Annotated in this window: 54 protein-coding genes, 1 tRNA gene and 1 pseudogene (1 of these 56 running past the window's edge); 28 read left to right on the top strand and 28 right to left on the bottom strand. The window is 69.6% G+C overall.

Going from position 1 to position 56613, the window contains the following annotated elements:
• Both AWQ70_RS40465 and pknB read left to right on the top strand, forming a co-directional pair.
• A partial coding sequence (locus AWQ70_RS40465; RefSeq protein ID WP_218004487.1) for a hypothetical protein occupies positions 1-274 on the top strand: 274 nt, incomplete at its 5' end.
• Between the two features lie 125 nt (positions 275-399).
• On the top strand, positions 400-2268 hold the full coding sequence (pknB, locus tag AWQ70_RS10435; protein ID WP_067173546.1) for a Stk1 family PASTA domain-containing Ser/Thr kinase: 1869 nt from the start codon (positions 400-402) through the stop codon (positions 2266-2268).
• 305 nt (positions 2269-2573) lie between these two features.
• On the opposite strand, the gene AWQ70_RS10440 is transcribed toward pknB, so the two are convergent.
• On the bottom strand, positions 2574-3161 hold the full coding sequence (locus AWQ70_RS10440) for an anthranilate synthase component II (RefSeq protein ID WP_084516782.1): 588 nt from the start codon (positions 3159-3161) through the stop codon (positions 2574-2576).
• 47 nt (positions 3162-3208) lie between these two features.
• Between AWQ70_RS10440 and AWQ70_RS10445 the strand changes: the two genes are divergently transcribed.
• On the top strand, positions 3209-3454 hold the full coding sequence (locus tag AWQ70_RS10445; RefSeq protein WP_067173549.1) for a cell division protein CrgA: 246 nt from the start codon (positions 3209-3211) through the stop codon (positions 3452-3454).
• 46 nt (positions 3455-3500) lie between these two features.
• Here AWQ70_RS10445 and AWQ70_RS10450 read toward each other — a convergent pair whose 3' ends face one another.
• Positions 3501-4358: a rhomboid family intramembrane serine protease gene (locus AWQ70_RS10450; RefSeq protein WP_067173552.1), complete on the bottom strand. Its 858-nt coding sequence runs from the start codon at positions 4356-4358 to the stop codon at positions 3501-3503.
• 51 nt (positions 4359-4409) lie between these two features.
• Complete coding sequence (locus AWQ70_RS10455) at positions 4410-4940, bottom strand: peptidylprolyl isomerase (protein WP_067173555.1); 531 nt, start codon at positions 4938-4940, stop codon at positions 4410-4412.
• 225 nt (positions 4941-5165) lie between these two features.
• Here AWQ70_RS10455 and AWQ70_RS10460 point away from each other — a divergent pair, with 225 nt between their 5' ends.
• The gene (locus AWQ70_RS10460) at positions 5166-5672 is read left to right on the top strand and encodes a YtxH domain-containing protein (protein WP_067173558.1); all 507 of its coding nucleotides are present in this window, start codon (positions 5166-5168) and stop codon (positions 5670-5672) included.
• A gap of 158 nt (positions 5673-5830) precedes the next feature.
• On the opposite strand, the gene AWQ70_RS10465 is transcribed toward AWQ70_RS10460, so the two are convergent.
• The 3 genes from AWQ70_RS10465 to AWQ70_RS10475 form a co-directional block, all read right to left on the bottom strand.
• Positions 5831-8101, bottom strand: a complete 2271-nt coding sequence (locus AWQ70_RS10465) for a HelD family protein (protein WP_067173561.1) — start codon at positions 8099-8101, stop codon at positions 5831-5833.
• A 181-nt stretch (positions 8102-8282) separates the two neighbouring features.
• Positions 8283-8939, bottom strand: a complete 657-nt coding sequence (locus AWQ70_RS10470) for a response regulator (RefSeq protein ID WP_067173564.1) — start codon at positions 8937-8939, stop codon at positions 8283-8285.
• A gap of 5 nt (positions 8940-8944) precedes the next feature.
• Entirely contained in the window at positions 8945-9991 is a 1047-nt protein-coding gene (locus AWQ70_RS10475; protein ID WP_084516784.1) for a sensor histidine kinase, read from the bottom strand.
• Positions 9992-10467: 476 nt separating this feature from the next.
• Between AWQ70_RS10475 and AWQ70_RS10480 the strand changes: the two genes are divergently transcribed.
• From AWQ70_RS10480 to AWQ70_RS10490, 3 genes are all read left to right on the top strand, one after another.
• On the top strand, positions 10468-10740 hold the full coding sequence (locus AWQ70_RS10480) for a cation:proton antiporter regulatory subunit (protein WP_067173567.1): 273 nt from the start codon (positions 10468-10470) through the stop codon (positions 10738-10740).
• A gap of 49 nt (positions 10741-10789) precedes the next feature.
• Entirely contained in the window at positions 10790-11248 is a 459-nt protein-coding gene (locus AWQ70_RS10485) for a CBS domain-containing protein (RefSeq protein ID WP_067173570.1), read from the top strand.
• 748 nt (positions 11249-11996) lie between these two features.
• Positions 11997-13283, top strand: a complete 1287-nt coding sequence (locus tag AWQ70_RS10490) for an ArsB/NhaD family transporter (RefSeq protein WP_067173976.1) — start codon at positions 11997-11999, stop codon at positions 13281-13283.
• Positions 13284-13397: 114 nt separating this feature from the next.
• On the opposite strand, the gene AWQ70_RS10495 is transcribed toward AWQ70_RS10490, so the two are convergent.
• Positions 13398-14009 (bottom strand): TetR/AcrR family transcriptional regulator, encoded by a 612-nt coding sequence (locus tag AWQ70_RS10495; protein WP_067173573.1) that lies wholly within the window; start codon positions 14007-14009, stop codon positions 13398-13400.
• Between the two features lie 150 nt (positions 14010-14159).
• Between AWQ70_RS10495 and AWQ70_RS10500 the strand changes: the two genes are divergently transcribed.
• A complete protein-coding gene (locus AWQ70_RS10500) occupies positions 14160-15695 on the top strand; it encodes an MDR family MFS transporter (RefSeq protein WP_157529987.1) in 1536 nt (511 codons plus the stop codon).
• Between the two features lie 137 nt (positions 15696-15832).
• Here the strand turns inward: AWQ70_RS10500 and AWQ70_RS10505 are convergent, their stop codons facing one another.
• The 3 genes from AWQ70_RS10505 to AWQ70_RS10515 form a co-directional block, all read right to left on the bottom strand.
• A complete protein-coding gene (locus AWQ70_RS10505; RefSeq protein ID WP_067173579.1) occupies positions 15833-16861 on the bottom strand; it encodes a hypothetical protein in 1029 nt (342 codons plus the stop codon).
• Positions 16854-17444 carry a hypothetical protein gene (locus tag AWQ70_RS10510; protein ID WP_067173583.1) on the bottom strand — a complete coding sequence of 197 codons (591 nt, stop codon included), beginning with the start codon at positions 17442-17444 and terminating at the stop codon, positions 16854-16856. Before AWQ70_RS10510 ends, AWQ70_RS10505 begins: the two co-directional genes overlap by 8 nt.
• Before the next feature lie 310 nt (positions 17445-17754).
• A complete protein-coding gene (locus AWQ70_RS10515; RefSeq protein WP_157529988.1) occupies positions 17755-18954 on the bottom strand; it encodes a ScyD/ScyE family protein in 1200 nt (399 codons plus the stop codon).
• 297 nt (positions 18955-19251) lie between these two features.
• On the opposite strand from AWQ70_RS10515, the gene AWQ70_RS10520 reads away from it, so the two are divergent.
• Positions 19252-19830, top strand: a complete 579-nt coding sequence (locus tag AWQ70_RS10520) for a hypothetical protein (RefSeq protein WP_067173589.1) — start codon at positions 19252-19254, stop codon at positions 19828-19830.
• 55 nt (positions 19831-19885) lie between these two features.
• Complete coding sequence (locus AWQ70_RS10525) at positions 19886-20104, top strand: hypothetical protein (protein ID WP_067173592.1); 219 nt, start codon at positions 19886-19888, stop codon at positions 20102-20104.
• 72 nt (positions 20105-20176) lie between these two features.
• Here AWQ70_RS10525 and AWQ70_RS10530 read toward each other — a convergent pair whose 3' ends face one another.
• Both AWQ70_RS10530 and AWQ70_RS10535 read right to left on the bottom strand, forming a co-directional pair.
• Complete coding sequence (locus AWQ70_RS10530; RefSeq protein ID WP_157529989.1) at positions 20177-20788, bottom strand: hypothetical protein; 612 nt, start codon at positions 20786-20788, stop codon at positions 20177-20179.
• Between the two features lie 69 nt (positions 20789-20857).
• The gene (locus tag AWQ70_RS10535; RefSeq protein ID WP_505794716.1) at positions 20858-21928 is read right to left on the bottom strand and encodes a DUF72 domain-containing protein; all 1071 of its coding nucleotides are present in this window, start codon (positions 21926-21928) and stop codon (positions 20858-20860) included.
• Between the two features lie 14 nt (positions 21929-21942).
• Between AWQ70_RS10535 and AWQ70_RS10540 the strand changes: the two genes are divergently transcribed.
• Both AWQ70_RS10540 and AWQ70_RS10545 read left to right on the top strand, forming a co-directional pair.
• Positions 21943-22791 (top strand): MerR family transcriptional regulator, encoded by an 849-nt coding sequence (locus AWQ70_RS10540; protein WP_067173597.1) that lies wholly within the window; start codon positions 21943-21945, stop codon positions 22789-22791.
• A gap of 451 nt (positions 22792-23242) precedes the next feature.
• Positions 23243-24133, top strand: a complete 891-nt coding sequence (locus AWQ70_RS10545; RefSeq protein WP_157529990.1) for a hypothetical protein — start codon at positions 23243-23245, stop codon at positions 24131-24133.
• Between the two features lie 42 nt (positions 24134-24175).
• Here AWQ70_RS10545 and AWQ70_RS10550 read toward each other — a convergent pair whose 3' ends face one another.
• From AWQ70_RS10550 to AWQ70_RS10565, 4 genes are all read right to left on the bottom strand, one after another.
• Complete coding sequence (locus tag AWQ70_RS10550) at positions 24176-25789, bottom strand: serine/threonine-protein kinase (RefSeq protein WP_169808648.1); 1614 nt, start codon at positions 25787-25789, stop codon at positions 24176-24178.
• Between the two features lie 265 nt (positions 25790-26054).
• Positions 26055-26984 carry a 5'-nucleotidase C-terminal domain-containing protein gene (locus AWQ70_RS10555; protein ID WP_067173603.1) on the bottom strand — a complete coding sequence of 310 codons (930 nt, stop codon included), beginning with the start codon at positions 26982-26984 and terminating at the stop codon, positions 26055-26057.
• 452 nt (positions 26985-27436) lie between these two features.
• Complete coding sequence (locus tag AWQ70_RS10560; RefSeq protein ID WP_067173605.1) at positions 27437-29140, bottom strand: tetratricopeptide repeat protein; 1704 nt, start codon at positions 29138-29140, stop codon at positions 27437-27439.
• Between the two features lie 640 nt (positions 29141-29780).
• Positions 29781-30161, bottom strand: coding sequence for a hypothetical protein (locus AWQ70_RS10565; protein ID WP_067173607.1), 381 nt, complete (start codon positions 30159-30161; stop codon positions 29781-29783).
• A gap of 258 nt (positions 30162-30419) precedes the next feature.
• Here AWQ70_RS10565 and AWQ70_RS38725 point away from each other — a divergent pair, with 258 nt between their 5' ends.
• The 5 genes from AWQ70_RS38725 to AWQ70_RS38730 all read left to right on the top strand — a co-directional run bounded on the left by AWQ70_RS38725 (position 30420) and on the right by AWQ70_RS38730 (position 34627).
• Entirely contained in the window at positions 30420-30896 is a 477-nt protein-coding gene (locus AWQ70_RS38725) for a hypothetical protein (protein ID WP_218004489.1), read from the top strand.
• A gap of 385 nt (positions 30897-31281) precedes the next feature.
• Complete coding sequence (locus tag AWQ70_RS10575) at positions 31282-32163, top strand: GNAT family N-acetyltransferase (protein ID WP_067173611.1); 882 nt, start codon at positions 31282-31284, stop codon at positions 32161-32163.
• A 394-nt stretch (positions 32164-32557) separates the two neighbouring features.
• Positions 32558-33157 (top strand): hypothetical protein, encoded by a 600-nt coding sequence (locus tag AWQ70_RS10580; protein WP_067173614.1) that lies wholly within the window; start codon positions 32558-32560, stop codon positions 33155-33157.
• A 91-nt stretch (positions 33158-33248) separates the two neighbouring features.
• Entirely contained in the window at positions 33249-33911 is a 663-nt protein-coding gene (locus AWQ70_RS10585; RefSeq protein WP_067173617.1) for a DUF5753 domain-containing protein, read from the top strand.
• 323 nt (positions 33912-34234) lie between these two features.
• A complete protein-coding gene (locus AWQ70_RS38730; RefSeq protein WP_157529992.1) occupies positions 34235-34627 on the top strand; it encodes a hypothetical protein in 393 nt (130 codons plus the stop codon).
• 204 nt (positions 34628-34831) lie between these two features.
• Here AWQ70_RS38730 and AWQ70_RS10595 read toward each other — a convergent pair whose 3' ends face one another.
• Positions 34832-35296 (bottom strand): hypothetical protein, encoded by a 465-nt coding sequence (locus AWQ70_RS10595; RefSeq protein WP_067173624.1) that lies wholly within the window; start codon positions 35294-35296, stop codon positions 34832-34834.
• A 644-nt stretch (positions 35297-35940) separates the two neighbouring features.
• On the opposite strand from AWQ70_RS10595, the gene AWQ70_RS10600 reads away from it, so the two are divergent.
• The 3 genes from AWQ70_RS10600 (at position 35941) to AWQ70_RS10610 (ending at position 38678) form a co-directional block, all read left to right on the top strand.
• A complete protein-coding gene (locus AWQ70_RS10600) occupies positions 35941-36996 on the top strand; it encodes a phosphotransferase (protein WP_245646896.1) in 1056 nt (351 codons plus the stop codon).
• Between the two features lie 474 nt (positions 36997-37470).
• Positions 37471-37830: a ribbon-helix-helix protein, CopG family gene (locus tag AWQ70_RS10605; RefSeq protein WP_157529993.1), complete on the top strand. Its 360-nt coding sequence runs from the start codon at positions 37471-37473 to the stop codon at positions 37828-37830.
• A 17-nt stretch (positions 37831-37847) separates the two neighbouring features.
• Positions 37848-38678 (top strand): integrase, encoded by an 831-nt coding sequence (locus AWQ70_RS10610; protein ID WP_174552379.1) that lies wholly within the window; start codon positions 37848-37850, stop codon positions 38676-38678.
• Here AWQ70_RS10610 and AWQ70_RS10615 read toward each other — a convergent pair.
• Positions 38663-39379: a DUF4386 domain-containing protein gene (locus tag AWQ70_RS10615; protein ID WP_067173631.1), complete on the bottom strand. Its 717-nt coding sequence runs from the start codon at positions 39377-39379 to the stop codon at positions 38663-38665. The two genes, AWQ70_RS10610 and AWQ70_RS10615, sit on opposite strands and share 16 nt — an antisense overlap.
• Before the next feature lie 143 nt (positions 39380-39522).
• Here AWQ70_RS10615 and AWQ70_RS10620 point away from each other — a divergent pair, with 143 nt between their 5' ends.
• The 4 genes and pseudogenes from AWQ70_RS10620 to AWQ70_RS10630 all read left to right on the top strand — a co-directional run bounded on the left by AWQ70_RS10620 (position 39523) and on the right by AWQ70_RS10630 (position 41385).
• Positions 39523-39720, top strand: coding sequence for a hypothetical protein (locus AWQ70_RS10620; RefSeq protein ID WP_067173634.1), 198 nt, complete (start codon positions 39523-39525; stop codon positions 39718-39720).
• Positions 39721-39735: 15 nt separating this feature from the next.
• Positions 39736-40206 (top strand): annotated as a pseudogene (locus AWQ70_RS42370) (DUF6461 domain-containing protein); the annotation flags it as partial.
• Between the two features lie 84 nt (positions 40207-40290).
• Positions 40291-40812, top strand: a complete 522-nt coding sequence (locus AWQ70_RS10625) for a hypothetical protein (RefSeq protein WP_067173638.1) — start codon at positions 40291-40293, stop codon at positions 40810-40812.
• Between the two features lie 270 nt (positions 40813-41082).
• On the top strand, positions 41083-41385 hold the full coding sequence (locus tag AWQ70_RS10630; RefSeq protein ID WP_281196890.1) for a tyrosine-type recombinase/integrase: 303 nt from the start codon (positions 41083-41085) through the stop codon (positions 41383-41385).
• Positions 41386-41439: 54 nt separating this feature from the next.
• On the opposite strand, the gene AWQ70_RS10635 is transcribed toward AWQ70_RS10630, so the two are convergent.
• From AWQ70_RS10635 to AWQ70_RS10665, 8 genes are all read right to left on the bottom strand, one after another.
• A tRNA-Ala gene (locus tag AWQ70_RS10635) sits at positions 41440-41515 on the bottom strand.
• A 16-nt stretch (positions 41516-41531) separates the two neighbouring features.
• A complete protein-coding gene (locus AWQ70_RS10640) occupies positions 41532-42254 on the bottom strand; it encodes an HAD family hydrolase (RefSeq protein ID WP_067173644.1) in 723 nt (240 codons plus the stop codon).
• A 39-nt stretch (positions 42255-42293) separates the two neighbouring features.
• Complete coding sequence (locus AWQ70_RS38735; RefSeq protein ID WP_157529994.1) at positions 42294-42458, bottom strand: DLW-39 family protein; 165 nt, start codon at positions 42456-42458, stop codon at positions 42294-42296.
• Between the two features lie 241 nt (positions 42459-42699).
• The gene (locus AWQ70_RS10645) at positions 42700-43083 is read right to left on the bottom strand and encodes an ATP-binding protein (RefSeq protein WP_067173647.1); all 384 of its coding nucleotides are present in this window, start codon (positions 43081-43083) and stop codon (positions 42700-42702) included.
• 92 nt (positions 43084-43175) lie between these two features.
• Complete coding sequence (locus AWQ70_RS10650) at positions 43176-43415, bottom strand: DUF397 domain-containing protein (protein ID WP_067173651.1); 240 nt, start codon at positions 43413-43415, stop codon at positions 43176-43178.
• Between the two features lie 114 nt (positions 43416-43529).
• Positions 43530-44264 (bottom strand): hypothetical protein, encoded by a 735-nt coding sequence (locus tag AWQ70_RS10655; RefSeq protein ID WP_067173654.1) that lies wholly within the window; start codon positions 44262-44264, stop codon positions 43530-43532.
• Entirely contained in the window at positions 44261-44599 is a 339-nt protein-coding gene (locus AWQ70_RS10660; RefSeq protein ID WP_067173657.1) for a PadR family transcriptional regulator, read from the bottom strand. Before AWQ70_RS10660 ends, AWQ70_RS10655 begins: the two co-directional genes overlap by 4 nt.
• Positions 44600-44603: 4 nt before the next feature.
• On the bottom strand, positions 44604-45362 hold the full coding sequence (locus AWQ70_RS10665) for a CPBP family intramembrane glutamic endopeptidase (RefSeq protein WP_067173661.1): 759 nt from the start codon (positions 45360-45362) through the stop codon (positions 44604-44606).
• A gap of 281 nt (positions 45363-45643) precedes the next feature.
• On the opposite strand from AWQ70_RS10665, the gene AWQ70_RS10670 reads away from it, so the two are divergent.
• The 4 genes from AWQ70_RS10670 to AWQ70_RS10685 are packed head-to-tail and all read left to right on the top strand — an operon-like array spanning position 45644 to position 53191.
• A complete protein-coding gene (locus AWQ70_RS10670; RefSeq protein ID WP_067173664.1) occupies positions 45644-47407 on the top strand; it encodes a thiamine pyrophosphate-dependent enzyme in 1764 nt (587 codons plus the stop codon).
• A 3-nt stretch (positions 47408-47410) separates the two neighbouring features.
• Positions 47411-50332 carry an FAD-binding and (Fe-S)-binding domain-containing protein gene (locus tag AWQ70_RS10675; RefSeq protein WP_067173667.1) on the top strand — a complete coding sequence of 974 codons (2922 nt, stop codon included), beginning with the start codon at positions 47411-47413 and terminating at the stop codon, positions 50330-50332.
• Positions 50329-51441: an enolase C-terminal domain-like protein gene (locus tag AWQ70_RS10680; protein WP_067173670.1), complete on the top strand. Its 1113-nt coding sequence runs from the start codon at positions 50329-50331 to the stop codon at positions 51439-51441. Before AWQ70_RS10675 ends, AWQ70_RS10680 begins: the two co-directional genes overlap by 4 nt.
• Positions 51425-53191 (top strand): glycoside hydrolase family 15 protein, encoded by a 1767-nt coding sequence (locus AWQ70_RS10685; RefSeq protein WP_067173674.1) that lies wholly within the window; start codon positions 51425-51427, stop codon positions 53189-53191. The genes AWQ70_RS10680 and AWQ70_RS10685 overlap by 17 nt, the downstream gene beginning before the upstream one ends.
• Positions 53192-53430: 239 nt before the next feature.
• Here the strand turns inward: AWQ70_RS10685 and AWQ70_RS10690 are convergent, their stop codons facing one another.
• Together AWQ70_RS10690 and AWQ70_RS10695 are read right to left on the bottom strand one after the other, a co-directional pair.
• Entirely contained in the window at positions 53431-54984 is a 1554-nt protein-coding gene (locus AWQ70_RS10690; RefSeq protein WP_067173676.1) for a trypsin-like serine peptidase, read from the bottom strand.
• A 529-nt stretch (positions 54985-55513) separates the two neighbouring features.
• Positions 55514-56613: the 3' portion of an MFS transporter gene (locus tag AWQ70_RS10695; protein ID WP_084516792.1), read on the bottom strand. It continues 187 nt past the right edge of the window; 1100 of the gene's 1287 nt are visible here — the last part of the coding sequence; its start codon lies beyond the right edge, outside the window; the stop codon is at positions 55514-55516.

The raw sequence follows: 56613 nt of genomic DNA on the forward strand, positions 1-56613 counted from the left end.
CGCTGGTGGTGCGCGGGATGCAGACGCCGCCTCCGCCGGAGGGCGGCCCCACGACGATCACGCAGCCGACCCCGACCGCCGAGGACCCCGCGACACGTCCTCCCAGGTCGGTCCCTCCGACCGTGGCGCCGTCCCGTATCCGGCCCACGCCAACCCGGCCGTCCCCTTCGGCGTCGGCTACCGTAAGCACGTCGGCTTCGCCCACTCGGAAGCCGACGCCCTCCCCGACGCCCACTCCGAAGAGAACCCCGACCCCCACCCCGACGCCAAGTGACACTCAAGCTTCCACACCCACCCCAACACCCGCTAACTCGTCCAATACGGAGACGTGATGCGAAAAGGGGTCGATGATGGACACCGGCGGCACCCCAAGATGAACGGCAAGGGACAGTGCAGGAAATGACTCAGCCTCGGCTTCTCGGTGGTCGCTATGAACTCGACGGTGTAGTCGGGCGTGGCGGCATGGCCGAGGTGTATCGCGCCCGGGACCTCCGGCTGGACCGTGTTGTCGCGATCAAGACGCTCCGCTCGGATCTTGCCAGGGACCCCACCTTCCAGGCGAGGTTCCGCAGGGAGGCTCAGTCTGCGGCGTCACTGAACCATCCGTCGATCATCGCCGTGTACGACACCGGCGAGGACATGATGGACGGCACGCCGGTGCCGTACATCGTGATGGAGTTCGTGGACGGGCGGACGCTGCGCGACCTGCTGCGCGCCGACCGGCGCCTGCTGCCCGAGCGCGCGATGGAGCTGGTCGACGGCATCCTGAGGGCGCTGGACTACAGCCACCGCGGCGGCATCGTCCACCGCGACATCAAGCCGGCGAACATCATGTTGACGCTGAGCGGCGAGGTCAAGGTCATGGACTTCGGCATCGCCCGCGCGATGGCCGACTCCGCGGCCACCATGACGCAGACGGCCCAGGTGATCGGCACCGCGCAGTACCTCTCGCCCGAGCAGGCCCGCGGCGAGCGGGTGGACGCCCGCAGCGACATCTACTCCACGGGCTGCGTGCTGTACGAGCTGCTGACCGGCCAGCCGCCCTTCACCGGCGACTCGCCGGTCGCGATCGCGTACCAGCACGTGCGTGAGGACCCGATCCCGCCCTCGGGCATCGACCCGGAGATCCCGCAGTGGGCCGACGCGATCGTGCTCAAGGCGATGGCCAAGGACCCGGCCAACCGCTACCAGAGCGCGACCGAGATGCGCGGGGACATCCAGCGTGTGATGTCCGGCATGCCGGTCGACCCGCAGACGATGGCGATGGCCACCAACCACGGCTCGTACGGCCCGGCGGATCAACGCACGCGCACGATGACCAGCGCGGGCGGCCAGATGGCGCCGCAGCAGGGCACCCGGGCGATCCCCCAGTACGACTACGGCCCGGAGGAGCGCGACGGCGGCCGGTACGACGGGCGCAGGCGCAGCAAAGGCGGGAACACCGCGCTGAAGACCGCCGCGTGGATCCTGGTCCCGCTGCTGGTGATCGGTGCGTTCATCGGCATCGGGCTCAAGTTCCTGAGCTCGGGTGACTCCGGCGGCGGGGACACCGTCAAGGTTCCGGTCGTGGTGGGCCAGACGAAGCAGGCGGCCGAGAAGGCCCTGCAGGACCTGGGTCTCACCTCCACGATCAAGGAGGAGTTCAGCGACGAGGTCGAGAAGGGCGTGGTGATCAGCACCGATCCGGTGGCCGACACGCAGGTCGCCCCGAAGTCGGCGGTCACCATCACCGTCTCCAAGGGCCCCGAGCTGGTCGAGGTCCCGAACGTCATCGGCAAGGCGTACGAGGAGGCCAAGGCCGAGCTGGAGGCGATGGGCTTCAAGGTCACCAGGGGTGACAAGCCGTCCACGCAGCCGCAGGGCAAGGTCTTCGAGTCCAACCCGAAGGCGGGCAAGGAGGTCCCCAAGGGGAGCTCGGTGCGGCTCTACGTGCCCAAGGAGGCCATCGAGGTGCCGAGCGTGCTCGGCCTCACCGCCGAGGACGCGAAGTCGACGCTGGAGGGCACCGGCTTCAAGGTCAAGCTCGTGCAGCAGCCGAGCGACGTGGTGCCGAAGGGCAACGTGATCGCCCAGAGCCCCGACGCCGGAGCCAAGCTCCAGACCAATACGACGATCACGCTGACGGTGTCCAGCGGCCCCAGCCCGCAGCAGCCGCAGCCGAACGACACGCCGAGCGACCAGATCACCGAGCCGCCGGTGGACGACGGCGGCATGGACGACGGCGGCGTCGTCGACCTCCCCGACGGTGACAACCCGTTCGGCAACTGACGCCCCGGCGTAGCCCGTAGGTCGTGGAAGGGGCCCGCTCATCCGAGCGGGCCCCTTCTCGTCGTCTCGGGATCCCATGAGGGGACGCCGCGGCCGACGGCGCGCGGTGGACCAGGGTTCCCGCCGGGCTGGGGATAGCGGGCGATGACTGCCGTCGGTCCTGGGAATGCGGGGGGCTTGCGCCGTCTCTGAGGGGACAGCTGTGGGCGATGGCCGCCGTTGCCCCTGAACGTGGAGAGGGCTTCCGCCACTCGGGGGCAATGGCGGAAGCCCTCGTCTGTTAGTCGTGCCGGGGGGTGGAAGCGTTACACGATCCGGGCGAGCCAGTTGCCGAGGAGCCGGTGGCCGTGTTCGGAGAGGATCGACTCGGGGTGGAACTGGACGCCTTCGATGGGGGCGTCGCGGTGGCGCAGGCCCATGACGACGCCTTCCGGTGTGGTGGCGCTGACGTCGAGTACGGCGGGCACGTCGGTGACGACGAGGGAGTGGTAGCGCGTCATGGTGACGGGTGAGGGGATCCCGGCGAAGACGCCTTCGCCGTCGTGGACGATCTGGCTGGTGCGGCCGTGCATGAGTTCGGCGGCGGGGCCGACGGTGCCGCCGTAGGCGACGGCGATGGCCTGGTGGCCGAGGCAGACGCCGAGCAGGGGGATGCCGTGTGCGGCGCAGTGGTGGACCATGGGGACGCTGACTCCGGCGGCTTCGGGGGTGCCGGGTCCGGGGGAGACGAGCACGCCGTCGTATCCGTCGGCGTCGTCCACGGTGACGTCGTCGCGGGGCCGGACGTCGCAGGCGGCGCCGAGCTCGCGCAGGTATTGCACGATGGTGTGGACGAAGCTGTCGTGGTTGTCCACGACGAGGACACGGGCTGGGAATCGCGGTCGGTCGACCATGCAGACTATCCTTACTCGGAACTGCGCCCACTAACGAGGGAACTGCCGTGCCGAAGTCCAAGATCCGCAAGAAGGCCGTCTACACGCCGCCGCAGAAGGCGCAGACGGTGAAGGTCAGCCCCCGGTGGCTCGCTCCGCTGATGGTCGTGTCCTGGATCCTCGGGGTCGCCTGGATCGCGGTGTACTACATCGCGCCGGACGCTCCGGGTCTGGGTGCCCTCGGCAACTGGAACCTGCTGATCGGCTTCGGCATGATCATCTTCGGTGTGATCCTGTCGACCCGCTGGCGCTGACGAAGATTGTTGTCCACAGGCTTATCCACACCTGTGGACATCCGGATCACGCCATCACGCCGTACGGCGGCAATGTCAGCAGGATGATCGCCATGGCGGCGAGCACCGCGGCGACGGCGGAGAGCTGGACGGCGTTCCGGGATCGGCGGGGGGCGTAGACGAAGGCGGCGGCGATCGCGGTGCCGGTCACGAGCCCGCCGAGGTGGCCCTGCCAGCTGATCCCGGAGACCACGAAGGTCAGGACGATGTTGATCCCGATCAGCCAGAGGACTCCGCGGGCGTCGAAGCCGAGTTTCCTGGACACGACGAAGAGCGCGCCGAACATTCCGTAGATCGCTCCGGACGCGCCGACGGCCAGGGAGCCGAAGAGGTAGACGGCGACGGAGCCGCCGAGCGCGGACAGCAGGTAGAGCGCGGCGAAGCGGAGGTGGCCGAGCCGCCGTTCCAGCTCGGGGCCGATGGCCCACAGTGCCCACATGTTGAAGAGGATGTGGGAGGCGGCCCAGGTGGACGTGAGCGGCGCGTGCAGGAACGCGCCGGTGATGAGGCGCCACCACTCGCCGTGGTAGATGCCGAGGGACCAGGTCGAGAAGCGGCCGATGACCTGGTCGGGGTCGGCGATCTCGGCGAGGTAGGCGAGCACGTTGATGATCAGCAGGGTCCAGGTCACGCGTGGTGTGGTGACCGTGGCCCCGCCGAACATCGCTTGCGTGCGCCGGACGCTCCGGTTGCCTTCCTGGACGCATTCGACGCACTGGTGGCCGACGGCGGCGTCGCGCATGCAGTCAGGGCAGATGGAGCGCTCGCAGCGCTGGCATCGTACGTACGTCTCGCGCTCGGGGTGGCGGTAGCAGGTCGGCGCGGCTTCCGCCCCCGGGTGCGTCGGCGGTGGCTGGGAGGTCATGGAGTCCTTCCGAAGGGCGTGTCCACGGCCTCCTAGCCTATAAGCCGTTTTTCACGAACGCTCGATGGTGACCTCTTCGAGGACCACGTCGTTCACGGGGCGGTCCTGCCGGCCGGTCGGGGTCTTGGCGATGGAGTCGACGACCTCGGTGCCCTCGATGACCTCGCCGAAGATGGTGTGGCCCTGGTTGAGGTGGGGCTGCGGCGAGACGGTGATGAAGAACTGGGAGCCGTTGGTGCCCTTGCCGAAGCGCTTGCCGGCGTTGGCCATGGCGAGCAGGTAGGGCCGGTTGAAGATGTTCTCCGGGTGGATCTCGTCGTCGAAGCTGTAGCCGGGGCCGCCGATGCCCTGGCCGAGCGGGTCGCCGCCCTGGATCATGAAGCCGTTGATGACGCGGTGGAAGATCGTGCCGTCGTACAGCTTGGCGGTGCTCTTCTCCCCGGTCTCGGGGTGCGTCCACTCCCGGGTGCCTTCGGCGAGCTCGACGAAGTTGCGCACGGTCTTCGGCGCGAGGAACGGGAAGAGCTTGACCCGGATGGTGCCGTGATTGGTGCGAAGGTTCGCGATGAGGTTCTCAGCCACGATGGCCGCCCCCTTTTCGTGCGTGTTTCGGTTGTCCGTTGAACTTCGGTGAACAGCGTATCGACCCGGCCTGCGGAGCCCGCTCATGATTGAGCCGCTTTGACACGGGAAGAGGGTCGTCACGGGGCCCCAACAACGGGGAGGTTTGTCGTGTCCCTGACACTCAGAAGAACTCGCGTCAAAGTACCGACACCGCGGACGCGGTTGGGCCGTGTGAAGGCCCAGATGAGCCCGATGGCGGGCAAGATGAGCCCGATGGTCAGCAAGATGAGCCCGGTGGCGGGCAAGGTGGGCCCGATGGTGGGCAAGGTGACTCCGATGATGGGGAACGCGCGCGACGTCACCGCCACGCGCATCACCGATGCCCGGGTGTGGGCGGCGCCGAAGCTGGACCAGGCCGCGTGCACGGTCGAGGAGCAGCTCGCCCCGCGGGTGAGCTCTCTTCTGCACGAGGCGGCCAGGCGGGTCGATCCCGGCATGATGGCGAGGACCCGGCGCCGCTGGCCGATGCTGATGCTGTTCGCCGGTCTCGCGATCGGCGTGGCCGGCGCGGTGATGTACCGGAACAGGTCCGGGCGGTGGACGGAGAGCATGAAGGACACCGCGGCGGAGGCCACCAGGTGGGCCGGCGAGAAGGCCGAGCAGGCCGGCGCCAGGGCCGGTGGCAAGGCCGAGCAGGCCGGAGGGAAGGTCGGCGGCAAGGCCGACGAGATCGCGGGAAAGATCCAGTAGTGCGTACGGCCGGCGCTCCGGCGCCGGTCGCACCACTGGCGGGCCGGCGCCTCAGGGCGCGCGGCCCGTTCTCGTTTCCCGGCCCGGATTTCCCCTCGCAGCGCGGATGCCCGCGCGTCCCGGTTTCCCCGCGTCGTGTTCCTCGGTGTCCGGTGCGTTCACTCTGCCGGAGGGGTGTCGCCGACCAGCCGGGCGAGCATGGCGGGCAGGTCGCCGTCGTGCAGCACGGTGAGGCGGCGGGTGGCCCTGGTGATCGCGACGTACAGGTCCTGGCCGCCCTTGGGCGACTGCGCGAGGATCTCGGCGGGCTGGACGACCACCACCGCGTCGAACTCCAGGCCCTTGCACCGGTTCACGGTGAGTACGGCGACCGGCGACTCCAGCGGGTCGCCCTCCTGGGGAAGGAGCGCGGCGATCTCCGCGTGCCGGGCGTCGGGGGTGAGCACCACGAGCCGCCCTTCCCCGATCGCCGCCAGCTCCTCCTCCGCCAGGGCGCGCAGGTCCGTCCCCTCGTACGGCAGGGCACGGGGAGGCGCCTCGCCGTCCCGCACGGACTCGGGAGGCTCCTGCTCCGGGGCGACCACCCTGAGCACGTCGGCGGCCACGTCCATGATCTCGGCAGGGGTCCGGTAGTTCACGAGCAGCCGCTCCTCGCGCCAGCGGCCCTTGACGTACGGGTCGAGGATCTCGCCCCATGAGCGGGCGCCGGCGGCGGAGCCGGTCTGCGCGATGTCGCCGACCACGGTGAGGGATCGGGCCGGGATCCGGCGCATGATGGTGCGCCACGCCATGGCGGACAGCTCCTGCGCCTCGTCCACGATCACGTGGCCGTACGCCCAGGAGCGGTCGGCCAGTGCGCGCTGCGCCGTGGTCACGGCCGGGCCGCCGTCGTGGTGCCGTGCGGCGAACGCCGCGGCCTCCATCATCCCGGTGAGGTCGGCGATCTCCAGGACGCCCTTCGCGTACGCCTCCTCCTCGTCGCGTTCCTCGGCGGCCGCCCGCTCGCGCGCCTTGGCCTCGGCGTCGTCCTCGCCGAGGAGCTCGGCGGCCTCGTCGAGCAGGGGCACGTCCCCGACCGTCCAGGGGGAGCCCGCCGGGCGGAGCAGCGCGTCGCGCTCCTCGTCGCCGAGCAGCCCGGCCGCGGCCGCGGCCAGCCGGGCCGGGTCCGAGAGCAGCTCGCCGACGAGCCGTTCCGGGGTGAGGTACGGCCACAGCTCCTCGAGCGCCGCCCGCACCGACTGCTGCTGCCAGAGGGCTTCGCGCGCGTAGCGCAGGTCCTCCTCGTCGTACGGCCGGTCGAGCTGCCTGGCCTCGTCCACGGCGAGGCCCATGAGCATCTTGTTGACGAACGACCGGCGGGCCAGGTTGTGCGGCCGGCCGAGGGCTCGCGCCCGGTCGCGGGCGCGCAGGCACGCGTCGTGGTCCAGGCGCAGCGCCATCCGCTCGACGACGACCTCGACGCCGCCGCGGATGGAGGTCCGCACGTCGATCAGCACCTCCAGGTCGCCGTCCGGCACACGCTGGCGGTCGCGTACGGCTGCCTCGATCACCTCGGCCATCCGCGGGTCGCCCTTGACCACGGCGACGGCGGGGACGTCGTCCGCGGTCGCGTGGACGCCGCGGTGCAGCTCGCCGACGCTGGACAGGACCACCTCGGTCTCGCCGAGCGAGGGCAGCACCTGGCTGATGTAGCGGCTGAACATGGCGTTCGGGCCGACCACGAGCACGCCGCGCCGCTCCAGCGTGGCGCGGTGCGCGTACAGGAGGTAGGCCGCCCGGTGGAGGGCGGCGACGGTCTTGCCGGTGCCCGGCCCTCCCTGGACGACGAGCGCCCCGCCGAGGCCGGACCGGATCACCCGGTCCTGCTCGGTCTGGATGGTGGCGACGACGTCGCCCATCCGTCCGGTGCGCCCGCGGCGCAGCGACGCCATCAGCGCGGCCTCGCCGACGAGGTTCCTCCGGTCGCGCTCGTCCATCCGGTCGAGGTCGAAGACCTCGTCGTCGAGCCCGGTGACGGTACGGCCCCGGGTGTGGATGTGCCTGCGGCGCACGAGGGAGCCCGGGTCGCTGGGGCTGGCGACGTAGAAGGACCGGGCGACGGGGGCCCTCCAGTCGATGAGGACGGAGTCGTGCTCGTCGTCGCGCAGCCCGATCCTGCCGATGTAGTAGGTCTCGCCGTCGGAGTCGTCGATCCGGCCGAAGCAGAGGCCGCGTTCGACCGCCGAGAGCTGGGTGACGCGGCGGGCGTGCTCGTCCGCGGACACCTCGCGCTCGATGAGGGCCTGCCGGGTGCCGCCCGCGCCGCCGCGGGCCAGGACGGTGGTCAACGCCGCCTCGCTGCGCTGCCGTGCGGTGTCGAGCCGGTCGTACAGCATGGAGATGTAGGACTGTTCTTCCCTGATAGCGTCCGCGACTTGACGACTCGTCATGGCTTTGCTACGATCCTATCGTTGGGTTTTTTGTTTGCCCTTCGAGACACAGAGGGTCGAGGATATCAGTTCTCCCCTCGCGTTGTCGTCCATCCCGCTTCTCGGTGCGTGTCGGCTCTCGCCCACCCCTCGGCCTTGCTCACACGGCCCACCGCTCGTCGCGCGGCCTTGCTCCCGCCTGTCAGGGTTCGACCAGGCCGGCCCGGATGGCGTACTTCGTCAGCTCGATCCGATCGCGCATGCCGAGCTTCTGCAGGATGTTGGCACGGTGCCGATCGACGGTCTTGACGCTGATGACGAGCGTCTCGGCGATCTCCTTCGACGAGTTCCCCTCCGCGATCAGCTTGACGATCTCCTCCTCGCGCGGAGTGAGGATGTTGTCCGGCATCGCCTCGCCCTGCCGGTTGCGCTGCAGGTAGTCGCGGATCAGCGCGGCGACCGCCCCGGGGTAGAGGAACGGCTCTCCGCGTACGGCCGCCCGGCACGCCTCGAGCAGGTCGCGATCCGCGACCGACTTCAGCACGTAGCCGGACGCGCCCGCCTTGAGCGCCTCGAAGAAGTACTGCTCGTTGTCGTACATCGACAAGATCAGGATCCGGATGCCCGGCGCGCGGCGGGAGATCTCGCGCGCCGCCTGGATCCCGGTCATGCGCGGCATCGCGATGTCCAGGATGGCCAGGTCGATCTCCTCCTCGGAGGCGCGCTCGACCGCCTCCGCGCCGTCGGCCGCCTCGGCGACGACCGTGAGGTCCGGCTCCGCGTCGATGATCAGCCGTAGGCCCTGGCGGACTAGAGCGTGGTCGTCCGCCAGCAGGATCCGGGTCGTGGGCGTGTCCACAGGGTTCAACTCCGTTCCGCCGTCTGCTCCGCCCCCGGCCGCGCGGGGAGGGGGATGACGAGCCGTATCTCCGTGCCGCCGCCGGGAGGCGAGGTGATGGTCAGGGACGCGCCGACGAGCAGGGCCCTCTCGCGCATGCCCCGGATGCCCGCGCCCTCCTGGAGCACCCCGCCACGGCCATTGTCGGCGACGCGCAGCACCACCGCGTCCGGCTCGGCCGTCAGCGACAACTCCACCCGGGTGGCCCCGGAGTGCCGGGTCACGTTCGTAAGGCTCTCCTGCGTGATCCGATAGATGACGAGTTCGACGTCCCCGGACAGCGCGGGCAGGTCCGGGTCGGTCCTGCGGGTCACCGACAGCTTGCTGACCTGGGCGACGTCCGTCGCCAGCGCGCTGAGCGCACTGAGCAGCCCCAGATCCTCCAGCACGCCGGGGCGCAGCCTGCGGGCGATCTGCCGTACCTCGTCCAGGCTGGAGCGGACCGTCTCCTGGACCGCGTGCAGGTCGTCGCGCAGGTCGTCCGGCGCGCGGTCGATGGCGCGCTTCAGGCCCAGCAACACCACCGTGAGGGTCTGGCCGATCTCGTCGTGCAGTTCCCTGGCGATGCGCCCGCGTTCGGCCTCCTGCGCGGCCAGCGCGTGCGCGCTGCTGGTGCTGCGCTCGGCCTCCAGCCGGTCGAGCATGGCGTTGAAGGTCTCGACCAGATGGGTCAGGTCGCCGCTGCCGCGCAGGGCGAGCCGGTCGCCGCTGGACCGCAGCAGGTCGACCCGCTGCATCAGCGTCGCCAGCGCGCCGAGCGGCGCGAGGCCGGCGCGCAGCAGCAACGCGTTCGCGCCGAGGATCAGCGCCAGCCCGACCGTCAGGACCGGCACCTCTTTCAGGAGGACCGGGGAGGAGACGGTGGCCGGGGAGAGTGCGAGGATCAGCGTGCCCGCGGTGAAGACCAAGCCGTTGATCAAGAAGAGTCGCCAGAACAGCGTGCGGGGCGCCCTCCACCGGGAGCGGGACGCCTGGGTCCGCCCGCCCTCCTGCCGGTCGGCGAGATTGCTCATACCCCCACCGTGGTGGGGGCGACGAGCGTTTGTCCATCCGGCCCATCACGCATTCGCGCGGGTCACCGCGCCGCCTCGTGCTCCGTTTCTACATGCCGTCCCCCATCGGGGATGGGTGCTGGACCCGATGGCGGCCGAGGGCCGCGCGCGGCGAGACTTGGAACGGCGGGAGCCCGGGGTCCCGCCGCCAAACGCCCAGGTGCCCGACGTACCCGCCGGCTCGCGGTGTGCCGTCCGGGTCCGCGCGTTCCGGTTCCGGTCGCGTCTCGGGTCACGGGCGTGCCGGGTTTCCGGCGTCGTGCCACGGCGTACGGGCATCGGGCGCCCGCGGGGGAGCGAGCGCGATTCCGGTCAACGGGTCCGGTCAACGGTTCCGGTCAACGGTTCCGGTCACAGGGAGGAGAGTCATGGCCTTATCCGCGTGCTGACGTCACCACCGGTCATCACCAGGGACGACGAACGGAGACACATCGGACATGGACATCACCCGCACGACCGTCCCCGGCGTCGGCGTGCTGCACCATTGCGGGACGCGCGCCGGCCAGCGCTTCGGCGTCATGGTGGACGACGCCGAACGGCGCTCACTGCTGATCTACGAAGCCTCCGGCGACCCCGACGTGCCCCGGCAGACCATCGTCATGGACAGGGACGAGGCCGACCAGGTCGCCGAGATCCTGCGCGACCAGACCGTCTCCGAGCGGCTCGCCGTACTCGAACGACGGCTGGCCGAGCTCACGGGGAAGTCATGACCGCCCGGTACGACGTCCGCCTGTGGAAGAGAGCCGACGGGATGGTGACATGCGGGCGCGTGACATAGCGGTACAACTGCCGACGGTGACCGTCGGCGACCCGGTGACCAGAGCGGTCCGGGTGATGGCCCTCGGCCGCCTGCCGGGCCTCATCGTCGTCGACGGCGCGGGACGCCCCCGCGTGGTGCTGCCCGGAACGCAGGTGCTCCGTCTGGCGGTCCCGCGGACGTACCAGGAGGATCCGGCCCTGGCCCGGACGGTGGACGAGGCCCACGCCGACCTGTTCTGGCAGGAGCTGGGCGCCCGCACGGTGGGCGAGTGCCTGCCGTCGCAACTCGTCCGGCCGGTCATCGTGGCCCTGGACGCGACGCTGCTCGAAGTGGCGGCCGTCATGGCGTCCGCGCGCAGTCCGCTGGTGGCGGTGGTCGACCGCTCGGGCGTGCTCGCCGGAGCGATCACCCTCGACGGGTTGCTCACCGGCATGGCCGTCTCGGACTCCGAGACCTGAGCTCGGAGAACTGAGCTCCGAGAACTGAGCTCCGAGACCCGCGCTCGGACTCGAAAGCGTGGCTTCGGGGCCTGATCCGGCCTCGGAGACCTGCGCTCGGACTCGCGGGTCCGCGCTCGGAGACCTGGCCGGCCTTGGGGATCCGCTCCCGGAGATCTGCGCTCGGAGACCTGACCTCGGCGCCCGGCGCGATGCTCCCGGCACCCCGACACCCGAACGCCCGGCGCCGCGCTCGCACCACCCCGGAACATCCTGACCGCCTCTGGCGCCGTGCCATCCGGAGACATTCGGAACGCCCAGGGTGGTCGGGGCCCCTCGCCCGCTCGATCCGCCCGGCTCACCCTTTGCCCGCTCAACCCCTGCCTGCTCACCCCCTGCCTGCTCACTGCCGGCCGGGCTCGACCTGTGCCCGCTCACGCCCTGCCTGCTCACCGCGGGCCGGGGCTCGACCTATGCCCGCCCAACCCCTGCCTGCTCACCGCCGGCCGGGCTCGACCTGTGCCCGCCCAACCCCGTGTTGCTCAACCCCCTGGCCGGGACGGACCCCCGTCACACCGGCCGGTACCGCCGGTACGGCACGGCCTGGGGCGGCGCATGCCCGCATATCGTTCGGAGGCCATCTCGTGCACCGCTTTTCCGCGGCGACGCCGTTCCGGCGCGCCTCGTCATCCTGCCCAGCCGTACCGTCCGCGCGTTCAGCCGTCCGGACCGCGACCGGGCGGCACGGCGGCCCGCCGGGGTGGACCGGATGAGCGCCGTCGTCGCGCTCGCCATCTTCGTCGTCGCGTTCTTCCTCATCGCGACGGAGAAGGTCGACAAGGTCAAGGTCGTGCTCGTCGCGGCGGGGGCGATGGCCGTCCTCGGGCTGATCCCGGGGGCCAAGGTCTTCTTCTCCGAGCACGAGGGCATCGACTGGAACGTCGTCTTCCTGCTCCTCGGCATGATGATCATCGTCGGGATCATCAAGCAGACGGGGCTGTTCGACTTCCTGGCCATCTGGGCGGCCAAGAAGTCGCGCGGCCGGCCGTACCGGCTCATGGTGATGCTGATGGTGATCACCGCCGTGGCCTCACCGTTCCTGGACAACGTCACCACGATCATGCTGGTGGCCCCGGTGACCGTCCTGGTCTGCGACCGGCTGCGCATCCCCGCCCAGCCGTACCTCATCGCGGAGGTCCTCGCCTCGAACATCGGCGGCGCGGCCACGCTCATCGGCGACCCGCCCAACATCATCATCGGCAGCCGGGCCGGACTGACGTTCAACGACTTCCTCGTCCACATGACGCCGGTCGTCGTGGTGATCTTCGTGGTGTTCGTGCTGTTCACCGGGCTGCTGTTCCGGAAGTCGTTCAAGTACAACCCCGACCACGTGGCGTCGGTGATGGCCCTGCAGGAGCGGCGCGCCATCACCGACCCGCGGCTGCTGGCGCGCTGCCTGGCCGTGCTCGGGCTCGTCATCGCCGGGTTCGGGCTGCACTCCGTCGTCCACATCGAGCCCTCGATCGTCGCCCTGGTCGGCGCCGGTCTGATGATCATGGTGGCCCGTCCGGACGTCCCCGAGGTCCTCCGTGAGGTCGAATGGCCGACCCTGGTGTTCTTCATGGGCCTGTTCGTCATGGTCGCCGGGCTGGTGCACACCGGGGTCATCTCCGCGATCGGCACCTGGGCGATCGACGCCGTGGGGGACGACTTCTTGGCGGCGGCGACCTCACTGCTGTTCGGCTCGGCCGTGCTCGGTGCCTTCTTCGACAACATCCCGTACGTGGCGACCATGGCGCCGGTCGTCGAGGGGCTGGTCGCCCAGGCGCCGGACGCGGGTGTCGGGCAGGCGCTGTGGTGGGCCTTCGCCCTCGGCGCCGACTTCGGCGGCAACGGCACGGCGGTGGCCGCGAGCGCCAACGTCGTGGCCGTCGGCATCGCCGCCAGGACCGGTCACCGGATCTCGTTCTGGCAGTTCACCAAGTACGGCATCGTCGTCACGATCCTCAGCACCCTGCTGGCCTGGCTCTACGTCTGGCTCCGGTACTTCATGTGACGCGTGGCGCCGGGCTCTGACGCGCTCTCTCGTGTCCGCGCCCCGACGCGAATCGACGGGCCCCGTTCCCTCGTGGGATCGGGGCCCCGTCGGCGTTCGGGGGCGCGTGCTTCTCTAGCGGAACGGCTGGGCCACCTCGGCGAGGACCTCTTCCGCGAGGTCGAGGAGGCTGGGGAGCCCGGAGTCGCCGGAACCCGACTGCTGCCCCTCGATCCAGATGTTGGAGGCGATGCGGAGGCCCGTCAGATACGCGGCCGCCAGCACGCGCGGCCGCGACGCGTCCGGCTCCGTCCCCTCCCGTACGGCGATGGCCTGCGCCAGTTCCCGCTCGACGCGGACGTGGTTGGCCATCTGCCTGGCCAGCAGGGACGGGTGCTGCTTGGCGAGGCGCGTCTGGAGCGCCCACTCACGGTTCGGCTCGCCCATCTCCTCGTACAGGCTCCGCATGGCGTTGAGCAGCGCCTGCCAGGCGCTCTCCTCGGCCGGGCGCTCACGGAACGCGGTCACCAGTGACCAGACGCGGCGCTGCTCGCCGTACAGGAGGGCGTCCTCCTTGCCGGCGAAGTAGTTGGAGAACGTCCGGCGCGAGATGTTGGCCGCGTCGGCGATCGCCTCGACGGTGACGTTGTCCAGGCCGAACTCCACCGTCAGCCGCATCGCGGCCTCGTGGACGGCCTGCCGGGTCTCGGCCTTCTTGCGCTCGCGCAACCCCACCGTCGTGTCCATGGTCAGGAAATCCTAGCGTCCGGGAATAACTGCCCAGTGAGCAAAGTTGCTCAGCGTGCATATATTATGCGATGGCTCGCATCCCCTTACCACCTGCTACGGAGGCAGTTCTTGAGCGCGCAGTCCGCTTCGCCGCCAGGCCCGGCACCGATGTCCCACCGGCAGATCTTGGAAGCCCTGAGCGGCCTCCTCCTGGTGCTGTTCGTCGCCATGATCAGCAGCACGATCGTGTCGGTGGCCCTCCCCCAGATCATCGGGGCGCTCAACGGCACGCAGTCGCAGTACACGTGGGTGGTCACCGCGTCCCTGCTGGCGGCGACCGCGTCCACGCCCATCTGGGGCAAGCTGGCGGACCTGTTCAGCAAGAAGATGCTGCTCCAGGTCTCCATCATCATCTTCCTGCTCGGCTCGCTGGCCTCCGGCTTCGCGCAGAACACCGGGCAGCTCATCGCGTTCCGCGCCTTCCAGGGCCTCGGCATGGGCGCGCTGCAGATCCTCGTCCAGGTCATCATCGCCGCGATGATCCCGCCGAAGGAGCGCGGCAAGTACAACGGCTACCTGGGCGGCGTCATGGCGGTCGCGACCGTCGGCGGCCCGCTGCTCGGCGGTCTGATCGCCGACACCTCGTGGCTGGGCTGGCGGTGGTGCTTCTTCATCGCCGTGCCGTTCACGCTGATCGCGTTCGTCCTCCTGCACAAGACGCTGAAGATCGTCTCGGTGCGGCGGCCCGACGCCAAGGTGGACTACGTCGGCGCCACCCTGATCGCGGCCGGCGTCAGCCTCCTGCTCATCTGGGTGACCTTCGTCGGCAACTCCTTCGACTGGATCTCGTGGCAGACGGGCGTCATGGTCGGCTGCTCGGTGCTCATCCTGGCCCTCGCCGTGTGGGTCGAGGCCCGGGTGAAGGAGCCGGTCGTGCCGCTGCACATCGTGCGGATGCGCACCCCCGCGCTCGCCATCGTGGCCAGCCTCGCGGTCGGCATGGCGATGTTCGGCGGCTCGGTGTTCCTCGGGCAGTACTTCCAGATCGGCCGCGGCTACAGCCCCACCGAGGCCGGCCTGCTGACCATCCCGATGATGTTCGGCGTGCTCGTGTCGTCCACGATCTCGGGCCGGCTCATCTCCAAGAGCGGCAAGATCAAGCCGTACATCGTGGTGGGCTCCATCGTGCTGACCATCGGCTTCCTGTGCCTGTCCACGATCGACCACGAGACCTCGCTGGTGATCATCGGCGGTTCCATGATGCTGGTCGGCGTCGGCGTGGGCATGTCGATGCAGAACCTCGTCCTCGCCATCCAGAACACCGTCCCGTTGCGTGAGCTGGGAGCGGCCAGCGGCGCCGTCACCTTCTTCCGCTCGCTCGGCGGCACCATCGGCGTCTCGGTCCTGGGCGCGGTCCTCGCCAACCAGGTCGCCACCAACATCGCCCAGGGCCTGGCCAAGATGGGCATCCAGCCGACCGGTTCCGGGACCGGCACCCTGAACATCGCGGCCCTGCCCGCCCCGATCAGGGAGATCGTGCGCGCGGCCTACGGCGACGCGACCGGGCACATCTTCCTGATCTCCGCGGGCATCGCGGTGATCGGCATCATCGCCGTCCTCTTCCTCAAGCCGGTCAGGCTGCGGGAGACCGTGGACCTCACCGAGGCCATGAAGAAGACCGAGGAGCCCGCGCCCGCCCGGTGACACCCCGGTGACATCGGCGCCGCGCCTCGTCGCGCGTACGGCAGGCCGGCGGCTCCGGAGCGGCGGAGGTGCTCCGGAGCCGCGCAGGATGTTCGAGCGGCACAGGGCGTCCCACGCGGTGGGACGCCCTGGAGCCGTCAGTACGGCACCGCACGACGGCGGCGGCGCGTGAACACCACCACCGCGAGGATCAGCACGCCGAGAAGGGTCACCCCGGCGACCAGCCCGACCACCGTCGTGAGCGGGGAATCCGTCGCGGCCGGGGCGCCCCGGCCCCCCGACTCGTCGGGAAACGTCAGCGTGCCCGTCACCGTGTGCTTGACCCGGCCGCTCTGCAGCGTGAACTGGAACTTCCACGGCCCGTCCGGCAGCCGGTCGTCCAGCAGGACGGACACCGTCCCCTCGTCGCCCGGGGCGAGCGTCGTGCCGCTCGCGACCCGGAACGGCCCCGCCCGCACCCCGCCCGGCCCGTCGGACAACGAGAGCCGGCCGTCCATGTCGAGGGCGCGGCGGCCGGTGTTGCGAACGGCGGCCGTGATCACCGGGCTGCCGTCCTCGGTGCGCTGCGGGATCACGTCGCCGACCCGGAACTCCGAAGGAGGGTCTCCTCCCGGCCCCACGTCGAGATAGGCCCGGACGCCGACCCGGTTGACGAGCGCGACGTTCCGCTTCGCGTTCGGCTGTCCGGAGGAGACCTGCGCCCAGATGACGGCGTACCGCTCTCCCTTGGTGGCCCGGCCGGGCACGGCGATCGTGGCCTTCACCTCGGCCTCGCCGTACGGCGGCAGGTCGACCGCCGAGCGGTCGAGCCTGATCCAGGAGGTCAGGTCGTTCGCCGTACGGCCCGGGGCGAACGTGAAGGTCCCGTGCGCGATGCCGGCCGCCGCGGCGTAGAGCTCCACATGCTGCCGCCTGGGCGAACTGCTGTTGACTCGCAGCCGCCGGGTGAACGTGGTCCCCGGATTGACGTGATCGACGATGAAGACGTGCGCGCGGGGGTCGTCCATCCGGTTCCTGGGCGCTTCGAGAAGCCTGATCCCGATGGAGCCGCCCGCACTTGGGGGTTTCGAGCCCGACGCCGCGCCCACCGGTCCGCCGAGTGCCCCGATCAGCGGGAGCGCGAGCAGCGTGACCAGCAGGCGCGGCGGGGCGAACGGACTACGCAACGGAGTGGTTCACCGTCCCGGTGTACGTGCCTCCGACCGCACTGGCGGGGACGTTCACCTCGATCGTCGGGTTCCAGGTGGCGCTGTTCATCCCGGATCCGGTCGTCTTGCTGAAGGCCGTACGCGCGATGTCCAATGACTGGGCGGCCCCGGCGTTGGCCTGGCCGGGCACGAACGTTCCCGTCCCGGTCGTCGCGGTCGCGGGGCCCGACCAGTACAGGACGTCGGTGTTGGGGATGGTCTCCGCCGCGGTGCCGCCGCCCGTCGTGAAGCCGCCCGTCGCCGCGACCACGGTGGCGACCCAGGTGGCCGTGAGGATGGCGCGCTCGTCCGCCACCTGGACCGAGCCGAGCTGGCCGCTGATCGTCCCGCCCGGCGCGCCGCCGCCGATGTTGACCGGCCCGTTGGGCACGGTGATGGTCAGGCCATCGGGGCTGTCCACCGTGAAGTTCACCGTGGTGGGACACGTGGTCGACGCGGGACAGGTGCCCGCCTGCGCCGGCAGCGCGGGCAGCGTCGCCACCGTCGCCGCCACCAGGCTCGCGACTCCCGAACACACCATGCCGAGACGGCTTGCGGACATGGCCGCTCCTCTTCATCGGATCAACGCCCAGCTCAGGGCGTGCTTACGCGGCTCATAGTGCGTTGTCAGGATTCGCCGCAAGTCGCGTCCGCGTGGTGTCTGCTATCTCTTCATCGCGACTTGTCGGATCTTGGCCACCCACTTCGGAGGCGGTTTCCCCGCCCCCGGCGTGCCGCACGGCGGGGCGCGGGAACAGCCGGAACAGCCGGAAACGCCTCCGCGGCCGGTCCGTGGAGAACCGGCCGCGGAGGCGGCGGACGAGCCATGCGGGACGAGGGCCCACACAGGGCTACGCGGGGAGGGGCATCGGCTACTCGGAGAGGGCGACCCGGACGATCTCGCCCTTGCCCGGCGCGTACGGGTTCTGCGAGACGTAGGCCGAGCCGTCGTCGGCGAGGGCCATCGCGATCGGGGCCTTCAGCGTCCCCGGCTTGAGGAGCTCGGTGTGGCTGCCGTCCGCCTCGACCCGGTAGATCGTGGTCAGGGCCTGGCCGTCGGCCGGGATCTTCCCGACCGACCCGAGGACGATCATGCGGCCCTTCGCGTCGAAGGCGACGTCCACCACGGTGGTGAAGCCCTTGGCCGCCACCGTCGGCTTGCCCTTGCCCTTGCCGGACAGGCGGAACACCCGCGCCACGCCCACCGGCTGCGGGAAGCCGGCGTGCTCGGCGACGTAGTACGCCCCGTCCGGCCCCTGGGTGATGCCCATCGGCACCGACTGGAGCGGCAGCTTGCTGCCCTTGGGCATCTTCAGCTCCGGGGGAGCGTCGGCGCTGCGGGCGTGGAAGACCGCCCGAGTGCTGATCTTGCCCTTCGCGCTCACCTTCAGCACGTCGTTGCCGCCGACGTCGGTGACGAGGGCGCCCCCGTCGGACGTGGCGACGACACCGAAGGGGTAGGCGTCCACGGCGCTCCCCTTGTCCTTGCGGTCGGGGTTGTGCCTGACCTCGTACGCCACCAGGTCGGCGATGCGGGCGGTCCTGCCGTTCGCGCTGACGCTCATCAGCGTGCCGAGGTTGCGCGCCTTCGGGCCGAGCTTGGCGCGCAGCTTCGCGTCGCCGCCGAGGCCGATCGTGATCAGCATGCGGCCGTCCTCGGCGACCGCCACGTCGTGCGGGCCCAGGCCGAAGCCGCCGGACGCGGCGGAGGGCAGTTTGGAGACGACGGTCGAGGTCGAACCGTCCTTGATCTTGATGATCTTCCCGCTGTAACCGAAGCACATCTTCTCCGGCTTGGCGCCCTGCTCGGCGGGCATCGCGGCACACTTGGTCTTGCCGCCGCTGCCCGCCAGGGCGACGTACAGCGCCCCGTCCGGGCCGAATGACAGGCCGCGCGGGTTGTCCAGGCCCTTCGCGACGACGGTCACGGCGTCGTCGGCCGCCGCCGCGGCGTCGCTCGTGGTCGCGGACGCCGGCACGGACCCGGCGGTCGCGACCGCCTGGAAGGTCAGTACGGCGAGGCCCCCGGTGGCGGCCGCGAGCATCCGGCGCGAAGTGGTGATACGGCTCATGTGTGACCCCCTGTGAAAGAACAGCCGGGCCAGAACGGACGGCGACCCAGCGCAACGAACAGGGAGAAAGTTAGGGTTGACCCCGAATCGCGGTAATCCACCCCGCGACGGATTCACCGTCCACCACGATGATGACCGAACCCGGGAGCTCCGCCGACCGGCTACGAGGCCATCGCCGACGCGAACGAGACGCGCTCCACCGTGAGAGGGAGCGCGAAGATCGCTCGGACCACCGATCCCTTCGCCTTCGGGCGGAGCGAGGATTCACTGCATGATCCGTAGTCAAGGAGAGTGCCTGTGAACCCCCGCCTCGCGTTCGTCGCCGCCCCGCTGCTCACGGCGGCGTACGGAGTGATCCGCATCCTGGACGGACTCGACGGCAGCCGGGGGCCGGGCCTCGCCTGGACCTCCGGCCATCTCGCCTTCGTCGCGGCCCTGGTCCTGTTCGTCCCGGTCTTCTGGGAGATGCGCCGGCTCGCCGGCCGCGGCCCCGTGGCCGCCACGAGCGTGGCGATCGGGCTGGCCGGGGCGCTGGCGCTCATCGCGCAGTTCGGCATCGACATCGTGGTCGGTTTCCAGGCCGCCGATCACGACGCCATGGGCCCGCTCTTCGACCGGGTGCGGAGCGTGCCGGGCGTCCCCTTCGTCGTCTACGACGCCGTCCCGGTCCTCTTCTACGTCGGGCAACTCGCGCTCATCGTGCGGCTCGCGGCCCTCCGGACCGTCAAGGTCTGGGTTCCACTCGTGTTCGCGCTCGGCATCGTCCTGCCGCTGGTGGACAAGGACCTCATCCCGCTCGGCGCCGTCTTCATGCTCGTGTCCTTCGTCCCGCTGATCGGGCGGGTCTCCCGTACGGCGTCGCCCGTTCCCGCCTGACGGCCGGCGGGGCTTTCCGGGAGGTTTTGTCGCCCCCTGTCAGTACGGTCGGACCATGGGCGACGACCTCAGGAACGGCCTCATCTGGTGGTCCACTCACCGGGCCACCGTCGGGCTGGTCGTGAGAGACGGCGTCGTGGTCGAGTCCGCGCCGTACGCCCGGCGGTGGGCGCGGGGACGCGACGCCGGGGAGATCTATCGCAGGGGAGACCGGCAGAAGGGGGTCACGGTCGTCTGGATCCCCGCGGATGAGACATGGCCGGACAGTCCGTAAGAGATCGCGCTCTCGCGGACGGTCGGCGAGGCTGTGGAACACCTCGCCGAGCGCCCGGTACGAGAGCCACGGTCAGCTCCAGGTGGCCTTCCGGAGCACACCCGACAACCCTGAGGTGTTCCAGACGTCCACGACAAGGATCTTCGAGGTGGGCAGGAACCACTCCCGCTGGGTGAACCGCTTCGTCCGCCGGCCGCCGTCGTTCGTCACGCACTGGTTGGGCCAGGCGGTGTACAGCGCCTTGTGACCGCGGCCGACCTGGCGCAGCCCCGTCGAGGCGGCCTTCTCGGCCGGGTACCAGCTCGTCCCGGAGTCGAACGGGCAGGGGATGACGCCGCTGAAGGGGTGGAACTGCTGCTTGCCGGTGTAGGTGAGGGACCCGCCCCCGACCGGCACGTTCGTGAACGCCTTCGGACCGAACACCCAGAACGACCGGCAGTTCGCGGCGAATGCCTCGGCGCGGCCGCACTTCCCGGTCACCACCACGACCGTGTCGCCGTCACGGTGTGCCGTCCAGCCGGCGGGGATCTTCAGGTGCATCCCCCGGAACGAAAGGCTCTTCGTCCCCGAGGAGGAGGAGGAGGAGGAGGCCGCGGCGGCTGCGGTGCCTGCGGTGGCGGTGGCGGTGGCGGCGAGCACGGCAGCGGCCACCACGGCGAGGATGGAGGAGGGTCTATCGAGCATGCCGGGAAGCTACCGGGCCCCACTTGGCGTTCTCTGGTCGTTCGGTTGCGGCGCCGCGTCCGCTCCCGGTCAGAAGAGGGTCAGCGGCTCGGACGGCATGGGCTCGGGAAGCGGCTCGACCTCGGGCAGCAGGGCCCGTACCTCGTCGTGGAAACGGCGGGCGAGCTCCAGCGCGTCGGCGTTGTCGGGGGTGTGGACGAACACGGTCGGCGAGCGGCCCTCCCGCAGCCATTCGACGACCGTGCCGACCCAGTGCCGCCAGCCCTCGACCGTGCTCGCCGTGTCGTCCCGGCCGAGGTAGCGGACGATCGGACGGTCGGTGAGAGCGGACGAACGCCGTGGAACGCGCGGCTTCTTGGTCCACGCGTCGCGTTCGGCGTCGCTGGTCGGAGGCCGCTGGAAAAGGGTGACGGTGTCGAACGGGACCCATTCGGCGTCGACGTCGGCGAGGACCCGTTCGAGAAGCCGCTCCGACCGTTCCTCCTCGAAGAACGCGCGGTGACGGACTTCGACGGCGTACCTGTGCGAGCGGGGGAGCCGCCGGAGAAAGCCCGCCAGCGTGCCCAGGTCGCCGGGGCCGAACGATCCCGGCAGTTGGATCCACAGGGCGTGGACTCGCGGCCCGAGCGGCTCGATCGTGTCCAGGAACGAGCGGACTTCCTCGTCGACACCGTTGAGACGGCGCTCATGCGTGATCGGTTTGGGCAGCTTGACCACGAAACGGAAGTCGGGGTCGGTCTGCCGCGCCCACGATTCCACGGTGCTCCTCGTCGGCGTCGCGTAGAACGTCGTGTTGCCCTCCACCGCGTTGCACCAGGTCGCGTACGCCCGCAGGCGTTCGCCGGGAGGAAGCGGATGCGGGAGAAACCGCCCCTGCCATGGCGTGTGAGTCCACATCGCACATCCCACATGAAGCCGCATGACCACGACGCTATCCAAGATCTGAGCCCGACCGGACGAGGCGGGTAAGCGGCCCGACGGCGAGCGGGGGATACCGAGCGACCCCGAGGGGCGCGGCCTCGCTCTGGACCGAGAAGCGCACGGGAGCGAAGCGACCACGCGCGACGAGGGAAGACGAGGCGTGTAAGCGGCCCGACGGGGAGTGGGGGATACGTTGACCCTGACACGGTGTGAGGCCATAGACGTGAGGCGTCATGTTCAGCATTGGAGATTTCGCCCGTCTTGGCCGGGTTTCCATACGGATGCTCCGGCACTACGACGCACTTGGACTGCTCCGGCCCGCCCGGGTCGACGAGGTCACCGGATACCGCTACTACGAGGCGCGGCAGTTGTCCCGGCTCAACCGGCTCATCGCCCTCAAGGACCTCGGCCTCAGCCTCCAGCAGGTGGGCCGGATCCTCGATGAGCAGGTCGGCCCGGAGGAGCTGCACGGCATGCTGCGGCTCCGCCGTGCGGAGCTGGAGGCGCGGGTGGCCGATGAGACGGCACGGCTGGCCAGGGTCGAGGCGAGACTCCGGATGATCGAAACGGAGGGCGTCATGTCGCCAGATGTCGTGATCAAGAGTGTTCCCGCGATCCGTCTCGCCGAGCTCAGCGGTACGGCGGAGAGCTACGAGTCCGACCACATCACCCCGGTGATCCAGCCCCTGTACACGGAGCTGTGCCGGAGGCTCGACGCGGCCGGAGTCGCGATCACCGGTCCGGCGGTCGCGTACTACGAGCCGGTCCCCGAGGGCGTACGGGTGCACGCCGGAGCCCCGGTGAACGTGGAGCACGGCAGGACGTACGACTTCGACGTCGTCGACCTGCCCGCGATCGAGCGTGCGGCCACCCTCATCCACCACGGGCGCATGGACGACGCGGACGTCACGTTCCAGCGGCTCGCCCGGTGGGTCGAGGACAACGGCTACCACGGCTCGGGCGTCGCCCGCGAGGTGTACCTCAATTACGGCGACGGCGACCCGGCGACCTGGGTGACCGAGCTGCAGGAGATCATCACGATCAGCGGAGAGCCCGGCGACTCGCCCGCCTCCACAGGGTGACGCCGCGCCGCTGAACGCCATGCTCAGGAGCGGCGTTCAGCCGGTGAGACCCCGCATCCGGCGGCACCCTCTCGAACCGGACGGTCGTCAGGGTGACGCCGGAGGCGGCCACCCCTTACTCGGGCAACTCCACCCCATACGCCCTGAGCGCCTCGCGAGCCCGTTGAACGCATTCCTCCACGGAGTCAACGTCGAATCGGATGTGCCACCTGTCCTGGTTTTCGGATAACCCGGACATGTGTTCAGGCGGCCCGCCTGAGGTTCATCAAGCGGCCCGCCTGATTTCGATGAAGGCCCATGGCCGAACGCCTCCATGTTCGGCGGGGCGTGCCGATGCCGGGCACGCCCCTGTCACGTTCTGGCGGCCGACGCCCGTGCTCGGGCAGGTCGCCCCCTGCCGGAAATCCACAACGGCAAGCGGGCTGCAAGCAGGCTCCGCACAATGGCTGGCATGAAAGCCTCCCCCAGCCTGCCCCTCCGGCTTGCCGCCGGTGCGGCCCTCGTGCTCCTGACCATCACCGGATGCGGCGCCGGCGGCGCCGGCACGTCCCGGAACGATCAGTCCATACCGGAACGTGTGATCAGCACAGCGAGCGCCGAAACCACGCCGACCGCCGCGGCCGCCCAAGCCACGGAGAACGGCGAGCCGGCCACGACCGAGACGGACGCTCCGGCCCAGGCTCAGACGGCCGTACAACCCGGTGGGGCCCTCGTCGACGGCAGCACCGTCGCGGCCGAGCTCACCCGCGCCGGGCAGCGGGACAAGTTCACGCTGGACCTGGGCGACGCCAGGGAGTTCTACGTCACCGACATGACCGGCGACGACATCCAGCTCCAGGTGTTCTCGGAGGTCGACGGCCAGCCGGTCGGCCCGTCCGGCGTCGCTCTGAGCTGGGGAACGTCGGTCGTCAAGTTGACCAAGGCGGGCAAGCACCGGCTGGAGGTCTTCGGGAACACGAACGTGATCGGTCCGTACAGTTTCCGGATCGCGACGGTGAAGGTGCGCACGTTCCCGGCGGCGATCGGCTTGCAGATCGGCGAGGGCAGCCCGGACGGTGCGGGGCGGCTGGACGTACCAGGACGCATCGACCGCTTCGAGTTCGACGCGGACGGCGCGTCGGCCATCAAGATCCTCGGCGGTGCCGGGGCGTGCACCGCTGTCGAGCTGGAGCTCACCGATTCCGCCGAGAAGAGCATCGCCACCCCGCGGCAGCCCGTCCCGCTCTGCGGGTACGAGCTCGACATCCCGCTCTCCAACGGAGACGGCCGGTACGCGCTCGTGGTCAGGTCGGGCGCGGCGAAGACCGGGGCCTACTCGTTCCAGATCGCGCGGGCCGGTTGACCGTCGACCCGGGCGTGATCATGCGCCCGGGCCGGCCGCGCGTCAGGACCGGCTCAGGCTCCCGCGATACTCCAGCGCGCCCGCGCCCTCCTGGCCCACGAAGTCCAGTGTCAGCGGGTCTTTCAGGGTGAGGGTGATGTCTCCGCCCACGCACTGGTCCCGCTGTACGCGGGTCAGGTCGAGCACGTTCCCGGTCCTGACCCGGGTCAGCGTGACCTGCTGCTCGCACCCGCCGGCCCGCCACGTCCCCGTCGACCGGTCAGGCACCAGGGTGAGCGTCACGTCGGCGGTCTTCTTCCGATCGTCCTGCGAGACGACCTGACCCGTCCACGTTCCCGCGAACGCCTCCGGGACTCCGCCTCCTGCCTGGACCGGGGACGGTGTCGAGGGGCTCGCGGAGGCCGGTCGCCCGCCTGAGACCGAACGCGATCCGGAGTCCCCGTCGACGGCACCGGCCTCCGGCCTCGTCACGTCGTCACCGGATTGGCCGCCGAGCACCCCTGACGCGTACAGCGCCACCCCGGTCACGAGCGCCGCGGCGGTGACGGTGATCGCGATCAGTACGGCGGGCTTCCGCGCTCGCCGCGGCACCGGCTCGCCGGGCACCGTCTCCTGCGCCGCCGTATCGGAACGGCGGAGATCGCCGACGGTGTCGGGTGCGGCCGCACTCCGTGCCCCGGACGAGCCGGGTGAGGGCGGTCCGGTGGGTCCGGGTGAGGGCGGTCCGGTGGGTCCGGGTGAGGGCGGTCCGGTGGGTCCGGGACCGGCCGCGACCGGGACCCGATCCGTCCGGCCGCTCCAGTCGGCGGGAAGGTGGGCGGTGGGCACCGGGCCGACGTCGGGAACCGTCACGTCGGGGGCTCCGGGCTCGACCAGGCGGATCATGAGCGCCCGGGCGGAGGGACGTGACGCGGGATCCTTGGCCAGGCAGGCGGCCAGCGTCTCCCTCAGGGGCGACGGAACCTCCGCGAGGTCGGGCTCGGCGTTGAGGATCCGGCCGAAGACCGCGGCGACGGTGTCGTTGCCGAACGGCGCCCGGCCGGTGGCGGCGTAGTACATGGTCGCGGCCCAGGAGAACACGTCGGCCGCCGGTGATCCGTACACGCCGTTGAGCTGTTCGGGAGCCATGTACGGCGGGGTGCCGGAGAGCGCCGACGACATCGTGCTCGCGTCGAGCACCTGGGCGATGCCGAAGTCGACCACGCGTGGGCCGTCCGGGCCGAGCAGCACGTTGGCCGGTTTGAAATCCCGGTGGATGACTCCCGCGCTGTGGATGGCGGCGAGCGCGTTGGCCGTGGCGACCGCCAGGCGATCGAGGTCGCCCCCGCGCAGCGGACCCTCGTCACGCACCCGATCCCGCAGTGAGGGCCCCGCGACGAACTCGCTCACGACGTACGGGTCCGGGCGGTCGGTCTCCGCCGCCAGCACCCGGGCCGTGCAGAAGGGAGCCACCCGCAGCGCCGACTGCAACTCCCTGGCCAAGCGACGGCGTGAGGCGGGGTCGGCGCCGCCGCGCAGGACTTTGATCGCCACCCGCTCGCCGGACCGGCTCCACCCCTCGTAGACGATCCCCTGCCCGCCCTCGCCCAGACGCCCGACGATCTCGTACTCGCCCAGTACGCGCGGGTCCCCCGGCTCCAGTGGATCAGCGGGCATCGGCTCCTCCATGCGCGGTGATCCGTTCACATTAGCGATGCGAGACCCGGCCCACCATGGCCCTCCGTCAAGGCCATGGCGGCGGGCCGCCGAGGAGCGGTTTCTCAGGCGCGCGCCGCCGCCACGGTGGTCCGCGCGCACGCTCCGGTCTTTTTCCTATGGAGCGACAGGGCGATGGCGAACCGCCGGACGGAGTTCTGTTCCGCCCGGCGATCGACCCGGCCGGCCGGCTGGTGTCAGGCGCGGCCGACCGGTTCGTCCCCACTCATCGAATGGTGACGCGGTCCCCCTTCGGCGCCTCGACCGGCGAGTTCTTCACGATGTACGACGCCAACGCCCCCCTGTCGTCCGGCCCGCCGCGGTAGACGGTGGTGGTTCCCTCCCATTTCGGGAAGCCCTCCTGGCCACCCATCAGGAGGTAGTTGGCCGCCACCTTGATCACCTGGGTGTCGGTCACCGGAGCACCGTTCAACGTGATCTCGGTCACCGCCCCTCCCTCCACCGTGTAGCGAAGCGAGGCCGAGGGGGTCAGCACCCAGCCCGAGGGATTCCGGTACGCCAGCAGCTTCTTGAGCTGCGCGCCGGTCATCGCGTTCACGTCAACGGCGAGCCCGGCCGGCCGGGTGTCCCACAGTTCCTCATAGGTGACCGGACCCGCGTTCAGGTCCGTCCGGAACCCGTACCTGCTGACGAGGGCGACCTCCGCGCCGGAGAGGGCCTGGACCGAGTCCAGGTAGGCGTCGGCGACCAGTTCCGCCAGCGGGCCACCGGCGGCGGTGAGTCCGATGTTCTCGGTGGTCGCGCCGAACGTCTCCTCCGCGCCCGGCGAACCGCACTTGAAGTAGTAGAGGGTGTTGGACCTGAGGCCGTTCGGCTGTCTGATCTCGATCTGCACCGAGAACTTGCCCGTCTCCCAGTCCCATTCCCAGTCGAGCGTTTCCAGCACGGTGGTGAAGACGTCGCCGTGGTCGGCCGGCACGTTGACGGTCTTCCACTCGTCGGTGCCGACGAGGCGATATTCGACGACCTGCGCGCCGGAGGGAAGCCCCTCGAAGGAGCCATGGACCTTGAAGGTCAACGGACATTTCGACGCGGTGGTCCGCTCGAAGAGGATGGTCACCTTCCCCACGGGGTTCTGAGCCGGGTCATCCCCCTGACCGGGCGGCGTGTCGACCTCCACGTCCGAGGCGGACACGGCGTTCCACGGTTTCGCGGCGGCATGCGCCGCCGGGACGAAGGTGCCGGACGCCAGGACGGCAACGGCCGCCAGCTTCCCGAATCGACGCCCAGCCCTACCTGATAGGCCCACAGCATTCCTCTCTTGCGATCTGCGAAAAGGAATAAGGGATCAGCCCGTTCCCTTGGAGAAACAGACGCTAGCCGGACCGGCCGACAATTCCGCGCGGGCCTGAAGAGGGAAAGCGCGGACACGTCGAAAAGGAGCCGGCCGACCACGCGGCCGACCGGCGGTTCGAATCGCCGATTCCGCTAACGTTCGCCCGCACCGCGATGGAGCGAGGCGGTCGCGTCCGGCCGGGCGCACACCGATCTCGAACGCGGGCCCTTCGACTGCGAGGCGGAGGGCCCGCGCACGGGAGCCCGTCACTTCCGCGATCTCGGGCGTACGCCGCCCGGTTCGGTCGGCGGTCAGCCGGCCATGGCGCGGCGGCAGCGGGCCAGTGCCGCGCGCAGGTCGCGTCGCAGCGGCCGGTCCAGGCCGGGCTGGGCGAGCGCCTCGGTGAAGTCGCGGGCGGCCTCGTCCCACCGCTCCAGGCGCATCAGCGCCGTACCGCGGTTGTAGCGGGGCACCGGCGCCGCCGACAGCGCCACCGCCCGGTCCAGGTCGGCCACGGCCGCGGCCGCGTCGCCGCGCTCGAACCGGACGGCGGCCCGGTTCGTCCATGCCTCGACCAGCTCCGGATCGCCGACCAGCGCGCGGGTGAGCAGCTCGTCGGCTTCGGCGAGGCTGCCGCGCTCCGAACGGATCAGCCCGAGAGTGCACAGCAGCGCGGGCTCCTCCGGGGCCAGCGCCAGCCCGGCCCGCGCGCCCGCCTCGGCCGCGTCGAGCGCACCGCGCTCCACCTGCAGGTTGACCAGGGCGATCCGGGCGTCGAGGTGCCCGGGGTCGATGGCGAGCACACGCTCCAGGTCGTCACGCGCCGCTTCCGAGCGGCCACGCTCCTGCTGCAGCACGGCCCGGTTGTAGTACGCCTCGGGCAGGTGAGGCCCCAGCCGGATGGCCGTGCCGTAGTCCCTGATCGCGGCCTGGGACCGACCCGCCGCCCGGTGCAGGGCGGCCCGGTCCACGTAGTACTCGCAGTTGCCGGGGTCGTGTGCGATCACGGTGTCGAGATCGGCCAGGGCCTGTGCCTGATCGCCCAGGGCCAGGTGCACCTGCGCCCGGTTGTGGCGTAGCCGAGCCAGGTCCTGCGGACGCTCGCCGGGAGCGAGCACCGCCGTCAGCCGGGCCAGCCCGTCGTCGACCAGCCGCAGCGCGCGGGCGGGCTCACCCGCCTTGGAGTCCAGCAGTGCCACGCCCTGCTCGTAGAAGACGGTGGACAACACCCGCTGCCGCGGGTTGTCCAGTCCGGAGGCGAGGTGGATCGCCTGTTCCAGCCAGTGCCGCGCCTGCGCCTGGTCCTGGTCCTCCGCCGGCAGGTGCCTGGCGTAGAGCATGGCGGTGGTGTACGCGGCCGACATGGTGATCTTGGGGTCGTCGGTGGCGGCGCGCGCCTCGTTGTAGAGGTCGAGCGCTTCGGCGGCTCTGTCCAGCGCCGCCAGGGCGGTGGCCAGGCCGGTGGTGAACGCCCACCAGTGCCGCAGGTCGCCGTCCGGGGTCACCATGGCGCGCCCGCGCCTGGCGACTCGGGCCGCGTGGTGGTAGAAGCCGCGGGCCAGGCTGTCGCCCAGGGCTGCGCGGATCGCCTCCGGCGCCGGGTCGGCCGCGACCGGCTCGCGGGGGCCGCCGTCGTGCAGATCCAGGCGCACCGGGGACGCCGCGAGCCGGCGGATCAGCACGTCCAGCAACTCGCGGGTGGTCTCGTCGGCATCGGCGACGTGGTCGAACCGCACCTTGACCGGCTGCCGGAGCGTGTCCGCCCAGGCCGCCGCGAACTCCGCCGCGCCGTACGCGAGGCAGGCGGTGCGCCGGGCGGGATGGAACCGGATCGGCTCCTCCTCGGCGGCCGGTCGTGCCGTCTGGTCGAGCCAGGGTGCGATGGCGTGCAGCTCGACCTCGTGGCGGGACGCCAGGCGGGGGCGGTCGGCGGCGATCCGGCCGAGGAAGTCCGCGATCCCGGCGTACGGCCCGTGGTCGCGATGGCAGTCGTAGGCGTCCGGCTCTTCGGTCACGGCCGGGCCGAACGCCGCAGGGGCGGGCGCCCGGGAGCGCCCGCCGTGCCGGCAGTTACCAGCACCACTCGAACCAGAGCCGGCGGGCGCCGGACAGCAGGCGCAGCGTGCTGTTGCGGCGGACGGTCATCTTCTTCATGGACACCTCCGAGTGATCCACTTCCGAACTGCCCAGAGCATAATCCGGCCCAGCGAAAATATGTAGATACCTCACGATCAAAGTAATGCGACCAGGTATTGCGCTATATGGGGCCTTCGGCGGCCTTTGCCCCATTCTGGAAAACGCTTCATTTCGGCCGGCCGAGTCAAGAGGATCGAACCCCGACATCCGGCCCGCCAATCGGCCTGACCTTCAGAAATAACGGCCGCAACCTGACCGAAACCCAGACTTCGTACGACCGGAAACACTTTCAGAACCCGCTTCGCGGGCCTCGATGTCTCTCGCGAGAGGCGCTGCCGGACAGGATCCGTCCGAGAGAGAAGATCCTCGCGCACCTGTCCCGCAGTCCCGATCCGCTACCTTGACGACGTGTCGGACAGCGAGCGTCATCTGTGCGGCGGCATCAGGTGGCGAAGGAGATCGACGGCTTCTCAGGGGGACAGCTCAAGACCGGGTCGGGCCGGCGCCGCTGTCGTGTCCTCAAGCCTCGGCGTTCTGGGCAGCCATCAAAGTTTCGTAGAGGTGCCATCCGTCGACTTCCCTGGTGCGGGGCTCCGTGTGCAACTCTCCGCGCGCTGCCGCAGTCCGAAGAAGGCGGTGGACCGTCTTGGGCTCGTAGAGGTTCAACCACTCCCCTTCGGGGAACGTCCCTACGCTCCCGGCGTCGAAGTAGGTGTTGGAAACGGCCCTGTTCGGGCCGGGCCGGAAGACGATCAACAGGCGGGAACGTGAGCCCTCACGATGAAGTGACAGGGTTGTACGGCAGTTCTCGTAGCAGTCCCTGTCGACCTTCTGGCGCACCGACCAGAGCCATACGGTGTCGCCATCGACGAGGCGGCGCAGCCTGTGATCGTCCTTCATGCCTTCTCCCTGGGGTCAGCCACCGCCGACTCTAGTGATCACAGCACGGTCCCGCAGGGTCCGAGGTAGCGGGCCGCGTTGGTCCCATCCTGACGAATGCCCCTTCCTCGGCTCTCCGCCCCGGTCTCCCAGTCCGGCTCGGGCACGGGTACGGAACAGCCGACCGTCCCCTCAAGCACCCCACTGCCGCTGGCCTTCTTTCGGGCCGGGGCGGACAATCCCACACAAGAAGGTCTCCCAAGGTTGCGGGGGTCGAACGTGGCCACGATCAGAAGTGGCGTCTCCACCCTGGGCACACTCGTCTTCCTGGCGGCGGGGTGCTCGGCGAGCGGCCCTGCCGAACACGCCCCGGCATCGGCCGGCGCGTGCGTTTCCACCGTCACCAGGGACGCGCTGCCCACCTGGGCGAGAGCCGGGTTCAGCCATGACGGCTCAGGCGTCCCCCACGTGTTCAGCGAGCATGGCGACATCATCGCCGTACTGTTCAACTATCCGCCGGTGGCCTCCGCCGATCCCGACGTCACGAACAAGATCCTCTGGGTCTCGCGGTTGCCGCAGCAACCGATGCGACCGCTGACCATCGAAGCCGTACTGCACGGGACGACGACGTCGGTGGTCCGCGAGATCGCGGGCGGCGCCGGGCCCTCGTCGGTCAACCTGCCCGAAGCGGGATGCTGGCACCTGACGTTGAGCTGGTCCGGGCACAACGACGCCATCACGCTCAGCTTCACCTGACCCGGGAGACATGATCCGGACGACTGCCTCCGTCGACCCGAGCGGAAGGTGCACGTCCCCTCCTCGTCGCCCTCGGCGTTCGACCCGCATGGCCAGGCAGATCGGTCACGACGAACGTCTCCCATCAGAGGAGAAGCGCAAGGCGCTCAAGCGGCTCGGCGACCGGCCGGAGAGCATGCCTTCTCAGGAGCTGCCGCATTCGCCTGATCGGCGGTAGCCGACGAGGCGGCGTCTTAATCGCTTGCCGTGCGCCCTGCCGGGACAGTACGTTCCGCCGGTCGCCCGCGTTTCGGCGGGCTCATCGTGAAGGAGGTGTACGGCAGATGCGCACGAGCTTTCCCCGGCCGACCCCTGCCCTGATCCACATCCCCACGATGGAGACAGCGTGTCCATTCGCATCACCCCACTGACCGACCCCGACCACACCCACTCCAGCCGTCGCCTCGCATGGCTGGCATCCCACCCCGACGGGACGCCCGCCGGATCGGCGTTCCTGCGCCTGTCCAGCCGGCCGGGCCAGGCCCACCGGGCCGAGCTCAACCTCACCGTCCATCCCGCCGAACGGCGACGCGGCGTCGGCACCCTGCTGCTCGCGGCCGCCGTCGGAGCGGCCCGGGATGACGACCGGTCCAGCGTTTTCGCACAGGTCGAGGCCGGATCGGCCGGCGACCTGTTCCTGAGTGTCCGGGACTTCCGCCGGGTCCTCACCCTGACGTACGCGCGGCTGCCCCTGGCGGAGATCGACCCGGACGAGCTCGCCGAGATCGTCGAACGGCCCCACCCCGGCTATCGGCTGGCGTCGTGGGATGGCATCGTCCCGGACGAGCTCGCCGTGACCTTCGCCGCGTCCCGCCGGGCAATGGACGACATGCCGATGGACGAGACCGACTACGGCACCGAGACCTGGGACGTGGACCGAGTCCGGGCCGTGGCCCGGGCTGTCGGCGATCGCGGCGACCTGCTGCACACCGTCGTCGCCATCGACGAGTCGGACGGCTCGATCGCAGGGTTCACAGAACTGGTCGTCCGAGGCGACGGCAGGGGTGACGGCCAGCACTACGGTACGGGTGTCCTCCCCGAACATCGCGGCCACGGCCTGGGCCTGTGGATGAAGGCCGAGGCGATCCGGCAGGCGAGAGAGCGCCACCCGGCTCTGGACGGCCTGCTGACCGATACCGCCGACAGCAACCGCCACATGCGCGCCATCAACGACACGTTGGGCTACGCGCCGACTCACCGGGCCTACGGCTACCAACTCGACCTCTGATCCGTCCGCAGGCCGGGGAGGCGCTCTCCCCGGCCTCCGGGCGCCCCAAGCTCCGGCCTTCCGGTCCACCTGGCAGACCGGATCTCTGGGTGATGTTCGCGCCCCTCGCCTTACAGCCCACCGCGACAAGCACGTCCTCTGATCATGAGGGCATACGCCAGTGGTGCGCAGGAGGTGGCCGCAGATTCGGCATCGGAGATGCCAACCGCACGAACGCCGCTTCGCGAGACCGGGGAAGCGGCGGTTCGGCTGGGTGAAATTCGTGTTCAGCGAACGCCCCACCCATCGTGGCCGTGCAAGGCCGTTCGCGGAAATCCGCGACTGTACACGCGGGTGGCTCCCACTTGAGCCCGCGGGGCTTCTGGTCGCGCAACGTGATCGATACTCTGCCCCCATGGGCGACCGCGAACCATCCCTGCGGCTGACGGACGTCACAACCACGTTGGACACGGCACTTACGGCCCTGAGAGCCGCAGGCGCCGACCTCGATTATCGGGTGGGTGGCACCAGTGCCGCTCTTCTGCAGGGTGTCCAACTTCCGGCCGGGGACATCGACGTCTTAATGGCCCGACGAGAGGATGTGGACACGTTTGCCGCGGCCCTCTCAACGTTTCCTTGCCTTCACCCGGCATCCTGGCTCCCAGAGGCTTCGCAGTACTTCGCCAGGTACGAGATCAACGGAGTTGCGATAGAGATCAGCACCGTCGAGTGGCAAGTCGACTCGGACGGGATGGAATGCGTCGGCCCTGGCCCATGGCAGCACTATGTCGTGGTCACCTGCGGCTCTCATCGCGTCCCTGTTGTCCGCCTGGAGCTCCGGTTGGCCACGGAGGTTCTACGGGATCGACCTGATCGCTATGGGCCCCTCATCGACCACATGGGCGCCCACGGATTCGATCCTGATCTTCTGCAGACGGCGATGAGTGCTCGCAGCCTTCCAGTGGAACGCCGGCGGATGATTCGAGATCGCCTCGCACGTGCCCTCCCGGCCTGATCTTCGGTAAGGACCTCGCACAGGGGCCTGAGCGGCTCAACCGACGGTCTCCCGGATGGAGACGGGGTGACTGCTGCCGACGGTTGAGCGGGTGTCCGCGGCGCTTACCCTCGACGAGGACAGGCGGCGTGAGTCGGACGCGCTGCTGCTGCGGCTGCGTGATGAGGTGTCCCGGTTGAAGAGTGGCCTTGCCGGTCGAGAGGCGGCGAACGCCGCACGGGTTCGCTCGGCTCAGTGGATGGCCGTGTTCTCCCCGGCGATGATTCCACCGCTGTTGCAGACGGCCTCCTATGCCCGGCTCGCTCTCTCCATCGGTCAGGATGTGGACCCAGACGACGCGGCCAAGGCGGCGGCCGTACGAGTCGAGTCTCAGGCCGTGGTTTTCGAGCCTGGTCGGAAGTTCGCGTTCGTACTGACTGAGGGCGCGGTGCGGACGTGGCCGGGGTCGCCGTCGTTGATGCCGGCGCAGCTCGACCGGCTCGCCCAGGTGTCCACGCTTCCCCACGTGCGCCTGGGGATCGTGCCCTGGAGTGTGGAAGCGCCGGCCTTCCCTCTCCACGGGTTCACGATCTACGACGGCGCGGTGAGCGTGGTCGAGAGCCTGACGGGTGATCTCACCCTGACGGAGACCGGCGAGATCGACACGCATATGGACGTCTTCGAGGCGTTCGCGGCTGCCGCTGTGTACGACGATGGCCTGCGGGATCTTCTGGGTCAGATCGGGGCGGACTACCGCGCTCTCGCGATCAAGTAGCCAGCACTGGCATGCTTATACCCCGCTAATGCACGAACGCCGCTCCTCTTGATCGCGGAAGCGGCGTTTTGGCTGGTGGAGCCCAGGAGATTCGAACTCCCGACTTCCTGCTGCAAACACGTAAGCCAATCCTGATCGGCCCGCGTTTATGCCGCCCGGTACCAGTGGTTGAAGCGCGGATGCCGCCGCCTCGTTCATGCGGATAGTGGTACCGACCTCGGTGGTGGCTTACCAGATTTGAAGAATTCAGGAAGGCGCCCCGGCCAACGAATGGCACGCCGGCCGGTGAAGTTCATGCACCAGAGCCAGTACCGTCACGGGGCATGGGACTGCTGTTGATGTTGCGTCCTCCGCAGCCTCGTCCGAAAAGCCTGCGTCGGGCTACTCGTGCGCAGCGTCGTGAGCATCGCCGTGCCGACGCCGAGGAGTGGGGGACGGCACAGGCGCGAGGCCGGCTGCTGGACGTGGAGGTGGAGAAGCTACTGCTGCTGGTGAACGATGCCGGGGGCAGCAGGCTACCGATTCTCGGGCAGCTCGACCCGTGGTCGGACACCGTTCTCGATCGCCACGACCTACCCCGGCTTGAGGCTGATGTCGATCGTCTGGAGGCAGTTGCCAGCGATGACGCACAGCGTGAGTTGGTGGCGGCCCTGCGGAAGCTGCTGATGAGCTGGCATGCGGAGTCCGAATTGGTGTTGCACTGGTACGGGGATTGATCGCGCTTCGCAGGCCCCCTGTTGGGTCCGGCAGCCACTTAGATCCCGGATGTGAGCTTGGGAATCGCATGAATCACGCCCGGCAGGGGGCTGACCGGGGCGTAAGTCCGGTCGTGAGTAGCCGTGGTCGACCCCTCGTCGCCCTGTCCAATTGCACGTTAATTGCACGGCGGCGATCGCGTGCCTCCGTCGCTGCTCCGTCGGCTAAGGGAGTTGCTCTCGGAGCGCCAGCCACTGGTCAAGCTCTCTCGCCGTCGGCGTCGTCGACAAATAGTCCCGGATGCGCTGGGCCGGCCCCAGCAGGTTCTTGCACCGGCGGAGAGCCAGGATCTCTTTCCGGGGTCGCTGTTGCCAGTTTCCGGCCCACTCTGCGGCTTGCTCCAATCGCAGAGGGAGGGCCGCCAGGATATCCGCGGCGAGTGAGTCGGGATTCCAGAGAGACGAGCCCATGGGGCCGAGGTCGCTGATCAGACCTGCGCGCAAGTAGAAGCGGCTCACATCGGCGCTGATCGTATCTGGACCTGCGGCCTCGGCTCTGCCAAGCGCGTACATGGCCGTCTCCGCCCACATTCGCTGTCTTTCGCCCTGCTCAGGTTGACGGGCGTAGAAGCTGTTCAGCTCCCACACGCTGAGCCAGTAGTTGATGAGGGTGGAAGGATCGTCGACCACGAGGTCACTTTCTCAAGCGCGGCGCACAAGTCTCCACTGCGGCGCCTATCAGCGGCGCGGAGCATCGGATCACAACGCGGATGCGCACGTCCTCCCCGCCCGATCATCCCGTCTGCCGTCGTCCCGCCCGTCAGGGGAGATGATCGGGCTCGTCTCAGCCACGTACGGCCCTTCTCAGGACGAGTCGCGATCATCCCGGAGCCGGAGACCTCCGCCGGAGGCACAAGGACCTTGACCGGCTTCGACCGGACGGACACGCTGACTTCAGCGATCAGGACCTAAGGGAGCGCATGCATGTTCGGTCTGGGCTGGCTTGAGTTGCTGATCATCGTCATCGCAGCCGTCTTTGTCATCGCGTGGCTGGCACGAGGCAGGCGACCATAGTCGTGCGGCGTCGGACGGCGGGACGCTTGGGTACGGCGGACTGGTGTGCGGCGGGCGGCCCGAGCCGCTGCCGACCGGGACCGGCTCCCAGGCTGCACGCCCGGACGGCGCCGCGCGACGGGCCGCGGTGCGGCGACGCGCCGTGCTTCGGGCAGCGAGGAGGACGGGCTTCCAAGTTGAAGCCGAGGCCCCGCCGGAGACAGAAGCGCCGAGGAGAGAGCAACCCGCATCGCGCCATAAGGCCTCAAGAGCTTTCTGAAGTGATCTACGGCCCTGCGGTGAGTGAGACAGAATGTCGGCGCATGAGGGATGAACCGGCAGGTCTGGCGGAGGCCGAACTGATGGTGGCACTGACCGAGGGCTGGGGCATAGAGCCCCACTCGGTCGAGTACCTCCCGGTGGGCGCAGGCAGCTACCACTGGTCTGTGGTGGATCAACGTGAGACGGCGTGGTTCGTCAAGGTGGATGACCTCGGCGTCGAGGACGCCGGGCGTGATGATGCGTTCGACCGGCTCGGCCGATCCTTCGGTGCCGCCCTGACACTGCGCCGGGACGCGGGGCTCGACTTCGTCCTTGCGCCGATCCCGACCACGACCGACGCCGCGATCTGGCGGCTAACCTCGCGGTACGCCCTGTCGGTGTTTCCAATGGTGGCGGGTGCCGCCGGGCACTTCGGCGCGCACCGGCCCGAGGACCGTGCCGAGGTAATCGACCTGCTGGCCGAGCTGCACGAGGCAACCCCGATCGTGGTGGACACCGCGTCACGGGCTGACCTGGTGCTGCCCGCTCGGGACAGGCTGGAGGAGGCGCTGCAGGACCTCGATCGAGAGTGGACCGGTGGGCCTTATGCCGAGCCGGCCCGCAAACTGCTGTCCCTCCATGCCGGGCATGTCCAACGATTGCTCACCGACTTCGATCGGCGGGTCGATCAGGTACGAAACACCGCGGCGGTGTGGGTGGTCACGCACGGCGAACCGCACCCCGGAAACATCATGCGTACCCCGGCTGGACTGCGTCTCGTCGACTGGGGCACCGTGCAGATCGCTCCGCCGGAGCGGGACCTGTGGATGCTCACCCCCGCCCTCGCCCGCATGCTCGGCAAGAACCCGCTTGACGACGATGACGTACTCGTCCGTTACACCCGGGCCACCGGCCGGACCGTCTCACCGGCCGGCCTCGCTCTCTATCCGCTTTGGTGGCGGCTCGCCGACATCGCCATCTTCGTCGACGAGCTGCGCCGGCCGCACGGCACCGGTGAGGACATCGCCGCGTCGTTGACCTATCTCACCGGCTATCTCGAATCCGGCCGAGACTGACCTGCGGTCCGGATGGCGGTGCGACGTCCCATGCGGCGGGACGCGTTGGTGCCGCCGGTGGCGTAAGGCGTGCGGCCCGAGCCGCCGACGGCCGGGGCCGGCCTCCAAGCCGCACGCCCGGCCGCCGAGCGGGTGTAGGGCCGTGAGACGGCGCGCAGCGCCGTCCTTGATCAGCACGGTTCACACGAACGGCAACGCGAGGTGGCCGACCGGCTCAACTCCCTCGCAACGAGGACAACTCAAAAGCAGATCGGGTACGGAGCGGGCACGGAAAGGGAGAACGGCCGCGATCTGGGCGAGGGGCGGTCCGTGGGTGACCGTGACTGGCCCCTGTTGACCGCCCCTAATGCCCGACGATCAGTTCAGCCACGTGGATCCCGAGTTACCACCGGGACACGCACGCCCACCACGTGCGCGTGTCCACGGAACGCCCTACCCCTCACGGTTGTGTCGGACATAAAGGAGGAGGAAGCCATGACCGAGCACCGAGAAGCGTGGCCACCTGACGACATCGAGTTGGTCCTGGATCACGACTCCGAGATCGACAGTGACTTCGAAGAGATCTACGAGAGCAAGGGCAATCGGATCACCGACAAGTATGTGGATGATGCGGTCGCCGATGTTCACCGTGCGATCGACGAGGGACGTGTAGCCGCCCCGACCAGCCGCGGCGGGCGCCCCTCGCTGACACGCGAAGGGACGCACTCACCAAGGGTCTCCTTCCGGGTACCCGAAGAACTACGCGAACGCGCGAAGGCTCGAGCCGAGCAAGAGGGTAAGACGGTGTCCGCACTGGCCCGAGAAGCATTCGAGCAGTTCCTCAAGGCAGGCTGACATTCAGAACCGGCCTGTTGATAGCCGAACGCAATCCGCCGGAGGCCGATTGCCCCTGCGTCGGTTCCGTACTTCGCCGCTTCACAAGATCGGAAGGCCAGCGGGTCGGTCAGGCCGGCCTGCGCGTCGGAGAGGAAGATTCGCAGGTCGAGGGCTCCCACGGCGTGGCCTGGTACGCGCGGACGCTCGGCTCAACACTGATCGCGGCCCTGACCCAAAGCGCCGGCACCTTGACCGAGATCCTGGCGGAAGGCATCAAAGCCACAACGTCGCTGCATGACTTCACCTGCGACGTGAGCCATCCCGGCTCGCCCTCGGCAATCGTCGCCATGCTCCGCCGTACCGGTGACGATCTGGACTATCTCGTCCTGGCCGACTCCGTCCTCGTGCTCGACGTGATCGGCATGGATGAGCCGATGGTCATCACCGATGACCGGGAAGCACAGGTCGGCACGCGCTACCGGACGGCTATGGATGCGCTGGACTCCGGCCCCCCCGATCACACCGCTGCTCTGCGTGCGTACGTCGAGGCCATGCGGGCGCACCGCAACCGCGACGGCGGATTCTGGGTCGCCGCATCCGACCCCCTCGCCGCCGAACATGCACTCACAAGAACACTGCCCGCTGACCAGATTCGCGCGGCGGCACTCCTCAGTGACGGAGCATCCCGCCTCGTCGACCGATTCCAGCTCGCCACCTGGCGGCAAGCCCTCGACATCCTCACGCAGCTCGGCCCCGGAGAGCTCATCCGCCAAGTCCGCCAGGCGGAACACTCAGACATACACGGCAAGCGCTGGCCCCGTGGGAAGTCTTTGGACGACGCCACTGCGGCCTACAGCATGCCGTAGCTATCCGCACGGTTATCCGGCGCGGTTATCGTCAAGGCCTTCGTATCGAAGCCTCTTGTGATCAGCCACACGGCCAGGACCAAGGTTTGTAGGGCTAGTGGTGCGTTCATGGACAGGTAGAGCGGCGTGACGACGTCAGTCACACGAAACAGCACCAAGAAGCTCGCCAACATGGCTAGTCCAGCCCCAAGGATTCCCCATACAGACAGCCAGCAAGGGACAAATCTCCACCGATACAGAATGGCGAACAGCAGGAGATCTCCGAGGCTCAGCGAGATGATCACGCCGGCATGATTGACCAGGTCGCGCCCCGTCCGCAACAACTCGCCCAAGGATCCGAGGTGAGATGCGCCCACAGCGCCGGCTTGGGTGAATTCCTGACCCAGCACCAGGAACAATGGTAAGAGAATCACGCCTACGAGATGGAACGTCGCTGCGATCATCCTGAATCCAAGGAAGCCCAGACTGAGCGCTTCATTCGCCATTCTCAATGTCGGGTACAGGTACAGCGCAAACCCGACATAGGCGGGGATCATGATGAACTGAGAAGCTGCGCCGATGATGATCTGGCTCTCATGCGCAGAAATGAGATCGAGGTAGTGCGGCTCCTCTATGGCGGGAACAACACTGAACACTCCGGCGACCATGCCCACGATGACTAGTGCGCCGGCAATTGCAGTTGCTCGCCTGGCTGTATTCATGACACTTCTCCCCGTGTATGTCGCCGCGGCCGGCCGCTCCGCCTCTTACACCCGTAAGGCTGCTGCAGACGCTATCCTTACATCCGTAAGGCCGCAAGCGTTCCTGCGCATCACGCCGCCGACCCCGATGGATCAGGAGAGAAATGGACCTCGATCCTGGTCGCGGCGACAGCCTGCCCGCAGCCGTGTCCGCGGACATGTACCGGGAAACCGTGCTCGCGGGGCGAGTGGGCGACTGGACCGTGCTCATCGAGGAGAGCGGGTGGACGTGCACGGAAGCCGACAAGGCACAGGCACTTTCGGCCGAGACCGTGGCCGTGGCGGTGCTGAGGCATGACTAAGCATCCGACGACTTCGTTCACGCGGTGGACGGGGAGTTGGTCACGTACTTCGACCCCAAGGTTCCAGAACGGCGGCACGGAAGCGATCCTGATCGGCTCAACGACCTGATGAGGGAGGCGGGCCTTGATCCGGATGGTGTACCCGGAACTGGCGCTGAGGCGCCGTCGTCGGTGTCCGGAGCGCTTCTCCTCGCAGCCCGGTTGACCGGCGTGGTGCTACCCCCGGATCAGAGGGCGACTCATGAGCGGCGTCGTCGGTTGACCTGTCCCCGACGTCCGGCGGCCAGCGTTGAGGGCGGGTGCCAGACGAGATCCTGCCTCCGGTACCCCAGAATCCCCGCGCTACATCAGGGCCCCAACTCAAACCTGCGGATCAAAAGATCGACCCTACGCTGTTCCGGGCAGTTCAATGCAGTCCAGAGGGCATGGGCGGACCATTCTGAACCGCCTCGACTGCAACTGGAAATGCAACCGGGTGGAATCTAGCTCAGAGTGGCTCCTGGCCTTGATAAATCTCACTACACTCCGGCCAGCTGAAATCGTCAGTGACGGACTATATGCTTCCCACCCATGAGCAGAGACGAGTCTTCTGTCGTGTACACGAAGCGGATGGACGTGGAGGTGGAGGACTGCGGTCAGGTCTATCTGCTGGATCGGGGGGACTACGAGGCCACCGACAGGCCAGATGACTCACCGACTCACTCCGTCGGGCTCATCGAAGTGAAAGGGAGAGGCGTCGCCAACCTGTACATCGCCACACAGTGGGGAATGATTCCCTTCACAGTGACTGTCGCCGACCGGGATCCGGGTGCTGACCTTGACGGCTATGAGGACATCGTGGAGATCAGTTTCGAGTCCCCGTCGGGCGAGGTCTTCCTGGTGGGATGGCTCATGGATTGGGACGACGAAAAGGCGCACAACCTTTCGCCGCTGCTTTCTGGTCCCGGTACGTACCGATTGCGTTATCACGTCCGAGGCATGGATGAAGAGCGCTGCGCGGTAGATGACCACTACCTTCAGATATGGCCTGCGCCACAGCGTGATCCGGCCGTTCTGAAAACTACGGATGAAACCTTACGTCCTGAAGCCTGACTTGAATCGAACCCACAGCGTCAGCTTGGAAATGATCTACTGACCTTGACGGGCTGAGCTGGGAAAACGGGGGTGCAGGTCAGGGTGGGTCGAGTTCCCGTGATTCCCCGTGAGTGACCGCGGTTCCCCGTCTGTTCTGGCACTGATCTGGCACGTGATCAAGGTGGTGACCTGTTGCCTTGTCACGGTGACGAGCCTGGTCGCCCGGTGGGCCGGGACTGAAGCACGAAGCCCCTGCCCGGCGATCGCCCCCACCCCCGAGGGGCGTTCCTGCGCGGCGGCAATTTCCGGCGTGAGGCCAAGTGGGCGAACGCGCTCAAGGAGATGGGCGTCTCCGACCTGCACTTCCACGACCTTCGGCACACCGGCGACACGCTCGCCGCCCAGTCAGGGGCGAGTCTCGCCGACCTCAAGGCGCGGATGGGGCACGACAGCGACCGGGCGGCGCTCATCTACGAGCACGCGACGCGCGACGCTGACCGGAAGATCGCCGACGCCCTCGACACGCGGGTCATGGAAGTGCGCAGAGACGGGGGAGACGAAGGCACGGCCGGTGCGGTACCCGCAAGCTAATGGCACGTTTGGCACGAACGCCGCTTCCCTTGATCAGGAAGGCGGCGTTTTGGCTGGTGGAGCCTAGGAGATTCGAACTCCTGACATCCTGCTTGCAAAGCAGGCGCTCTGCCAACTGAGCTAAGGCCCCTGGTGCTAGGGAAAGCTTACCGGGCGGAAGTGGCAACCTGGTGCGAGCCGACCCCGGCGGTGGTGTTGAGCAACGCGGGGAACTCCGCGATCGACTCGATGATGTGGGTGGCGCCGCCGTCGAGGAGGCGTTCCCGGCTGTGGCCGCCGGACAGCATCCCGGCGACGATCGAGGCGCCGGCGCGTCGGCCGGCGAGCATGTCGTTCTCCGAGTCGCCGAGGACGGCGACCTCGCGTACGTCTTCGACGCCGGCACGCAGGACGGCGGTGAGGATGAGGTCCGGGAAGGGGCGTCCCCGTCCGGCGCAGTCCTCCGGGCAGAGGGCGAAGTCGAGCTCGCCCGCCCATCCGAGAGTGCCGAGGACACGTCCGAGAGTGGAGCGGCTGAACCCCGTGAGCAGAGCGACCTTGATCTCGGCCTCGTGGAGCTTTTCCAGGGCTTCGACGGCCTCGGGCAGGGGGAACAGGCCCGTCCTCTCGATGGCGCCCTCATAGGAGCGCTCGAACGTCAGGTTGGCGGCCTGCGCCTGGGGTTCGTTGCCCGGGAAGATACCGCGGAAGACCTCGATCGTCGGGCATCCCCGGGACCTGTGCACCTGCACCATGGCGCGCGCGTACGCGCCGGTCCCGGGGACGATGCCCTGGGTGGCGATCGCCTCGGCGAACGCCCGCTCCACCATGGCGATGTCGCCGATCGTGGTGCCGGCCAGGTCCAGGCAGACCAGCCGTACGGGCGTCATGCCCGCTCCTTCCCCACGATCAAGGTCCACCCCCGGTTGTCAGTTCTCGCTGCCGGTGGCCTCAGTCCACAGGTCCAGCTCGGCGCGGTCCGCCTGCACCTTGCGCCAGACGAGCAGTCCCCCAAGAGCGACCAGCGCGAGAACGAGCAGCTTCTTCACGGTGTGACCCCACTTCTTGACGGTCTCACCTGCCGGGTGAGACAACGCCCGGTTCTACGGTTCCTTGCAGCCTAGCAAGTGATCGGCGTTCAGCCCTGCTCACAGGGGAACCGGTTGGACCTTAATTCAAGGGTCAATCGGCCCGTATGGCAGGCCGTACGCCTGGCGACGCACGGTGTACTGGTGAGATTGCCCAGGTCACAGATGCGCTAATCCCTGGAGCGCGAGCGGGACCGTCGGATTTTCGGACGGCCGACGTTGACTCCGCCCTGAGCAAAAAACCTTCTCAGGGGATGGCTGCGGAGAGGAGCACGGCCGTGCCCTCGGGTCCGGTGCGGATGCTGACGTCCGCGAGCCGATGCATCAACCAGATTCCCCGGCCGCCGAAATCGAACCGGGCCAGGCGCTTGCGGTGCAGCGTCCGATCGGGGATGCCAGGCCCGCTGTCGGTGACCTCGCAACGCAGGACGCCCGGCTCCCTCCACATCGCGATGCCCCGGGGTGCGATGCCGTACCGGACCGCGTTGGTGACCGCCTCGTGGACGGCGAGGACGAAGTCCTCCAGCGCCGTGCCGACCAGTCCGGCGGTGCGCGCCGACTCGGTGACCATGTGCCGGACCATGGTGATCGCGCCGCGATCGAACTCCAGGCTCAACAGGGTGCCCGACACCTCATCACCGCCTCATGCCGCCTACCGCTTTCGCTTCTACTTACCGCTCATGCTTGGCTGACACGTCTTGCCGAAAAATCGGTAGAAAAAGGTCAGTCGCCGAGCAGGTCGTCGAACTCGCCCGCCTTGACGGCGTACGCGAAGAGGCGCAGGTCAGCGGCCGGGTACACGAGCGCGGGCCCCTCCGGGTGCCGCGAGTTGCGCATCGCCACGCCGCCTCCGGGCAGCGGCGCGAGCTCGACGCAGTTGCCGTTCGGGTTGCTGTGCCGGCTCTTACGCCAGGGAAGGTCGCCCAGTTCGGCGCTCGGCATTCCGTTGCGGAACTCGCTCATCCATGCCTCACTCTCTTGTTGATCATGGGCAAGAATACGTCCCTCTACATTTGCACGTGCATCGGTACATGCAGCGGCAAATGCGCGAGCCATGCCGAACCGGCAGCGTACGAACTAGCGCGAGGTGCGGGCGCGGACCAGGATGAAGGCCACCACGAGCAGCACGCCGAACGCGACCCCGACGAGGAAGCCGGAGGCGCCGTCCCGGGCTCCCAGGCTGATCCCCAGGACGCCGACCAGGGCCAGCACCAGGAGGTACACGGTGGTGAAGACGTAGAACCGGCGGCCGAAGAAGGTCCGCCGCCCGGGCGCCTCCGGCGGCGAGGCGACCTCCGCGGCCGGTCCCGCGCTGGCGGAGGCCGGACGCTTGAAATATTCGTAGTACATCCAGGCGCCGCACGGCTCCCAGCCGTCGGGGGCGAGGCGGTCGCTCAGGGCGCGCCGCCCGGCGATCGGCACCCGCTCCCGGCGGTACTCCCACTGGAGCGGCCGCTCGGCGTCGCGGCGGCAGACGAACCGGCCGAGGCCGTCGACCCGCTGGACCTCCCAGCCCTGCCGACCGAAGTGGTCGAGCATCTGCCTGTCCTGGAAGATGTCGGCCGTCCACCGCCACTCGCTCGCCCGCGGCGGGGCCTCGTCCTCGCCGGCCGTACGCGCGGTGAGCTCGGCGGCGAAGTCGGCCGCGGGGCCGAACTCGGCCTCGGGCTCCGTACCGGTCTCGTCGAGGTGGGCGGCGAGGTCGTCGATCGTGGCGGCCACCCGGTCCGCCGGCACACCCGCAGCGCGCAACCGCTCCGTCAGTTCCTCGAAGTAGTCGAGGGAGCCCGTGTGATCAGAGTTGCCCGTCATTCGATCTTTCCCTTGGACAGCACGGCGCGTACGGAGTCGTCGAACGCCAGCCACAGCCGGCCCTGCTCCTCGAGGGTCCGGTGGCCCTCCTCGGTGAGGCTGTAGTAGCGGCGGCCCGGCCCCCTCTCGGTGGCCCGGAACTCGGCCGCCACCAGCCCCGCCTCCTCCAGCCGGTTGAGCACGGGGTAGAGCGTGCCGCCCCTGATCTGGCCCAGCCCGGCTCCCGCCAGTGTCTTGGCGATCTCGTATCCGTAGTTCTCGCCCTCGGTCAGGCTGGCGAGCACCAGGAGGTCGAGGACGCCCTTGAGCCAGCTCGCGCGTCGGTCGGTGGCCATGCGCTCATCCTCGCACCGGTTCGATCGCCCCTGTGTCGGCACGTCCGGCCCGTGTGGGGGCGGGCACGAGGAGCAGACCGCGCAGGTCGATGAGGACGTGGGCGATGATCGGGATGAGCAGGCTGCCCTGGGAGAGGTACATCCCGGTCAGGGCGCACCCGAGCAGGGCCACCATGATCATGCCCTTCCAGCCCTGGTACCAGTGGCCGGCGACGAAGACGACCAGAGCCGCTCCGGCGGCCACCTTGACGTCGAGGCCGAACACGCCCACGCCGAGCGCGATGAGGAAGCCGCGATAGAGCACCTCCTCGCAGACACCCGCGGTCACCGCCATGGCGGCCGCGGCCCAGCGCTCGGCCGTCGTACGCGGCAACATCGCGCTGAAGGCGGCCTGGCCGGGGATGTCGCGGCCCGACTTCGCCCGGCGCCGGAGCACCACGGTCACGACGGCCAGGCCGATCGTCGCCCCGACGACCATTCCGGTGACGTGGGAACCGCCGCCGGGCGGCGCCACGAGGCCCAGGTCGGCGAGGCCGACGCCCGGCGACATCGCGGCGAGGACGAGCGCGACCGCCATCAGGCCCCACGACTCTGCGATCCAGGAGCGGAACATCCGCAGGAGCGCCCGGGGGTCGCCGTCCCGGTGGCGGACCAGCCTCTCGTACGAGCGCCTGCCCAGCCAGGGGGTGAGGAGCAGCAGGTACGCCACCAGCGGGGCGGCGAGCCAGGCGGCGAGGGTGGAGAACTCGGGGGAGATCGTCATCGCCGTGTCCTTTCATTCGTAGCGTGACGATCTAAACCGTAGAACAACCTAGTTAGGATTACAACCTAGATGAGATCGCGAGTACGGATGAAGGCGGACGGAGAGCCGCGAAGCGGATCGTGCTCCGGGACCACAGCTCCGCCACAGGGCGGCGCCGCCATCCCCGGCCGGCGCCGCGACGCTCCGCCGTCGTTTCCGCCGCGCGGCGGGGCAACTCCTACGGGGCACCGGCAGACGTCCGCCCGGGCATGACCTGGGCCGACGAGGGTAAGTGCGGGCCCATGGCTCGAATAGCGTCGGAATCTCTGATCGAACGGCTGGCCGCCTGGGGCGTGGAGACGGTCTTCGGGCTGCCCGGCGACGGCATCAACGGGATCATGGAGGGGCTGAGACGCCACCAGGACAAGGTGCGTTTCCTCCTGGTCCATCACGAGGAGGCGGCGGCCTTCATGGCCACCGCCCACGCGAAGGCCACCGGCCGGATCGGCGTGTGCCTGGCGACGTCGGGCCCCGGGGGCGTCCACCTGCTCAACGGCCTGTACGACGCGAAGCTCGACCACGTGCCCGTGCTGGCGATCACCGGGATGCAGGAGACCTCCGTGCTCGGCACCGGCTACCAGCAGGAGGTGCACCTGGAGCGCCTGTACGAGGACGTCACCGTCTACAACGAGATGATCTACAACCCGGTGCAGCTCCCCGCGCTGGTGGACATCGCGATCAGGACGGCGTACGCGCGGCGCGGGGTGGCCCACCTGACCCTGCCGAACGACATCCAGGTCGCGCCCGCCGGCGCGGACCCCTGGGAGCACGTGGCGCCGGCCCGGCCGCCGGAGACCGCGCCCGTCTATCTCCGGCCGCCGGCCCGGCCGCGCGAGGCCGACCTGGAGCAGGCCGCGACCGTGCTGAACTCCGCCGAACGGCCCGCGATGCTGGTCGGCGCGGGGGCGCTGCACGCGCGCGAGGAGGTCCTCGCCGTGGCCGAACGGCTCGGCGCGCCGGTGATCAAGACGCTCCCCGGCAAGGCGGTGATCCCGGACGACTCGCCGTACACGACGGGCGGGATCGGGCTGCTCGGCACGCGGCCGAGCGAGGAACTGGTCGACGACGTGGACGTGCTGTTCATGGTCGGCACGAACTTCCCCTACACCAAGCACCTGCCGCCGCCGGGGAAGGTCAAGGTGGTGCAGTTGGAGGTGGACCCGTCGCGGGCGGGCGTCCGGATCCCCACCGACGTGCCGGTCATCGGCGACGCCAGGGAGGGCCTGCGCGCGCTGCTGCCGATGCTCACCGAGCACGACCACGCCCATCTCCAGAAATATCAGGAGAAGATGAGGTCCTGGCGGTCGGACATGGAGGCGCTGGAGAGCCCCGAGCGCGACCCGGTCGCCCCGCAGTACCTCATGTCGGTCATCGACGACCTCGCGACCGACGACGCGATCCTCACCTGCGACAGCGGCACCATCGCCACCTGGGCGGCCCGGCACTGGACGATCAGGGGGAACCGGGGCTTCTACCTCTCCGGCAACCTCGCCACGATGGCGCCCGGCCTGCCGTACGCGGTGGCGATGCAGCACGCATTCCCGGGGCGGCAGGTGATCGCGTTCGTCGGCGACGGCGGGTTCGCCATGCTGATGGCCGAGTTCCTCACCGCCGCGCAGCACAACCTGCCGATCACGGTCGTGATCAACAACAACAACTCGCTCGGCCAGATCCTCTGGGAGCAGATGGTGCTCGGCTATCCGGAGCACGGCGTGCGCTTCAACGAGCCGTGGCCCGACTTCTCGGTGTGGGCCCGCGCCTGCCACGGCTTCGGGGCGAAGGTCACCCGCGCCGCCGACGTCGCCTCGGCGATCAGGGAGGCGCTGGCGCACGACGGGCCCGCGCTCGTGGACGTGAACGTCGACCCGAACGAGCCGCCGATGCCGGGCAAGGTGACGTACCAGCAGGCCAAGAAGTTCACCGAGGCGTTCCTGCGCGGCCAGCCGCACAAGGCGGCGATCGCGACCACGTTGTTCAAGGACCGGATCCAGCAGATGGGCGACTAGATCATGGCTTCGCGCAACCTTCTGCTCGAACGCGAGCTGCGCCGCCGTGTGGACGGCGAGGTCAGGTTCGACGACGGCAGCCGGGCGCTGTACGCCACGGACGCGAGCAACTACCGCCAGGTGCCGGTCGGCGTCGTCGTCCCGCGTACGGTGGAGGCCGCCGTGGACGCGGTGGCGGTGTGCCGTGAGCACGACGTCCCCGTGCTGTCGCGCGGCGGCGGCACCAGCCTCGGCGGCCAGTGCTGCAACGCGGCCGTCGTGATCGACTGGTCGAAGTACTGCGACCGGGTCGTCGAGATCGACCCGGACGCGAAGACCGTGACCGTCGAGCCGGGCATCGTGCTCGACACGCTCAACGCGCGCACCGCCGAGCACGACCTCATGATCGGCCCGCGCCCGGCCACGCACGACCACTGCACGATCGGCGGGATGCTCGGCAACAACTCCTGCGGGTCGACCGCCCAGGCGTACGGCAAGATGTCCGACAACGTGCTCGGGCTCGACGTGCTGACGTACGACGGCGACCGCTTCTGGGCGGGCCCCGGGGGAGGCGACGGCGTGCCGCCGCGGATCACCGCGCGGCTGCGCTCGATCGCCGAGCGGTACGGCGAGGAGATCCGGCGCCGCTTCCCCGACATCCCGCGCCGGGTCTCGGGATACAACCTCGACGCCCTCCTGCCGGAGAACGGGTTCGACCTCGCGAACGCGCTGGTCGGGTCGGAGTCGACGCTGGTGACGATCCTGCGGGCGCGGATGCGGCTGGTGGACCGGCCGAAGGCGCGGGCGATGGTGGTCTTCGGCTTCCCGTCGATCTTCGAGGCGGCGGACGCGGTGCCGTCGATCCTGCCGCACCGGCCGCTCGCCCTGGAGGGGCTGGACGACAAGCTGATCGGCTTCGAGAAGCGCAAGCACCTCAACGCCGAGGCGCTGCGGCTGCTGCCCGAGGGCGCGGGCTGGCTGGTCGTCATATTCGGCGGGGACGACCAGGACGAGGCGGACAGCAGGGCGCGGGCGCTGGCCGACGAGCTCGGCCACGCGGTGCGCTTCTTCGACGACCCCAAGCACGAGGACGAGCTGTGGCAGGTGCGCGAGGCCGGCCTCGGCGCGACCGCCTGGGTGCCGCTCGAACCCGACACCTGGCCCGGCTGGGAGGACTCCGCGGTGGGCCCGGACGACCTCGGCGCCTACCTGCGCGACATGCACCGGCTCCAGGAGGAGTACGGCTACGCCGAGGCGTCCTCGCTGTACGGGCACTTCGGGCAGGCGTGTGTACACACCCGCATCCCGTTCGACCTGGTCACCGCAGACGGGATCAGGAAATATCGGGAGTTCATCGAGCGGGCGGCCGACCTGGCCGTCTCCTACAACGGGTCCCTCTCGGGAGAGCACGGCGACGGGCAGGCCCGCGGCGAGTTGTGGCCACGCATGTTCGGCGCCGAGCTCATGCCGGCGTTCGCCGAGTTCAAGTCCGTCTTCGACCCGAACGAGCGGATGAGCCCGGGGAAGCTGATCCGCCTCTCGGGGGCGGAGCCGTACCGGATGGACGAGAACCTGCGCCTGGGCACGGACTACGCGCCGCCCGACCTCGACACGCACTTCGCCTATCCGCACGACCGGGGCTCGTTCGCGCGCGCCGCGCTGCGCTGCGTGGGCGTGGGCAAGTGCCGCCACGAGAAGGGCGGCGTCATGTGCCCGAGCTACCGCGCCACACGTGAGGAGAAGCACTCCACCCGGGGCCGCGCCCGGCTGCTGTTCGAGATGGTGAACGGCGGCGTCATCGACGACGGCTGGCGGTCCGAGGCCGTCATGGACGCCCTCGACCTGTGCCTCGCCTGCAAGGGCTGCAAGAGCGACTGCCCCGTCAACGTGGACATGGCGACCTACAAGGCCGAGTTCATGGCCCACCACTACGCCGGACGGCTCCGCCCGCGCGCGCACTACTCCATGGGCTGGCTGCCGGTGTGGGCGCGGTTGGCGGCGTTCGCGCCCGGCCTGGTCAACCTCCTCACCCGGACGCCGCCGCTCGACGCCCTGGTCAAGCGTGTCGGCGGCATCGCGCCCGAACGGACCCTCCCGGCCTTCGCCGCCGCCAGGTTCAGCCGGGCCTACCGCCGCCGCGGGCCGCGCGGCGACGGCCACCGGGGTGAGGTGCTGCTGTGGCCGGACACCTTCACCGACAACTTCCACCCGGAGGTCGGCGCCGCCGCCGTCCGGGTCCTGGAGCGGGCGGGGTTCACCGTACGGCTGCCGCGCGCGGCGGCGTGCTGCGGCCTGACCTGGATCTCCACCGGGCAGCTCGGCGTCGCGCGCAAGGTGATCGAGCGCACGCTCGGGGTGCTGCGCGACGAGATCAGGGCGGGCCTCCCGATCGTCGGCCTCGAACCGTCCTGCACCGCCGTGTTCCGCGCCGACGCGGCCGAGCTGATGCCGCACGACCTCGACGTCAGGCGGCTGCGCGACCAGACGCGCACGCTCGCCGAGCTGCTGGACGAGCACGGCGTGGAGCCGCCGCCGATGGACCGCGACGTGATCGCGCAGCCGCACTGCCACCAGCACGCGGTGATGCGGTTCGACGCCGACCGGCGGCTGCTGGAGGCGAGCGGCGCCCGGCTGACCGTGCTCGACGCCGGATGTTGCGGCCTCGCCGGGAACTTCGGGTTCGAGGACGGCCACCACGCCGTGTCCATGGCCTGCGCCGAGGACGCCCTGCTGCCCGCGCTGCGTGCCGCACCGGCCGACGCGGTCGTCCTCGCCGACGGGTTCAGCTGCCGTACGCAGATCGAGGAGGCGGGGATCGGGCGGCATCCGGTCCATCTCGCCGAGGTCCTGGACGCGGCCTGGCGGGCCGCCCTGGCCGGCGCGCTGCCCCGGCAGGCGCGCCGTACGGTGCCGGTGCCCGCGGATCGGACCCCCGGAACACGATGACGCCGATCCGGAGCCTGCGCGCCGCCACGTACGTCGTGCCGACGGACCGGCCGGAGGCCGACGGCACGCTGGCCTGGGACCGCACGACCGTCGTCGTGGTGCAGGTCACCGGAGGCGGGCAGACGGGCCTCGGCTGGACGTACGGCGCCGCCGCCTGCGCCGCCGTCGCGTGCGACACGCTGGCGCCGGTCGTGTTCGGGCGGAACGCGTTCGACGTGCCCACCGCGTTCCAGGAGATGGTCCGCAAGGTGCGCAACGACGGCCGGGCCGGCGTGTGCGGGTACGCCGTCTCGGCCGTCGAGACCGCGCTGTGGGACCTGAAGGCACGGCTGCTCGGCGTGCCGCTGTGCGCGCTGTTCGGCCAGGCGGCGGACGGGGTGCGCGTCTACGGAAGCGGCGGGTTCACCACCTATCCGCACGCGGTCCTCGCCGAGCAGCTCGGCGGCTGGGTCCACGACCGGGGCATCCCGCGCGTGAAGCTCAAGATCGGCGAGAGCTGGGGCACGCGGGAGGATCGCGACCTCCAGCGTGTACGGCAGGCCCGCGACGCCATCGGCTCCGGCGCCGAGCTGTACGTCGACGCCAACGGCGCGTACACGCCCAAGCAGGCGATCCGGCTCGGCCGCGTGATGGAGGAGTGGGACGTCCGCTGGTTCGAGGAGCCGGTCTCCTCCGACGATCTCCACGGGTTGCGCCGGGTCCGCGACGCGGTGCGCGCCGACGTCGCGGCGGGGGAGTACGGCTGCGACCCGTACACCTTCCGGCGGCTCGCCCGGGTCGTGGACTGCCTGCAGATCGACGTCACCCGCTGCGGCGGGATGCTGGAGTGGCGGCGGGCCGCCGCGCTGGCCGCCGCGCGCGGCCTGGAGGTGTCCGGGCACTGCGCGCCGCAGCTCCACCTGCACGTCGCGCTCGCGACCCCGAACGTCCGGCACCTGGAGTGGTTCCACGACCACGTCAGGATCGAGTCGATGTTCTTCGACGGCTTCCGCGAGCCGGTCGAGGGTGTGCTGCGGCCCGACCCGTCCCGGCCCGGTCTCGGTCTCGACCTGCGTGAGGCGGACGTGGCGAGGTACCGGACGGGAGGCGCCGATGCCACGGGCGATTGAGGACTACGCGCTGATCGGCGACCGGCACACCGCCGCGCTGGTGGGGCTGGACGGCTCCGTCGACTGGTTGTGCCTTCCCCGGTTCGACTCCGGCGCGTGCTTCGCCGCCCTGCTCGGCCGTCCGGAGCACGGCCGCTGGCTGATCGGCCCCGCCGACGAAAGCGGCGCTGTACGACGGGCCTACCGGGACGGCACGCTGGTGCTGGAGACGGAGTTCGCGACCGGCGACGGGCGGGTGCGGCTGACCGACTGGATGCCGCTGCGCGAGGGCGGGGCCGAGGTCGTGCGCCGGGTCGAGGGGATCTCCGGGCGGGTGCGGATGCGCTGCGAGCTGGTCCCGGCCTTCGACTACGGGCACATCGTGCCGTGGCTGCGGCGCGAGGGCCGGCGGGTGCAGGCCTTCGCCGGCCCCGACACGCTGACGCTGACCTGCGACGTCGAGCCGTCCCTCGACGACGGCCGGGTGAGCGGGGAGTTCGAGCTGGCCGAGGGGAGCACGGCCGACTTCCACCTCGTCTGGACGCCGCTCGACCGCGAGCCGCGGGAGCCGGCGGACCTCAGCCGCTCTCTGGAGGAGACCACCCGCTGGTGGCGCGACTGGGCCGGCCGGTGCGCGTACGACGGGCCCTACCGCGACGCGGTCGTCCGCTCCCTGATCACGTTGAAGGCGCTGACGTACGCCCCGAGCGGCGGCGTCGTCGCCGCGCCGACCACGTCGCTGCCCGAGCGGATCGGCGGCGTGCGCAACTGGGACTACCGCTACTGCTGGATCAGGGACGCCACGTTCACGCTCAAGGCCCTGCTCGAAGCCGGGTACGAGGAGGAGGCGGTGGCCTGGCGCGACTGGCTGCTGCGCGCGGTCGCCGGCCGGCCCGAGCAGGTGCAGATCCTGTACGGCGTGGCCGGGGAGCGGCGGCTCGTCGAGACCGAGCTGCCGTGGTTGCCCGGCTACGCCGGCTCGACGCCGGTGCGCGTCGGCAACTCCGCCACCGGACAGCTCCAACTGGACATGTACGGCGAGCTCATGGACGCGATGCACCAGGCCAGGCGGTACGGCATCGCGCCGGACGACCGTGCCTGGGAGGTCCAGCGCGACCTGCTGGAGTTCCTGGAGTCCAACTGGCGGCGGCCGGACCGGGGCATCTGGGAGATCCGCGGGCCCGCCCGCCAGTTCACCTTCTCCAAGGTGATGGCGTGGGTGGCGGCGGACCGGGCGGTGCGGGCCACCGAGCGTCTCGGGCTGCAAGGCCCGGTGGACCGCTGGCGGCGGCTCCGCGAGGACATCTTCACCGAGGTCTGCGCCAAAGGGTACGACGCCGAACGCCGGACCTTCACCCAGTACTACGGCGGAAAGGACCTGGACGCGGCGCTGCTGCGGATGGCGCCCGTCGGCTTCCTCCCCGCGGACGACGAGCGGATGCGCGGGACCGTGGCCGCCATCGAGTCCGACCTGGACCACAGGGGCCTGCTGCGGCGCTACGACAGCGACTCGGAGGTGGACGGCCTGCCGCCGGGCGAGTCGGCGTTCCTCGCGTGCAGCTTCTGGCTGGCGGACAACTACCTGCTGCAGGGCAGGGTCCGCGAGGCCGGGACGCTCTTCGAGCGGCTGCTCGGCCTGCGCAACGACGTGGGCCTGCTGTCGGAGGAGTACGAGCCGGACGAGGGGCGGATGACCGGCAACTTCCCGCAGGCGCTCTCGCACATACCGCTCGTCGGCACCGCGCTCGGCCTCGCCCGCGCCTCCGCGTAACCGGCCGGGAACAGAAGCCTCCGCTTAGCCGACCGGGAACAGAACACGCGCCCCGCGTGATCGAGGCGCGTGCCGGCGGCGCCGAACCGGGGCCCGGCGGCGAGCGCCGGACCCCGATGGCATCCCTTTTTTCCTAGGAGTCATCCCAGGTCGTGTTCTCCCTGAGAGGGGATCTCCCGCTGTGGGCCCAGGTCGTGTCCACGGATCTCCGCCGTGGCGAGGATCCGTGGGGACACTTCCTAGACGATCGAACCGGACCAGACGTTGGCGGCCTGCTTGTAGACGCCGTACGTCTCCCCGTCGAAGTACGGGGACATGCTGGTGTCGATCCGCTTGTTGCCGTCACGGTCCGCGACGGCGATGGTCACGCCGTTGAGGTAGCCGAGGCGGCGGTTGTTCTTGTAGTTGAGCAGCCACGCCGAGCCGAGCGAGCCCTCACCGGTGAAGGACGACTTCACGCCGACGAGCTCCTCGCCCTTGATGGCCGGGGCCTTGGCGGCGAACGTCTTGCCGTACGACCACTTGAGCGTCTGGCCGGTGTAGGCGTGGTTGCCGTCCGGGTGGGAGCCGCTCGGGTAGCCGAAGACGAAGACGTTCTTGCCGACCTTCTGGTTGTAGGCCAGGCCCTGGCCGCCGACGTTGTCGCCCAGGCGGCCGGCGTTGGAGACGCTGCGGATGTAGTAGTGGTCCTTGTAGTACTTCTCCTTGCTGGAGGTCTTGATCCAGCGCTTGAGGAAGTACTGCTTCTTGTACGCCTCGACGTAGCGCTTGCCGCGCACGATCTTGAGGTCGCCCAGGAAGTTCTTGTCCCTGCGCAGCTTGTGGTACTCGATCATGGAGATCCGGTTCCACTGGTCGCTGCTGTTGCCGCACCAGGACGGGCACTTCTCGCCGTTCTTCATGGCGTTGGTGCCGTTCGGGGCCGCCTTGTAGGTCTTGGCGTCCACCTCGACGGCGGTCAGCTTGATGCCGTCGATGCCCTTGGTGTAGTACTCCTCGTGCTTGGCGTGGCCGTCGGCGGGCGGGTCCACCTCCACGCTCTCGGGGTCGAGCACCTTCTTCCAGTACGGTCCGCCCTCGGTGTACTTCTCGGCGAACTCGGCGGCGCTGACCTCCTCGGAGAGGATCTGCTTGTCGCCGGTGTAGGCGTCGTAGGTCTTCTTGTCGACTTCCTTGTCACCGGCCAGCTTGATGCCGTTGTAGACGGTGACGAACGCGTAGTCGCGGTCGCCGTCCTCGTAGACGTCGAAGTCGTAGTGCGTGAACGCCTGCTTGCCGACGTAGATGCCCCACGGGGTCTTGCCCTGGTAGTAGCCGGGCACGAAGACCCACTTGTCGAGGGTGGCCTTGTTGCTCACGGTGTCGTACACGCAGTGGCCGGCGGTGGCGACCAGGTTGCGGTACTTCGACTGCACGGAGGTGGCGGTGCACCAGTGCGGCTTGTTGTCGGCGCCGAGGAAGAACACCTTGCCGGTGGTCTTGGGCAGGTTGACGTTCTTGGACTTCGAGGACGACTTCTTCTCGTCCCCGATGGCGGGGACCGTACCGGCCTTGCTGCTCGCGGACGGTCCGCCGGTCGAGATGTGCTTGGCCGAGACGGTGGTCTCGACGTTGTACGGCGTGGCCTGCTTCAGCATCTGCGCCGACCAGAAGAAGGCGACCTGCTGTGCGGCCTGAGAGGTCCCGGCCAGCGTCTCCTTGACGCTGTAGCCGCCCGCCTGGGCCGGGGAGGCCACCAGTCCGGCGGCCAGGAGGCCGGTGAGGGTTCCGCCGATGGCGAGGGTGCGCTTCAAGGGAAAAGCTCCTTGGGCTGTCGTGGGACGTCATCTGCGCCCCATCCGTCAGTTAAGGACAGGTCAAGAACCTACAAGCCACACCAACTGCCCGTAAGGCTGTTTGAGGTCATCGTTTGCGCAGGTCGGACGAGTGACCATTTCGTTATCCAAAAGACGATCAGTTCGAGACAATGGCATTTGACCAGGTCAGATGCCATATTTGGCACTACCTCATGACCGGCCCTCGCTTCGGCAGTCAGGGCGCGAACTGTGACGTGAATCACATAAAGAAGATGGCACGGATTTCGCCTTGGAACCGTCTAAATCGGCCGCGCTGCGGCGAGCGCCCCCTGAACGATCTCTGGGAGCGCCGCACACAACACCCACCCGGTCACTGTGCGACATCACTCATGCCGGTTCGGTAACCAACGAAGGGGTGCGGCGCCTCTCACACCGGTACGGGCACTTCCACCTTGGACTCGAATGTCGGGCGAGGAGGAGAACGGGCGGCGCCTGAGGCGGAGGGCCCGGGACGGGCGGCCGGAGCCTAGGCGCCGGCCTCCGCGGGGGCGGCGTCCGGCGCGGGGGCGGCGTCCGGCGCGGCCTCCTCGATCGGCGCGCGCAGACCGCGTACGCCGGGGGAGAGCAGCGCGAGCAGGGAGACGGAGGCGACGATCGCCGCGCAGCCGAGCAGCGCCGGGCGCGGACCGACCGCGACGGCGACCGGGCCGGCCAGCAGCAGGCCGATCGGGCCGAACATCAGCGAGCCCAGCGCGTCGTACGAGCTGACCCGCGACAGCGCCTCCGGCGGCACCTCCCGCTGCATCGTGGTGTTCCACAACACGCCGAAGATGTCGAAGCAGATGCCCATCACGACCGCCGCCGCCACCACTGTCCACAGCGGAGCCGCCGACCCGAGCAGCAGGTACGGCAGAGCAGTCGGCAGGGTGAGCAGGGTCGCGACCAGGATGGGACGGCGCGGCCGCAGCCGCAGGGTCACCAGGATGCCGGCGATCATGCCGACGGCCTCGCCCGCGAGGACCGCCGACCAGGCCGGCGCCCCGCCCAGGCTCTGCTTGGCCACCAGCGGCCCGAGCACGCCGTGGGCGGCCTGCATCGCCATCACCAGGATGGAGAACTGCGCGACCACCACCCACAGCCACTGCCGCGAGATGAACTCGCGCCAGCCCTCGCGCAGGTCGGCGAGCACCGAGTGACGTTCCGCGGCGGAACGTTCCGCGGGGGTGAGACGCAGCGCGCTCACCAGCACGGCCGCCGTCGTGAACATCGCGCCGCTGACCACGAGCGACCAGCCGGCGCCGAGCAGGACCACCGCCGCTCCGCTCAGGACGAGCCCGGCGACCCGCGAGATGTTGGTGCCGAGCCCGAGCAGGGCGTTCGCCGTCTGCAGCCGCTCGGCGGGGACGACGTCGGGCACGACCCCGGTCAGCGCGGGAAAGAAGATCGCGGTCGCGACGCCGCTGACGGCCGCCGCCGTCACCAGACCGGGAAGCGGCGTCCATCCGGTGAGCATCATCGCGGCGAGGCAGAAGTACGCCGCCGCGTTGAGCCCCTCACCCGCCATCATCACGCGGTGCCGGGGGAACCGGTCCGCGATGACGCCGCCGACCAGCATGAACGCCACCA

Origin of the sequence: Microtetraspora niveoalba, from assembly GCF_001570405.1 — a bacterium.
Taxonomy (GTDB): domain Bacteria; phylum Actinomycetota; class Actinomycetes; order Streptosporangiales; family Streptosporangiaceae; genus Microtetraspora; species Microtetraspora niveoalba.

Coding starts and splice junctions, on each gene's coding strand:
- AWQ70_RS10655 (WP_067173654.1), bottom strand. CDS start 44,264: ATGACGGGCAACTCTGATCACACGGGCTCCCTCGACTACTTCGAGGAA.
- AWQ70_RS10485 (WP_067173570.1), top strand. CDS start 10,790: ATGCGGGCGCGTGACATAGCGGTACAACTGCCGACGGTGACCGTCGGC.
- AWQ70_RS10545 (WP_157529990.1), top strand. CDS start 23,243: ATGAAAGCCTCCCCCAGCCTGCCCCTCCGGCTTGCCGCCGGTGCGGCC.
- AWQ70_RS10460 (WP_067173558.1), top strand. CDS start 5,166: ATGAGCCCGATGGCGGGCAAGATGAGCCCGATGGTCAGCAAGATGAGC.
- AWQ70_RS10660 (WP_067173657.1), bottom strand. CDS start 44,599: ATGGCCACCGACCGACGCGCGAGCTGGCTCAAGGGCGTCCTCGACCTC.
- AWQ70_RS10640 (WP_067173644.1), bottom strand. CDS start 42,254: ATGACGCCCGTACGGCTGGTCTGCCTGGACCTGGCCGGCACCACGATC.
- AWQ70_RS10510 (WP_067173583.1), bottom strand. CDS start 17,444: ATGTCCGCAAGCCGTCTCGGCATGGTGTGTTCGGGAGTCGCGAGCCTG.
- AWQ70_RS10615 (WP_067173631.1), bottom strand. CDS start 39,379: ATGAATACAGCCAGGCGAGCAACTGCAATTGCCGGCGCACTAGTCATC.
- AWQ70_RS10465 (WP_067173561.1), bottom strand. CDS start 8,101: ATGACGAGTCGTCAAGTCGCGGACGCTATCAGGGAAGAACAGTCCTAC.
- pknB (WP_067173546.1), top strand. CDS start 400: ATGACTCAGCCTCGGCTTCTCGGTGGTCGCTATGAACTCGACGGTGTA.
- AWQ70_RS10450 (WP_067173552.1), bottom strand. CDS start 4,358: ATGACCTCCCAGCCACCGCCGACGCACCCGGGGGCGGAAGCCGCGCCG.
- AWQ70_RS10525 (WP_067173592.1), top strand. CDS start 19,886: ATGGGCGACGACCTCAGGAACGGCCTCATCTGGTGGTCCACTCACCGG.
- AWQ70_RS10530 (WP_157529989.1), bottom strand. CDS start 20,788: ATGCTCGATAGACCCTCCTCCATCCTCGCCGTGGTGGCCGCTGCCGTG.
- AWQ70_RS38730 (WP_157529992.1), top strand. CDS start 34,235: ATGGGACTGCTGTTGATGTTGCGTCCTCCGCAGCCTCGTCCGAAAAGC.
- AWQ70_RS10440 (WP_084516782.1), bottom strand. CDS start 3,161: ATGGTCGACCGACCGCGATTCCCAGCCCGTGTCCTCGTCGTGGACAAC.
- AWQ70_RS10495 (WP_067173573.1), bottom strand. CDS start 14,009: ATGGACACGACGGTGGGGTTGCGCGAGCGCAAGAAGGCCGAGACCCGG.
- AWQ70_RS10685 (WP_067173674.1), top strand. CDS start 51,425: ATGCCACGGGCGATTGAGGACTACGCGCTGATCGGCGACCGGCACACC.
- AWQ70_RS10480 (WP_067173567.1), top strand. CDS start 10,468: ATGGACATCACCCGCACGACCGTCCCCGGCGTCGGCGTGCTGCACCAT.
- AWQ70_RS10535 (WP_505794716.1), bottom strand. CDS start 21,928: ATGGCCTCACACCGTGTCAGGGTCAACGTATCCCCCACTCCCCGTCGG.
- AWQ70_RS10515 (WP_157529988.1), bottom strand. CDS start 18,954: ATGAGCCGTATCACCACTTCGCGCCGGATGCTCGCGGCCGCCACCGGG.
- AWQ70_RS10580 (WP_067173614.1), top strand. CDS start 32,558: ATGGGCGACCGCGAACCATCCCTGCGGCTGACGGACGTCACAACCACG.
- AWQ70_RS10490 (WP_067173976.1), top strand. CDS start 11,997: ATGAGCGCCGTCGTCGCGCTCGCCATCTTCGTCGTCGCGTTCTTCCTC.
- AWQ70_RS10675 (WP_067173667.1), top strand. CDS start 47,411: ATGGCTTCGCGCAACCTTCTGCTCGAACGCGAGCTGCGCCGCCGTGTG.
- AWQ70_RS10670 (WP_067173664.1), top strand. CDS start 45,644: ATGGCTCGAATAGCGTCGGAATCTCTGATCGAACGGCTGGCCGCCTGG.
- AWQ70_RS10605 (WP_157529993.1), top strand. CDS start 37,471: ATGACCGAGCACCGAGAAGCGTGGCCACCTGACGACATCGAGTTGGTC.
- AWQ70_RS10650 (WP_067173651.1), bottom strand. CDS start 43,415: ATGAGCGAGTTCCGCAACGGAATGCCGAGCGCCGAACTGGGCGACCTT.
- AWQ70_RS10500 (WP_157529987.1), top strand. CDS start 14,160: ATGTCCCACCGGCAGATCTTGGAAGCCCTGAGCGGCCTCCTCCTGGTG.
- AWQ70_RS10550 (WP_169808648.1), bottom strand. CDS start 25,789: ATGCCCGCTGATCCACTGGAGCCGGGGGACCCGCGCGTACTGGGCGAG.
- AWQ70_RS10665 (WP_067173661.1), bottom strand. CDS start 45,362: ATGACGATCTCCCCCGAGTTCTCCACCCTCGCCGCCTGGCTCGCCGCC.
- AWQ70_RS10625 (WP_067173638.1), top strand. CDS start 40,291: ATGAGCAGAGACGAGTCTTCTGTCGTGTACACGAAGCGGATGGACGTG.
- AWQ70_RS10680 (WP_067173670.1), top strand. CDS start 50,329: ATGACGCCGATCCGGAGCCTGCGCGCCGCCACGTACGTCGTGCCGACG.
- AWQ70_RS10540 (WP_067173597.1), top strand. CDS start 21,943: ATGTTCAGCATTGGAGATTTCGCCCGTCTTGGCCGGGTTTCCATACGG.
- AWQ70_RS10620 (WP_067173634.1), top strand. CDS start 39,523: ATGGACCTCGATCCTGGTCGCGGCGACAGCCTGCCCGCAGCCGTGTCC.
- AWQ70_RS10475 (WP_084516784.1), bottom strand. CDS start 9,991: ATGAGCAATCTCGCCGACCGGCAGGAGGGCGGGCGGACCCAGGCGTCC.
- AWQ70_RS10565 (WP_067173607.1), bottom strand. CDS start 30,161: ATGAAGGACGATCACAGGCTGCGCCGCCTCGTCGATGGCGACACCGTA.